The 54,837-nt window shown below is 66.8% G+C and carries 54 protein-coding genes (1 of these 54 only partly in view); 24 read left to right on the forward strand and 30 right to left on the reverse strand.

Annotated elements, in window-relative coordinates; all coding sequences use genetic code 11:
• Positions 1-108: 108 nt before the first annotated feature.
• From ACFMBG_RS13690 to ACFMBG_RS13705, 4 genes are read right to left on the reverse strand one after another with little or no spacing between them, the layout of a single operon-like run.
• Positions 109-2,151, reverse strand: coding sequence for a hypothetical protein (locus ACFMBG_RS13690; RefSeq protein WP_421055257.1), 2,043 nt, complete (start codon positions 2,149-2,151; stop codon positions 109-111).
• A gap of 12 nt (positions 2,152-2,163) precedes the next feature.
• The gene (locus ACFMBG_RS13695; protein ID WP_421055258.1) at positions 2,164-4,947 is read right to left on the reverse strand and encodes a DUF4159 domain-containing protein; all 2,784 of its coding nucleotides are present in this window, start codon (positions 4,945-4,947) and stop codon (positions 2,164-2,166) included.
• Positions 4,944-5,837, reverse strand: coding sequence for a DUF58 domain-containing protein (locus ACFMBG_RS13700; protein WP_421055259.1), 894 nt, complete (start codon positions 5,835-5,837; stop codon positions 4,944-4,946). The genes ACFMBG_RS13695 and ACFMBG_RS13700 overlap by 4 nt, the downstream gene beginning before the upstream one ends.
• The gene (locus ACFMBG_RS13705) at positions 5,834-6,841 is read right to left on the reverse strand and encodes an AAA family ATPase (protein ID WP_421055260.1); all 1,008 of its coding nucleotides are present in this window, start codon (positions 6,839-6,841) and stop codon (positions 5,834-5,836) included. Before ACFMBG_RS13705 ends, ACFMBG_RS13700 begins: the two co-directional genes overlap by 4 nt.
• A gap of 64 nt (positions 6,842-6,905) precedes the next feature.
• On the opposite strand from ACFMBG_RS13705, the gene ACFMBG_RS13710 reads away from it, so the two are divergent.
• Positions 6,906-7,502: a DUF1285 domain-containing protein gene (locus tag ACFMBG_RS13710; protein WP_421055261.1), complete on the forward strand. Its 597-nt coding sequence runs from the start codon at positions 6,906-6,908 to the stop codon at positions 7,500-7,502.
• Between the two features lie 125 nt (positions 7,503-7,627).
• Here the strand turns inward: ACFMBG_RS13710 and ACFMBG_RS13715 are convergent, their stop codons facing one another.
• Positions 7,628-8,587 carry a DMT family transporter gene (locus ACFMBG_RS13715; RefSeq protein WP_421055262.1) on the reverse strand — a complete coding sequence of 320 codons (960 nt, stop codon included), beginning with the start codon at positions 8,585-8,587 and terminating at the stop codon, positions 7,628-7,630.
• Positions 8,588-8,750: 163 nt separating this feature from the next.
• Between ACFMBG_RS13715 and ACFMBG_RS13720 the strand changes: the two genes are divergently transcribed.
• The 3 genes from ACFMBG_RS13720 (at position 8,751) to ACFMBG_RS13730 (ending at position 10,175) form a co-directional block, all read left to right on the forward strand.
• Positions 8,751-9,503, forward strand: coding sequence for a hydroxypyruvate isomerase family protein (locus tag ACFMBG_RS13720; protein WP_421055263.1), 753 nt, complete (start codon positions 8,751-8,753; stop codon positions 9,501-9,503).
• Positions 9,504-9,611: 108 nt separating this feature from the next.
• A complete protein-coding gene (locus ACFMBG_RS13725; RefSeq protein ID WP_421055264.1) occupies positions 9,612-9,848 on the forward strand; it encodes a DUF2798 domain-containing protein in 237 nt (78 codons plus the stop codon).
• 90 nt (positions 9,849-9,938) lie between these two features.
• Positions 9,939-10,175 (forward strand): DUF2798 domain-containing protein, encoded by a 237-nt coding sequence (locus tag ACFMBG_RS13730; protein WP_421055265.1) that lies wholly within the window; start codon positions 9,939-9,941, stop codon positions 10,173-10,175.
• A gap of 313 nt (positions 10,176-10,488) precedes the next feature.
• Here ACFMBG_RS13730 and polA read toward each other — a convergent pair whose 3' ends face one another.
• Positions 10,489-13,299, reverse strand: a complete 2,811-nt coding sequence (gene polA, locus ACFMBG_RS13735; protein WP_421055266.1) for a DNA polymerase I — start codon at positions 13,297-13,299, stop codon at positions 10,489-10,491.
• 209 nt (positions 13,300-13,508) lie between these two features.
• On the opposite strand from polA, the gene ACFMBG_RS13740 reads away from it, so the two are divergent.
• Positions 13,509-14,216: an SDR family NAD(P)-dependent oxidoreductase gene (locus tag ACFMBG_RS13740; RefSeq protein ID WP_421055267.1), complete on the forward strand. Its 708-nt coding sequence runs from the start codon at positions 13,509-13,511 to the stop codon at positions 14,214-14,216.
• Between the two features lie 48 nt (positions 14,217-14,264).
• On the opposite strand, the gene ACFMBG_RS13745 is transcribed toward ACFMBG_RS13740, so the two are convergent.
• Positions 14,265-14,750 carry a flavodoxin family protein gene (locus ACFMBG_RS13745; protein WP_421055268.1) on the reverse strand — a complete coding sequence of 162 codons (486 nt, stop codon included), beginning with the start codon at positions 14,748-14,750 and terminating at the stop codon, positions 14,265-14,267.
• A gap of 43 nt (positions 14,751-14,793) precedes the next feature.
• Positions 14,794-14,976 (reverse strand): zinc-finger domain-containing protein, encoded by a 183-nt coding sequence (locus ACFMBG_RS13750; RefSeq protein WP_421055269.1) that lies wholly within the window; start codon positions 14,974-14,976, stop codon positions 14,794-14,796.
• 71 nt (positions 14,977-15,047) lie between these two features.
• Here ACFMBG_RS13750 and ACFMBG_RS13755 point away from each other — a divergent pair, with 71 nt between their 5' ends.
• The gene (locus tag ACFMBG_RS13755) at positions 15,048-15,977 is read left to right on the forward strand and encodes an ATP-binding cassette domain-containing protein (RefSeq protein ID WP_421055270.1); all 930 of its coding nucleotides are present in this window, start codon (positions 15,048-15,050) and stop codon (positions 15,975-15,977) included.
• Positions 15,978-16,171: 194 nt separating this feature from the next.
• Here ACFMBG_RS13755 and ACFMBG_RS13760 read toward each other — a convergent pair whose 3' ends face one another.
• Positions 16,172-16,627, reverse strand: coding sequence for a tetratricopeptide repeat protein (locus ACFMBG_RS13760; RefSeq protein WP_421055271.1), 456 nt, complete (start codon positions 16,625-16,627; stop codon positions 16,172-16,174).
• Positions 16,628-17,083: 456 nt separating this feature from the next.
• A complete protein-coding gene (locus ACFMBG_RS13765) occupies positions 17,084-17,548 on the reverse strand; it encodes a DUF1203 domain-containing protein (RefSeq protein WP_421055272.1) in 465 nt (154 codons plus the stop codon).
• Between the two features lie 175 nt (positions 17,549-17,723).
• On the opposite strand from ACFMBG_RS13765, the gene ACFMBG_RS13770 reads away from it, so the two are divergent.
• The 7 genes from ACFMBG_RS13770 (at position 17,724) to ACFMBG_RS13800 (ending at position 27,902) form a co-directional block, all read left to right on the forward strand.
• The gene (locus ACFMBG_RS13770; protein ID WP_421055314.1) at positions 17,724-20,651 is read left to right on the forward strand and encodes an error-prone DNA polymerase; all 2,928 of its coding nucleotides are present in this window, start codon (positions 17,724-17,726) and stop codon (positions 20,649-20,651) included.
• A gap of 222 nt (positions 20,652-20,873) precedes the next feature.
• Complete coding sequence (gpmI, locus tag ACFMBG_RS13775) at positions 20,874-22,391, forward strand: 2,3-bisphosphoglycerate-independent phosphoglycerate mutase (protein ID WP_421055273.1); 1,518 nt, start codon at positions 20,874-20,876, stop codon at positions 22,389-22,391.
• Positions 22,388-23,521 (forward strand): murein hydrolase activator EnvC family protein, encoded by a 1,134-nt coding sequence (locus ACFMBG_RS13780; RefSeq protein ID WP_421055274.1) that lies wholly within the window; start codon positions 22,388-22,390, stop codon positions 23,519-23,521. The genes gpmI and ACFMBG_RS13780 overlap by 4 nt, the downstream gene beginning before the upstream one ends.
• A gap of 7 nt (positions 23,522-23,528) precedes the next feature.
• Positions 23,529-24,860, forward strand: coding sequence for a S41 family peptidase (locus ACFMBG_RS13785; protein ID WP_421055275.1), 1,332 nt, complete (start codon positions 23,529-23,531; stop codon positions 24,858-24,860).
• A 513-nt stretch (positions 24,861-25,373) separates the two neighbouring features.
• A complete protein-coding gene (locus ACFMBG_RS13790) occupies positions 25,374-26,015 on the forward strand; it encodes a LysE family translocator (protein WP_421055276.1) in 642 nt (213 codons plus the stop codon).
• An 82-nt stretch (positions 26,016-26,097) separates the two neighbouring features.
• Positions 26,098-27,162: a bifunctional transcriptional activator/DNA repair enzyme AdaA gene (locus tag ACFMBG_RS13795; protein WP_421055277.1), complete on the forward strand. Its 1,065-nt coding sequence runs from the start codon at positions 26,098-26,100 to the stop codon at positions 27,160-27,162.
• Positions 27,159-27,902: an isocitrate lyase/PEP mutase family protein gene (locus ACFMBG_RS13800; protein WP_421055278.1), complete on the forward strand. Its 744-nt coding sequence runs from the start codon at positions 27,159-27,161 to the stop codon at positions 27,900-27,902. The genes ACFMBG_RS13795 and ACFMBG_RS13800 overlap by 4 nt, the downstream gene beginning before the upstream one ends.
• A 7-nt stretch (positions 27,903-27,909) precedes the next feature.
• Here ACFMBG_RS13800 and ACFMBG_RS13805 read toward each other — a convergent pair whose 3' ends face one another.
• From ACFMBG_RS13805 to ACFMBG_RS13815, 3 genes are all read right to left on the reverse strand, one after another.
• Positions 27,910-28,287 (reverse strand): hypothetical protein, encoded by a 378-nt coding sequence (locus ACFMBG_RS13805; protein ID WP_421055279.1) that lies wholly within the window; start codon positions 28,285-28,287, stop codon positions 27,910-27,912.
• Positions 28,288-28,314: 27 nt separating this feature from the next.
• Complete coding sequence (locus tag ACFMBG_RS13810; RefSeq protein WP_421055280.1) at positions 28,315-29,076, reverse strand: DUF6478 family protein; 762 nt, start codon at positions 29,074-29,076, stop codon at positions 28,315-28,317.
• 93 nt (positions 29,077-29,169) lie between these two features.
• Positions 29,170-29,913, reverse strand: a complete 744-nt coding sequence (locus ACFMBG_RS13815; protein WP_421055281.1) for a hypothetical protein — start codon at positions 29,911-29,913, stop codon at positions 29,170-29,172.
• 228 nt (positions 29,914-30,141) lie between these two features.
• On the opposite strand from ACFMBG_RS13815, the gene ACFMBG_RS13820 reads away from it, so the two are divergent.
• The 3 genes from ACFMBG_RS13820 (at position 30,142) to ACFMBG_RS13830 (ending at position 33,425) form a co-directional block, all read left to right on the forward strand.
• On the forward strand, positions 30,142-31,032 hold the full coding sequence (locus ACFMBG_RS13820) for a CPBP family intramembrane glutamic endopeptidase (RefSeq protein ID WP_421055282.1): 891 nt from the start codon (positions 30,142-30,144) through the stop codon (positions 31,030-31,032).
• A gap of 63 nt (positions 31,033-31,095) precedes the next feature.
• Positions 31,096-32,046 (forward strand): acetyl-CoA carboxylase, carboxyltransferase subunit beta, encoded by a 951-nt coding sequence (gene accD / locus ACFMBG_RS13825; RefSeq protein ID WP_421055283.1) that lies wholly within the window; start codon positions 31,096-31,098, stop codon positions 32,044-32,046.
• A gap of 110 nt (positions 32,047-32,156) precedes the next feature.
• Positions 32,157-33,425, forward strand: a complete 1,269-nt coding sequence (locus ACFMBG_RS13830; protein ID WP_421055284.1) for a bifunctional folylpolyglutamate synthase/dihydrofolate synthase — start codon at positions 32,157-32,159, stop codon at positions 33,423-33,425.
• A gap of 1 nt (position 33,426) precedes the next feature.
• On the opposite strand, the gene ACFMBG_RS13835 is transcribed toward ACFMBG_RS13830, so the two are convergent.
• The 3 genes from ACFMBG_RS13835 to zapE form a co-directional block, all read right to left on the reverse strand.
• Positions 33,427-33,891: a hypothetical protein gene (locus tag ACFMBG_RS13835; protein ID WP_421055285.1), complete on the reverse strand. Its 465-nt coding sequence runs from the start codon at positions 33,889-33,891 to the stop codon at positions 33,427-33,429.
• 11 nt (positions 33,892-33,902) lie between these two features.
• Positions 33,903-34,295 (reverse strand): hypothetical protein, encoded by a 393-nt coding sequence (locus ACFMBG_RS13840; protein WP_421055286.1) that lies wholly within the window; start codon positions 34,293-34,295, stop codon positions 33,903-33,905.
• A gap of 78 nt (positions 34,296-34,373) precedes the next feature.
• Complete coding sequence (zapE, locus tag ACFMBG_RS13845) at positions 34,374-35,444, reverse strand: cell division protein ZapE (RefSeq protein ID WP_421055287.1); 1,071 nt, start codon at positions 35,442-35,444, stop codon at positions 34,374-34,376.
• 183 nt (positions 35,445-35,627) lie between these two features.
• On the opposite strand from zapE, the gene ACFMBG_RS13850 reads away from it, so the two are divergent.
• Entirely contained in the window at positions 35,628-36,878 is a 1,251-nt protein-coding gene (locus ACFMBG_RS13850; RefSeq protein ID WP_421055288.1) for an MFS transporter, read from the forward strand.
• A gap of 101 nt (positions 36,879-36,979) precedes the next feature.
• Here the strand turns inward: ACFMBG_RS13850 and ACFMBG_RS13855 are convergent, their stop codons facing one another.
• The 4 genes from ACFMBG_RS13855 to ACFMBG_RS13870 are packed head-to-tail and all read right to left on the reverse strand — an operon-like array spanning position 36,980 to position 40,456.
• Entirely contained in the window at positions 36,980-37,909 is a 930-nt protein-coding gene (locus ACFMBG_RS13855; protein ID WP_421055289.1) for an alpha/beta fold hydrolase, read from the reverse strand.
• Entirely contained in the window at positions 37,906-38,823 is a 918-nt protein-coding gene (locus tag ACFMBG_RS13860) for an ornithine cyclodeaminase family protein (RefSeq protein WP_421055290.1), read from the reverse strand. The genes ACFMBG_RS13855 and ACFMBG_RS13860 overlap by 4 nt, the downstream gene beginning before the upstream one ends.
• A 30-nt stretch (positions 38,824-38,853) precedes the next feature.
• A complete protein-coding gene (locus ACFMBG_RS13865) occupies positions 38,854-39,474 on the reverse strand; it encodes an HAD family hydrolase (protein ID WP_421055291.1) in 621 nt (206 codons plus the stop codon).
• Positions 39,475-39,493: 19 nt separating this feature from the next.
• On the reverse strand, positions 39,494-40,456 hold the full coding sequence (locus tag ACFMBG_RS13870; protein WP_421055292.1) for a DMT family transporter: 963 nt from the start codon (positions 40,454-40,456) through the stop codon (positions 39,494-39,496).
• Positions 40,457-40,857: 401 nt separating this feature from the next.
• Here ACFMBG_RS13870 and ACFMBG_RS13875 point away from each other — a divergent pair, with 401 nt between their 5' ends.
• Positions 40,858-41,196 (forward strand): NIPSNAP family protein, encoded by a 339-nt coding sequence (locus ACFMBG_RS13875; protein WP_421055293.1) that lies wholly within the window; start codon positions 40,858-40,860, stop codon positions 41,194-41,196.
• Between the two features lie 6 nt (positions 41,197-41,202).
• Here the strand turns inward: ACFMBG_RS13875 and ACFMBG_RS13880 are convergent, their stop codons facing one another.
• From ACFMBG_RS13880 to fghA, 3 genes are read right to left on the reverse strand one after another with little or no spacing between them, the layout of a single operon-like run.
• Positions 41,203-41,661, reverse strand: coding sequence for a YaiI/YqxD family protein (locus ACFMBG_RS13880; protein ID WP_421055294.1), 459 nt, complete (start codon positions 41,659-41,661; stop codon positions 41,203-41,205).
• Positions 41,658-43,172, reverse strand: coding sequence for a Si-specific NAD(P)(+) transhydrogenase (gene sthA / locus ACFMBG_RS13885; protein ID WP_421055295.1), 1,515 nt, complete (start codon positions 43,170-43,172; stop codon positions 41,658-41,660). The genes ACFMBG_RS13880 and sthA overlap by 4 nt, the downstream gene beginning before the upstream one ends.
• Before the next feature lie 17 nt (positions 43,173-43,189).
• Positions 43,190-44,023, reverse strand: a complete 834-nt coding sequence (gene fghA, locus ACFMBG_RS13890; RefSeq protein ID WP_421055296.1) for an S-formylglutathione hydrolase — start codon at positions 44,021-44,023, stop codon at positions 43,190-43,192.
• 240 nt (positions 44,024-44,263) lie between these two features.
• Here fghA and ACFMBG_RS13895 point away from each other — a divergent pair, with 240 nt between their 5' ends.
• A complete protein-coding gene (locus ACFMBG_RS13895) occupies positions 44,264-44,605 on the forward strand; it encodes a cupin domain-containing protein (RefSeq protein WP_421055297.1) in 342 nt (113 codons plus the stop codon).
• Here the strand turns inward: ACFMBG_RS13895 and ACFMBG_RS13900 are convergent.
• Together ACFMBG_RS13900 and mbfA are read right to left on the reverse strand one after the other, a co-directional pair.
• Positions 44,602-45,531, reverse strand: a complete 930-nt coding sequence (locus tag ACFMBG_RS13900; protein ID WP_421055298.1) for an AEC family transporter — start codon at positions 45,529-45,531, stop codon at positions 44,602-44,604. The two genes, ACFMBG_RS13895 and ACFMBG_RS13900, sit on opposite strands and share 4 nt — an antisense overlap.
• 381 nt (positions 45,532-45,912) lie before the next feature.
• Positions 45,913-46,887, reverse strand: a complete 975-nt coding sequence (gene mbfA / locus ACFMBG_RS13905; protein WP_421055299.1) for an iron exporter MbfA — start codon at positions 46,885-46,887, stop codon at positions 45,913-45,915.
• Positions 46,888-47,024: 137 nt separating this feature from the next.
• On the opposite strand from mbfA, the gene ACFMBG_RS13910 reads away from it, so the two are divergent.
• Entirely contained in the window at positions 47,025-47,642 is a 618-nt protein-coding gene (locus ACFMBG_RS13910) for a TetR/AcrR family transcriptional regulator (protein WP_421055300.1), read from the forward strand.
• Positions 47,643-47,670: 28 nt separating this feature from the next.
• Here ACFMBG_RS13910 and ACFMBG_RS13915 read toward each other — a convergent pair whose 3' ends face one another.
• Positions 47,671-48,150 carry a c-type cytochrome gene (locus tag ACFMBG_RS13915; RefSeq protein WP_421055301.1) on the reverse strand — a complete coding sequence of 160 codons (480 nt, stop codon included), beginning with the start codon at positions 48,148-48,150 and terminating at the stop codon, positions 47,671-47,673.
• A 145-nt stretch (positions 48,151-48,295) separates the two neighbouring features.
• Between ACFMBG_RS13915 and ACFMBG_RS13920 the strand changes: the two genes are divergently transcribed.
• From ACFMBG_RS13920 to ACFMBG_RS13930, 3 genes are all read left to right on the forward strand, one after another.
• A complete protein-coding gene (locus tag ACFMBG_RS13920) occupies positions 48,296-49,978 on the forward strand; it encodes a Y-family DNA polymerase (RefSeq protein WP_421055302.1) in 1,683 nt (560 codons plus the stop codon).
• Between the two features lie 74 nt (positions 49,979-50,052).
• Positions 50,053-50,742 carry an ArsR/SmtB family transcription factor gene (locus tag ACFMBG_RS13925; RefSeq protein ID WP_421055303.1) on the forward strand — a complete coding sequence of 230 codons (690 nt, stop codon included), beginning with the start codon at positions 50,053-50,055 and terminating at the stop codon, positions 50,740-50,742.
• Positions 50,743-50,869: 127 nt separating this feature from the next.
• Complete coding sequence (locus ACFMBG_RS13930; RefSeq protein ID WP_421055304.1) at positions 50,870-51,214, forward strand: DUF2794 domain-containing protein; 345 nt, start codon at positions 50,870-50,872, stop codon at positions 51,212-51,214.
• Between the two features lie 97 nt (positions 51,215-51,311).
• Here the strand turns inward: ACFMBG_RS13930 and ACFMBG_RS13935 are convergent, their stop codons facing one another.
• From ACFMBG_RS13935 to ACFMBG_RS13945, 3 genes are all read right to left on the reverse strand, one after another.
• Entirely contained in the window at positions 51,312-52,136 is an 825-nt protein-coding gene (locus ACFMBG_RS13935; protein WP_421055305.1) for a C40 family peptidase, read from the reverse strand.
• A 5-nt stretch (positions 52,137-52,141) separates the two neighbouring features.
• Positions 52,142-53,524, reverse strand: a complete 1,383-nt coding sequence (locus tag ACFMBG_RS13940) for a leucyl aminopeptidase family protein (protein WP_421055306.1) — start codon at positions 53,522-53,524, stop codon at positions 52,142-52,144.
• An 84-nt stretch (positions 53,525-53,608) separates the two neighbouring features.
• Positions 53,609-53,968, reverse strand: a complete 360-nt coding sequence (locus ACFMBG_RS13945) for a hypothetical protein (RefSeq protein WP_421055307.1) — start codon at positions 53,966-53,968, stop codon at positions 53,609-53,611.
• A 176-nt stretch (positions 53,969-54,144) separates the two neighbouring features.
• Between ACFMBG_RS13945 and ACFMBG_RS13950 the strand changes: the two genes are divergently transcribed.
• Positions 54,145-54,795 carry a carbonic anhydrase gene (locus tag ACFMBG_RS13950; protein WP_421055308.1) on the forward strand — a complete coding sequence of 217 codons (651 nt, stop codon included), beginning with the start codon at positions 54,145-54,147 and terminating at the stop codon, positions 54,793-54,795.
• Between the two features lie 2 nt (positions 54,796-54,797).
• Here the strand turns inward: ACFMBG_RS13950 and ACFMBG_RS13955 are convergent, their stop codons facing one another.
• Positions 54,798-54,837: the 3' portion of a DUF3095 domain-containing protein gene (locus ACFMBG_RS13955; protein ID WP_421055309.1), read on the reverse strand. The gene runs 1,124 nt beyond the window's last position; only the last 40 of its 1,164 coding nucleotides appear in the window; its start codon lies beyond the right edge, outside the window; it ends in the stop codon at positions 54,798-54,800.

The following is a 54,837-nucleotide window of genomic DNA, read 5'->3' on the forward strand; positions in this document are numbered from 1 at the left end:
GCCGCGCCTTTGGCGCGGCGCCGGGCCCAACCAGAGCGGTGTCCGCCAGGACGCCTGCGATGGGCGGGAGTACTCCCCGGTCCAGCGGGCGGTCCCGGCTGAGGCTGCTTAGCGCCGCCCCTCGCGCAGCCAGCCGGCCGTCAGGAAAAACGCCGCCATCACCAGCGCCAGCCAGGCGGGCAGCAGCGGCCCCTGGGACACCGACAGTGTTTCATAGGCCTCGCGCGGGGTCAGGCCGATCCAGCCGCGCCCGGCAGCCGGCCGCCCGGCCCGCACGCTGCGCAGGGCGGGCATCCCGTCCTCCAGCCGCAGCACCCCGCCGCGCAAAGGCGCCAGCACCGGGGCCAGCACAGCGCCAGAGGCCAGGGTCTCCTCGAACTCCTTCGGTGCGGCAGGCCCTAGGCCGGCCACCGCGGTCTTGCCGCCTTCTTCCAGCCGGTACAGCCCCGCTTCCGGCCCCTCATAGCGGGTTTCCCACTGGCCCGGCGCGGTCTGGCGCAACGCCAGCTCCACCGTGGATCCATCCGGATTGGTCACCGTGACAGGGCCGGCCGCGCCTGCCAGCGTCCGGCGCAGAATGCGCATCCGCTGGCCCGAGGTCTCGGCCCACAGCGCCTCCTCCTCCAGTTCCGGCTCCTTCATCATCCAATGCGCCAATCGCCTGAGCAGCTCCAGCTGCGGCCCGCCACCCTCATAGCCGCGGCTCCACAGCCAGGCGTGGTCGGAGGCCAGCAGCGCCACCCGGCCTTCACCCACCCGGTTCAGAACCAGCAAGGGGCGCTCGCCGGTGCCACTCATCAGCACATGCCCCTCCGGCGCGCGCAGCTCAATCTGGCGCAGCCAGCGGCCCCAGTCCGCCGCCCCTTCCAGGCCGGAGGTCACCGGATGCTGCTTGCCCAGATCGGTGACTTCCGGGCGGTAAGGCTCTTCCAGCACCCGCGCCGAGGGTTCCGCAGGCAGGATCAGCGACAGCGGCGAGCGGTAGATGCTGTCGGCGCTGGCGAAATCCGGCCCCGCGGCCACCAGCACCGCGCCGCCGCCCATCGCATAATTCGCCACATTGTCGAGGTAGACCGCCGGCAGGATGCCGCGCCGCTTGTAGCGGTCAAAGATGATCAGGTCGAAGTCATTGATCTTTTCCAGGAACAGCTCGCGCGTCGGGAAGGCGATCAGCGACAGCTCCTCCACCGGCACCCCGTCCTGTTTCTCGGGCGGGCGCAGGATGGTGAAATGCACCAGGTCCACCGCGCTGTCGGATTTCAATAGGTTGCGCCAGGTGCGCCCGCCCGCGTGCGGCTCGCCCGAGACCAGCAGAACCCGCAGCCGGTCGCGCACCCCGTTGATCTGCACCAGCGCGGCATTGTTTCGCGCGGTCAGCTCACCCGGCTCTTCCGGGACGGAGAACTGGATCACGTTGCGGCCGCCGTGCTGCAGCACCATCGGCAGCTCGAAATCGACCCCGACCGGCAGGGTAAAGCGCTGCGGCGCATCGCCTCCGACCGAGATGTCGAGATCGGCAAAACCGCCCTGAACTGGCACCGCGCCCTGATCCTCGATCCGCAGCGTCAGCGTCACCGGCTCGCCGATGATGGCAAAGCCGGGGGCGTTCTTGACGATCAGGCGGCGGTCCCAGTCGTCTTCGCGGCCGGTCAGCAGCAGATGCATCGGCGCCGGCAGGTTCAGAACCTGGTCCGCGTCATGCACCTGGCCGTCCGACAGGGCGATGATGCCCGCGACCCGCGCCCGCGGCTCATCCGCCAGCGCCCCGGCAATGGCGCTCATCAGCTGGGTGCCCTCATCGCCCGCGCCATCCGCAACGGTGACCCAGCGCACCTCGGTGCCGGGCCGGTTCGCCAGCGCTGCCTTCAGCTGGGTTCGGGCGCGGGCCATCTGCTCCGGGCGGCCGCGCAGCTGCTGGCTGGCGGTCTGGTCCTCGGCGACGATCACGATGTCATCCAGGGGGGCGCGGTCCTCGCTCTGATGCACCGGGCCGGACAAGGCAGCCAGCAGCACCAGCGCCGCCAGCGCCCGCAGGCCCCAGCCCGACAGCCCCTTCCACAGCCCCAGGATCAGCGCCGCCAGGGTCACCGCACCCGCGGCCCAGATCACGGGCCAGGGCACCAGCGGGTCGAACAGGATCGTCTGTGTCATCGCATCCGCTCCCTATTGCCCCAGCCGGTCCAGCAGGGCCGGCACATGCACCTGGTCGGATTTGTAGTTGCCGGTCAGCACATGCATCACCAGGTTGACGCCGAACCGGAACGCCAGCTCCCGCTGCCGCTCGCCGGCATAGCCGCGCCCGACCGGCAGCAAGGGCCGGCCGTTTTCATCCACCGCCCAGGCCGCGGCCCAGTCGTTGCCGCCGATCACCACCGGCGTCACCCCGTCATTTAGGTTGCGGAACGGGATGCCCTCGGCCTGCTCCGCATCGGGCGGCGCCGCCTCCACCCAGACCGGACCGCGGCTGTGGCGGCCCGGGAAATCCTGCAGCAGGTAGAAGGCGCGGGTCAGCACATGGTCCTCCGGCACCACCTCCAGCGGCGGAATGTCCAGCGGCAGGGCAATTTGCTGCAACCGCCGCGACGCCGGGCTGGTCGCGCCCGAAGACGACAGATCGGCGTCGCGGGTGTCGAACAGGATCATCCCGCCCGCCCGCAGATAGGCGTTCAGCTTTCCGTAAGCCTCGGACGAAGGCAGCGGCTGGTCGCGGGTAACGGGCCAGTACAGCAGCGAGTAAAACGCCAGCTCATCCCGCTCCAGATCCACCGCTGCCGGGTTGGCCGGCTCCACCGAGGTGCGGAAGAACAGCGTGTCCGACAGCCCCCGCAGGCCCGCCTCGGCAACCCGGTCGACCTGAGGATCGCCGGTCAGCACATGTGCCAGCACCAGTTCCGAGGCCAGCTCGGCGGCCCGGAAATCCTCCGGCGAAGGCACGTCCTGCGCCCGAAGCTGCTGCGGAGCGGCCAGTGCCGCCAGCCCCACAGCCGCCGCCAGCGCCGCCGTGCGCGCGCCGCCCAGCAGGCCGGAGACCGCCAGCGTGCCCAAAACGTCCAGCGCCAGCAGCGCCAGCGCCAGGGTCAGCAGCGCCCCGCCCAGCGGCATCTCCTGCGGGGCGTCATAGCCGCTGACCGCGACAAAGGCGGGCCAGCGCGCCGCCAGCAGCTCATCGCCCGGGCGCAGCACGTTGCGCGCCAGCATCCGCCGCCCGCCATCATAAACCCCGGGCCGCAGCTCCGGCCCCGCGGGGGCGGCCACCAGGTCCGGCCCCTTGACGCCCGGCAGCGTTTCCGCCGCCTCCAGCCGGCCGAACCCGTCCAGCACCTCGACCGGTGTCCAGGTGGTGCCTTCCAGATCCTCGGCCTTTGGCGTCGCCGCGGAAGAGGACACCGCCAGCCGCTCCAGCATCGACACGAACAGCCCCGACAGCGGCAGGCTGCTCCACTCCGCATTGGCCGTCACGTGAAACAATACCACCTGGCCCTGGCCCAGCGTCTTGCGGGTGACCAGCGGCGTGCCGTCCGCCAGTTCGGCGATGACGCGCTCCGCCAGCTGCGGATCGGGCTGCGCCACCACCTGCGAGCTGATCGCGACCTCCTCAGGCACCTCCAGCCCGTAGAAGGGCGAGCTCTCGGCAAAGGGCGCCAGCGTCTTCGGCTCGCCCCAGCTCATCGCGCCGCCGATGCTGCGGCCGCCAATGCGCAGGCGCACCGGCATCAGGGGTTCTTCGCCGCTGCGGGCGGTGTCGCTGGCGGCCAGCCGCGGCCCGGCAAAGCGCAACAGCAGGCCACCGTTCTCCACCCATTCGATGACCTGGTCTTCCTGGTCCGGGGCCAGCCGCGCCACATCGGCCAGCACGATCACATCCGGATTGGCGGGCAGCAGATCCGCCAGCGCGCCCTCCAGCAGCTCCGCCGAGGGCGCCAGTGCCTGGCGCAGGTAGTGCAGCGGCGACAGCAGGGCCAGGCCTTCATCGGCGCTTTCGGAGGACACCAGCGCAACCTCGCGGCGGCGCAGGCTTTCATCGGTCAGGGCCACGGCGCCCGCCGACCTCACCTCGCGGATTTCGAACCGTGACAGCCGCGCGCGCAGCTCCGCGGGCAGCGACAGCTCGGCCGAGGCGCTGCGGGCGCCATCGGCAAAGCGCAGCGGCAGCGCCGCCAGGCTGCGCTCGGTTCCGCCCGGGTCCTTGCCCTGGGCCACAACCGCGACCTCCTGCGCGGGCCCCGCACGGCTGCGCTGCACCGTCAGCTCGATCGCCCCGCCGGTATAGCTGGCGGGCATCAGCCCCAGCACCGGCGCGGGCTGTTCATAGACTTCGATCCCGCCGCGGCGGCTCAGCGCCTGGACCAGCCCCTCGCGGCCCGGATACTCCAGCCCGTCGCTGAACCAGACGGTGTCAAAGCGGCCCTCGGCGCCGTCAATCGCCTCCAGCGCCTGCGCCAGCTGCTCCGGTCCCGGCTGCCAGGGCAGGGGCACCAGCCCGGCCAGCTGCCGCTGCCAATCGCTGGCCGCACGGAACAGCAGCGGTTCCGGCGCGCTCAGGCGCAGGACGGCCACCGGGCGTCCGGCACGGCCTGCCTCCTCCAGCTGCACCGCGGCCTGGGCGGTGGTCTGTTTCCACTCCGCGGCACCGCCCCAGCTCGCATCCATCACGACGAGCAGCGGCCCGCTGCCGCCGGTCTCCTCGGCCGAAGGGTTCAGCACCGGACCGGCCAGCCCGATGATCGCCGCCGCAACCGCCAGCGTCCTCAGCAGCAAGAGCCACCAGGGCGTGCGGTCCGACAGGCTCTCGTCGTCCTTCAGCCCCAGCAGCAGCGTCACCGCCGGGAACGGCTGGCGCCTGGGCGCAGGCGGCACCGCGCGCAGCAGCAGCCATAGTACCGGCAGGGCCAGCAGGCCCAGCAGCAGCCAGGGCGCGGTAAAGCCGATGCCCGCAATCATTGTCATGGCGCGGTCCGCTCCATTGCGTGATAGAGCCACATCAGCGCGTTCTGCGCTGAGTCGCCAGTGTGATGCTGCCCGAACCGCCATCCCGCCTCGTGGCACAGCCGCTCCAGGGCCGCGCGCCGCTCCGCCAGCCGGCCCAGATAGCGCTCCTGCAGGGCAGAGGCCTTCAGTGTTTCATGTGTAACACCGCCTCCAATGCTCTCGAACAGGGTGCGCCCGGAAAACGGAAACGCCTCCTCCGCCGGGTCCAGAACCTGCAGCAGCACGCCCCGGACGCCGCGCGCGGCTGCCTTGGACAGCGCCTGCTCCATCGGCTCATAGGGGCCCAGGAAATCCGAGATGAACAGGGCGCGCGTGTGCGGGATCAGCGCGCGGCCGTTGGGCGGTGAGTAATCTTCCTCTTCGTCGTCCGACAGCGCTTCGGCCAGCCGCAGGATCTGCACATTGCCGCGCCGGGGCGGCAGGCTGCCGCCAGTGAGGCCCACCCGCTCGCCGCCGTGCACCATCAGCACCGACGCGGCGAGGCCTAGGAGCCGGGCCTGATCAATTTTCTGCGGCAGCTTGGCCGAGGAGGCGAACCGCATCGACGCACCGGTATCCACCCACAGATGCACCGTCTGCGAGATATGCCATTCCCGCTCGCGCACGTATTGGATGTCGCCCATGGCAGAGCGCCGGTGGTCGATCATCCGGCGGCTGTCGCCCGCCTGGGCCGGGCGGTACTGCCAGAAATCATCCCCAGTGCCGGCCCGGCGGCGGCCATGCTCGCCCATCAGCACCGACCCGGCCAGATGCCGCGCCTGCACCAGGAGCGGCGGAAAGGCGCTGGCCTCGGCCTCCGCCCGGTGCCGCAGTCCAACTGCGGCCTGAGAGGCGGCAGGCCTGGTCACGCGGCGGCCCCGGTCCGGGCCAGATCTGCTGCGGTTTCCTCGATCAGGGCCGCCAGGCTGTCACCGCGCGCACGGGCGGCAAAGTTCAGCTGCATCCGGTGGCTGAGGACCGGCTTGGCCATGTCCAGCACATCCTCGGCATTGGGCGCCAGCCGCCCCTCCAGCAGCGCCCGCGCCCGCACCGCCAGCATCAGGGCCTGCGCCGCCCGCGGACCCGGCCCCCAGGCCACGGTCTGCGCCACATGCTCCGACACGCCGGGTTCTTCAGGGCGGAACGCGCGCACCAGGTCCAGGATCATTTCCACCACCGACTCGCCCACCGGCATCCGCCGCAGCAGGGTCTGCGCTTCGATCAGCTCAGCAGCGGTAAACACCTGATAAGCCTCCGCCTCCTCTGCCCCAGTCGTGGCCAGCAGAATGTCCCGCTCGGTCGCGCGGTCGGGATAGTTCACGTCGATCTGCAACAGGAACCGGTCCAGCTGCGCCTCCGGCAGCGGATAGGTGCCCTCCTGCTCAATCGGGTTCTGGGTCGCCAGCACATGGAACGGCGCGCCAAGGGAGCGGTCCTCGCCCGCCACCGTCACCATCCGCTCCTGCATCGCCTGCAGCAGCGCCGACTGGGTGCGCGGGCTGGCGCGGTTGATTTCATCCGCCATCAACAGCTGACAGAACACCGGCCCCGGCACAAACCGGAACGACCGGTGCCCGTCGGCGGCAGTATCCAGCACCTCGGAGCCCAGAATGTCGGCGGGCATCAGGTCCGGGGTGAACTGGATCCGGTTGCCGTCCAGCCCCATCACCGTGCTCAGCGTCTCCACCAGCCGGGTCTTGCCCAGGCCGGGCAGGCCGATCAGCAGCCCGTGGCCGCCGCACAGCAGCACCGAGAGGGTGAGGTCCACCACCCGTTCCTGGCCGATGAACCGTTTGGTGATCGACGCGCGCGCTTCCTGCAGCTTGGCTTCCAGCGCCTCGATGCCGGCCAGCAGATCGTCCGTTTCAGGCATGACATTCCTCGTTTCCCGGATATATGCTGTTACTCTATCGTGCTGACAGGAAATGGCAAAAGCAATGAGCGGACAAAACCCCGTGACACCCGATGCCGAAGGCCTTGCCGCGGCAGCAAAAGCGGCTGGAAAAGAGGCGGGTAAGCGCGGAGGTTTGCCGCCCGTCCACCTGTGGAACCCGCCGTTCTGCGGTGATCTGGACATCCGCATCGCCCGCGACGGCAGCTGGCATTACCTCGGCACGCCCTTCAACCGGTTCGAACTGGTCAAGCTGTTTGCCTCGATCCTCAAGCTGGAGGACGGCAAGTATTTCCTGGTCACCCCGGTCGAGAAGGTCGGCATCACCGTTGAGGACGCGCCCTTTGTGGGAGTGGACTTCGAAGCTGCGGGGCAGGGGCGCGATCAGCTTATCACCTTCACCACCAATATCGGTGATACCGCAGCGGCCGGCCCGGAGCACCCGGTCCGGGTGGAGCGCGATGGCAGCAGCGGCGAGCCCGCGCCTTATGTCATGGTGCGGGCCGGGCTGGAGGCCTTGATCGACCGCAAGAGCTTCTACCGGCTGGTGGAGCTGGGCGAGCACCACGACGGCTGGTTCGGCGTCTGGTCCGGCGGGGCGTTCTTCCCGCTGATCCCGTCGCCAGAGCTGGAAGCAGATTAACTCCTCCGGCATCCTGATGGGTCATCGCCCGGCCGATAAGCCGGGCAGCGCCCGACCCTCCCCACGGGAGGGCGCTTGTGCGCCCACCCAGGGTCAGGCGCTGCCCTCTTGACTTCCTTCAAGCCTCACACCCGGCTGCCGCCCAGCGGCTCCGCCAGCTTGGGCCGCCTGTCCTGCGCAACAACCACACCCAGCCCGACCACAGCGGCTCCAACAGCCTGCGGCCACTCCCAGCTCTCCCCCAGGAAGAGCATCAGGATCATCACATAGAACGGCGCCAGGTTGGTGTGGAAGGAGGCCAGCGCCACTCCCAGCCGGTCCACCGAGGACAGCCACAGCAGCTGGCTCAGCATCACCGATACCAGGCCGAAGATCAGCAGCATCTGCAACTGGTGGCCGGTGACCGGCGCCCGCGGCAGCCATTCACCACCCAACAGCGCCGTGCCAAGGGTCATCACACATGCCAGCAGCAGCCCGCCGCAGATGGTGACGGAGCTGCGCCCTGCCGGGGACAGATCCGGCAGCGCCCGCACCGCGGCGGAGCTCGCCCAGGTGTAGAGCGTGATCGCAACCGCGGCGGCGGCTGCGCCCAGCCCCAGCTCCGCCCCGCTGAGGGAAGAAGTGGCAATCACCCCGCCCAGAACCGTCGCCGCCGCGCCCAGCAGGAACCGCACGCCCAGCCGCCGCTGGCCCTGCAGCATCTCGATCACCCCGCCGATCACCGGCGCCGCCGAACAGATCAGCGCCGCAGTCACCGCGTTGGTCAGCACCTGCGCCTGGATGATCAGATAGGCGCTGGTGCCAAAGCCGAAAAAGCCGATCATCAGCCCCTTGCGCCAGGGCGCGCGCAGCAGGGCCTGCACGCCTTCCCGCATCCCCCACAGCAGCAGGATGCCGGCCGCCGCCAGCGCCAGCCGCGCCGCCAGCAGCACCACCGGCGGCCAGGTCTGCAGCAGCACCTCCGCCGCCGGAAACCCCGCGGCCCAGGTGATCATCGCGGCGGCGGCCAGGGCGTTGCCGCCAAGCGCCCGGGCGGGCGGCGAGGCGTGTTCGCCTGCGGGCAGGCGCTCAGGACTCATCGTCATGGCTGCTATCCTTTGAAATTCCAGCGAAAAATTGCCGGTTTTCCCGGCACGCAACCAGAGCCTGCAAGGCCTGTCTTGCGGGAAAGCGACAATGCGTCGTTTTCTGTGTCTTGGCCTCATGGATTCGCGCGCGATAAACCACCGTGAAGCCAGGAGGACCCGCATGCCCAGATTCGCAGCCAACATCTCGATGCTGTTTGCCGAGCTGCCCTATCTCGACCGGTTCCAGGCCGCCGCCGCGGCCGGGTTCGAGGCGGTGGAAATCCTCTACCCCTATGAGCTCGCCGCCAAGGAAACCCAGCGCGCGCTGCTGGCCAATGGCCTGGAGCTGTTGCTGATCAACGCACCGCCGCCGAATTACACCGGCGGCATGCCCGGCTATGCGGCAGTGCCCGAGGGCACCGACCGCTTCCAGCGCGACATCCGCCGGGTGCTGCGCTACGCCGAGGCGCTGAAGGCCGGCAAGATCCATGTGATGGCCGGTTACGCCAAGGGGCCGGAAGCGCAGAAGACCTTTGTCGAAAACCTGCAATGGGCGGCCGACCGGGCACCGGAGCAGCAGTTCACCATCGAACCTCTGAACAGCGGCGACCAGCCCGGCTATTTCCTCGATGACTACACCCTGGCGGTGGAGGTGCTGGAGGCGGTGGACCGGCCCAACGTCGGCCTGCAGTATGACGCCTACCACGCTCAGCTGATCCATGGCGACGCGGCAAAGGTGTGGGAGACCTTTGGCAGCCGCGCGGTGCATGTGCAGATCGGCGCCGCACCCGGACGCTGCGAGCCGGGCACCGGGCCGGTGGATTTCCAGGAGCTGTTCGCCGCCATCGACGCCAGCGGCTATGACGGCTGGGTCAGCGCCGAATACACCCCCTCGACCCGGCGCACCGAAGACAGCCTGGGCTGGATGCGCTGACCGCCAAGCCGCTCTGCGCAGGCACCTGTGCAGCGGCGCAGATTGTTCCGCATTCAGGGCACCGCATATCTCCTGCAGCACCCGGCCGCCGCCGCCAAGGAGACAGCCATGATCCCCGCCCGTTTCGCGCCTCTTCTGTCCGGCTTCCTGATGTCGCTGATGATGTCCTCGATCGTGTCGGGCGTCTCCACCCTGCGGGGGAGCGGTACAGGGGAGGGCTTTGCCGCTGCCTGGCTGACCGCCTGGGCCTGCAGCTGGCCGGTGGCCTTCCCGGTTGTGCTGCTGGTGGCGCCGCTGGTGCGCCGCATCGTGGACATCGCCATCCGCAACCCGGATGCGGCATGACGCCCGCGGATGGCCGGAATACACATTCGATAATTGAAATGTATTGGCTGGCACGGCATAAAGCGCAGGACCAGTGAAAGGATGCCGCCAATGCTGCCCGCCCGTTTTGCCCCTGTGGTGTTCAGCCTGATCCTGTCGGGGCTGATGTCATTCATCGTGACCGGCGTGGCGACCTGGAAGGCGCTTGGGTTTGGTGCCGGGTTTACCGGTGACTGGATGCAGGCCTGGTCGCTCAGCTGGCCGATTGCCTTTGCCGTGGCCTTCACCGCGGCACCCATGGTGCGCAGGCTGGTGGCCAGGCTGGTCAAGCAGCCCGCAGGAGGCTGAAGAGGTCCGGAAAGGCCTCCCGCCCGCTGCAAGCTGCATCAAAGATGCAGCAGCAGCCGTTGGGCGTGGCGCCGCTGGCGCGGCGCAAAGGGTTTTGCTGAGAAGCCCCTAAGGGCAGGACTGCCCTTGAGGGGCGTTTCCGATTGTTTTCAGGGCAAGCCGCGCGGGACGCGCGGAGGCTGGCGCCTCCCTTGACCCGGAGCCGAACCGCTGCGCGTCCCATCGCGCCGCGTCAGCGGCGCCCGGCCCAACGGGATGAGACCGGCAGGCCGTAGCCGGGCGGGAGCGCCCCGCCGGCCTCGTGGGGCGGCTCTTAGTGTGCTTCAGCCCAGTTCTGGCCGCGGCCGGCATCCACCACCAGCTTCACGTCCAGATGCACCGCCGGGTCGGCGGCGTTCTCCATCACCTGGCGCGCGGCTGCGATGGTTTCCTCCACCGCCGCTTCCGGCACTTCGAAAAGCAGTTCGTCGTGCACCTGCAGCAGCATCCGCGCGGGCAGATGGGCGATGGCGTCGGGCATCCGGATCATCGCCCGGCGGATCACATCGGCGGCAGTGCCCTGGATCGGCGCGTTGATCGCCGCGCGCTTGGCAAAGCCCGCCTTCGGCCCCTTGGCATTGATCTCCGCGGTGTGGATCTTGCGCCCGAACAGGGTCTGCACATAGCCATGCTCCTTGGCGAATTCCACCGTCGAGTCCATGTACTTGCGGATGCCCGGGAAGCGCTCGAAATAGCGGTCAATGAAGCCCTGGGCGTCCTTGCGCGGAATGCGCAGGTTGCGGGCCAGGCCAAAGCCGGAAATGCCATAGATCACACCAAAGTTGATCGCCTTGGCTTGACGGCGGATTTCCGGCGTCATCTCCTCCAGCGGCACTTCGAACATCTCGGACGCGGTCATCGCGTGGATGTCCTGGCCCTCGGCAAAGGCCTGCTTCAGCGTGTCGATCCCGGCCATGTGGGCGAGAATGCGCAGCTCGATCTGGCTGTAGTCGAGCGACAAGAGCACGTTGCCCTCTTCCGCCACGAACGCCTCGCGGATGCGGCGGCCTTCCTCGGTGCGCACAGGGATATTCTGCAGGTTCGGATCGGTCGAGGCCATGCGGCCGGTGCTCGCCCCGGTCTGGGCGTAGGAGGTATGCACCCGCCCGGTGTCCGGGTTGATATGGTCCTGCAGCGCGTCGGTGTAGGTCGACTTCAGCTTCGAAAGCTGCCGCCAGTCCAGCACCCGCGCGGGCAGGTCGTGTTCGGTGGCCAGATCCTCGAGGATATCGGCGCCAGTGGCATAGGCGCCGGTCTTGCCCTTCTTGCCACCCGGCAGCGCCATCTTGTCGAACAGGATCTCGCCCAGCTGCTTGGGGGAACCGACGTTGAAGCTCTCGCCCGCCAGCTCGTGAATCTCCGCTTCCAGCGCGGCCATCTTCTGAGCGAAGGCATTGGACATGCGCGAGAGCGTATCGCGGTCGACCTTGATGCCGTTGCGCTCCATATCCGCCAAGACCGGCACCAGCGGCCGCTCCAGCGTTTCATAAACCGTGGTGACCCGCTCCTGATGCAGCTGCGGCTTGAACAGCTGCCACAGGCGCAACGTGATGTCGGCATCCTCGGCGGCATAAGGCACCGCGTCGTCAATCGGCACCCGGTCAAAAGTGATCGCCGATTTGCCGGAGCCCAGCAGCGGCTTGATCGGGATCGGCGTGTGGTCGAGGTAGCGTTCGGACAGCGTGTCCATCCCATGCCCATGCAGGCCTGCGTGCAGGGCATAAGACATCAGCATGGTGTCGTCGATCGGCGCCACGTCCACCCCGTAGCGGTGCAGGATCTTGGCGTCGTATTTCATGTTCTGGCCGATCTTGAGGATCGCCGGGTCTTCCAGAACCGGCTTCAACAGCGCCACCGCTTCCTCCAGCGGCATCTGCCCCTCCGATAGCCCCTCGCCGCCAAACAGATCATCGCCCCCGGCCTTGTGCGCCAGCGGGATATAGCAGGCCTCGCCCGCCTCGACGCACAGCGAGATGCCGACCAGATCTGCGACCATCTCGTCCAGGCCGGTGGTCTCGGTATCCACCGCCACCCAGCCGCGATTGCGGATCCGGTCCACCCAGACCTGCAACGCCGCCGCGTCGCGGACGCATTCGTACTTCTCCTTGTCAAACGGCACCGCTTCCGGCGCCTCCGCCGCCGCGGATACCGCTGCCGCTGCCGGCGCTTCCGGGATTGCAGGCGCATCCATGCCCAGCCGGTCGGCCATGCGCTTGGACAAGGTGCGGAATTCCATCTCGGCGAGGAAGGTCAGCAGGGTCTCCGCATCCGGCTCCAGCACCTCCAGATCGTCGAGGGTGAAGTCCAGCTCCATGTTGCAGTCCAGCTGGACGAGCCGCTTGCTGAGCTCGATCTGATCGCGCTTCTCGATCAGCGTCTGGCGCCGCTTGGGCTGCTTGATCTCTTCCGCCCGGTCCAGCAGCTCCTCCAAGGAGCCGAACTCGTTGATCAGCAGGGCGGCGGTCTTGATCCCGATCCCCGGCGCGCCCGGCACGTTGTCTACGCTATCACCGGCCAGCGCCTGCACATCCACCACCCGGTCCGGGCCGACACCGAATTTCTCCACCACACCGTCGCTGTCGATGCGCTTGTTCTTCATTGCATCCAGCATCTCGACGCCGCCGCCGACCAGCTGCATCAGGTCCTTGTCGGAGGAGATGATGGTCACCCGCCCCCCGGCCTCACGCGCCTGGCAGGCCAGCGTCGCGATGATGTCATCGGCCTCAAAGCCCTCGATCTCCTTGCAGGCGATGTTGAACGCCTTGGTCGCCTCGCGGGTCAGCGGGAACTGCGGCACCAGGTCCTCCGGCGCGGGCGGGCGGTTGGCCTTGTACAAATCGTACATCTCGTTGCGGAAGGACTTGCCGGAATAGTCGAAAATCACCGCCACATGGGTCGGCGCATCCGGGCCCTTGTTGTCCTCCACCTGCTTGAACAGCATATTGCAGAAGCCCGCCACGGCCCCGATCGGCAGCCCGTCGGATTTCCGCGTGAGCGGCGGCAGCGCGTGATAGGCGCGGAAGATGAAGGCCGAGCCGTCGATCAGATGCAGATGGCAGCCCTTGCCGAATGTTGTCCCGCTCATGGCCTGTCGCGCTCCCGTTTGAAAACCTGTTCGTGTTCTGTTTCCCGGTTATCGGTGATCCGGCAGGGAAGGGCAATTGCCGTTTGCCGCCTGTGGCAGGAACCGGCGGCGGCGGTCTGTCGCCGCGTCAGGAGGGCGGCGGGTTCCGGCAGCAGTATGCCTGTGATAGACCTCGAGCCTTCCTTCATCACACAGCAGGATCGAACCCCATGCAGCTCAACGGAAAAACGGTCATTGTCACGGGCGGCAGCGATGGCATCGGCAAGCATATCTGCCTGAAACTGGCCGCCGAGGGCTGCAAGCTGGCAATTCTGGGCCGCAATCAGGAGCGGCTGGAACAGGTGGCAGAGGAGGCCCGCAGCCTCGGCGCCCCCGAGGCGCGCAGCTATGGTGCGGACATGACCGATCCGGCGGCGATTGCGGCTGCGGCGGCGGCCATCCTCCAGGACTTCGGCAGCGTGGATATCCTGATCAACAATGCCGGTATCTGGCACAAGGCCGGGCCGCTCGACAGCATTTCCGAGGAGATGCTGATGGCCACCGTACAGACCAACCTGACCGGCCTGATGCAGCTGACCCGCCACCTGCTGCCCGCGCTGCGCGACCGGGACGAGGCCGCCATTCTCAACGTCGCCTCCAAGTCCGGCGTGGCCGCCCAGGCGGGCCAGTCGGTCTATACCGCCACCAAATACGGGGTGCGCGGCTTCACCGACGTGCTGAAGCTGGATGAGGCAGAGACCGGCGTGCGCGTCGCCGGCCTCTATCAAAGCGGCAGCAACACCGGCATGTTCGCCAAGGCGGGCGAGGAGGTCCCCAACCACATCTTCACCGAGCCGGAGGATCTGGCCGATGTGGTGGTCTTTATGCTGTCGCGCCCGCCGAAACTGTGGATGCACGAGGTGCGCGTCGAGCTCTGATCGCGGCGCCGCCTGCCGCAGCGCCTCTGTCCGCCTCAGGGGAGGGGCCTAGAACACCCCCATGCTGAGGCCCGCGCCCATCGCCAGGCCCAGCTCGCGGCAGGCCTCCAGCTCCTCTTCCGGGATCACCTTTTCCGCCAGGATCGCTTCGGGTGTCTGCGCATGGGTGCAGAGGATCAGCGGCGGCTGAACTTCCTTCAGCCGCCAGCCGGTGGCGATCCGGGCGGTCTGGCGGGCGGCGTTTTCGCCGTCCGATCCGGCACAGACCATCTGCGCATAGGGCCGCCCCTCGATCTTTCCCAGCACCGGGTAATAGCAGCGGTCGAAGAATTCCTTCATCATCCCCGACAGCGCCGCCAGGTTCTCCGGCGCGCAGAAGATATAGCCATCCGCCGCCAGCAGATCCTCCGGCCCGGCGTCCTCGGCCCGTTTCAGGATGGTCTCTGTCTCACCGCGCGCGGCCTCATACGCGGCCTCCGCCATCTGGCGGCTGCCGCCGGTGCGCGAGTGATAGACGATCAGAAGCTGTGCCATGGGCCGCAGCCTATGCACTCAGGTCGCGGGCCGGAAGCCCGGATCACTCCGCCGCCTTGGCCGCGTCCTTGTAGACGTATTTGCAGTCGCAATAGGGGCATTCCACGAACCCCTCCTCTTCGGGGATCAGCAGATAGACCCGCGGATGCCCCAGAGCGCCCTCGCTGCCGTCACAGGCCACCTTGCGACTCTCAACGATCTTGGTTTCCGGCGCTTCGATGCTCATGGCTGGCAGTCCTTTCGGTTTTCGGCTAGGCGCATTTATGAGCCAAGCAAAAACCGGGGGCAAGAGCGGCGATGAGTGCAGATGCAATCCGTATCGAGGCTTTGCGCAAAATCTACGGCGGCTACAAGGGCCAGCCGGAGAAACACGCGCTGAAGGGCGTTGATCTGACGGTGCCGCGCGGCTCGGTCTTCGGGCTTCTGGGCCCCAATGGCGCGGGCAAGTCGACGATGATCAACATCCTCGCGGGCCTGGTGCGCAAGACCTCCGGCAAGGTGACGATCTGGGGCTTCGACCAGGACGAGAACCCGCGCCAGAGCCGCGCCGCCATTGGCGTCATGCCGCAGGAGCTGAACCTCGACCCGTTCTTCACCCCGCGCGGCGCGCTGGAGGTGCAGGCGGGCCTCTATGGCGTGCCCAAGCACGAGCGCCACAGCGACGAAATCCTGCGCATGGTGGGGCTGGAGGACAAGGCGGAGGCCTATGCCCGGACGCTCTCGGGCGGCATGCGGCGGCGGCTTTTGCTGGGCAAGGCGCTGGTCCACCGCCCCTCGGTTCTGGTGCTGGATGAGCCGACGGCGGGTGTCGACATCGAACTGCGCCAGATGCTGTGGGAAAACATCCGCAAGCTGAATGCGCAGGGCATGACCATCATCCTCACCACCCATTATCTGGAGGAAGCCGAGGAGATGTGCGACGAGATCGCCATCATCAACCAGGGCGAGGTGGTGGCGCGCGATTCCAAGGCAAGCCTGCTGGGACGGCTCGATGCCAAGACGATGGTGGTGCAGCCGGCAGAGCCCGCCGAGGTGCTGCCGCAGGGCGACGGTATCGAGTCCAGCCTGCGCGAAGACGGCGCCGTGGTGCTGCGCTACCGCAGCCGCACGACCAGCGCCGAAGAAGTTCTGGCCGCAGTCCGCGCCGCCGGGATCAGCATCCGCGACGTGAAAACCGAGGAGGCGGATCTGGAAGATGTCTTCCTGTCGCTGACGAAGTCGGGTTGAGGGTTTAACTTCAGCCCTGGTTCAAAGCTACTTGCGGGCGCCAGATTGGTGCCAAGCAGACAGTCGCCGGGACCGGTTTGGGCTGCGGATGTGCAGACTAAGCGGTCATCCGGCATTAGCGCCTCTTGGACTGCCTCCACCTGATAGATACCGCCGGCATCAAACTGGTAGCCAACTTCCTCAATGGCTTTCTGCTACTTTCCCGAGGCAGCTACAATCAGTGCCCGTATTTGGAGCGCATCTTCGTTGCCTGGTCTAAGTGAAAGCGCGATATCTGCCGCAGACAATGCATCCGCATATTGGCCCAACGCGTATTTTGCCCAAGCGCGCCCTATGAAAGGGAAGAAATATTCTGGCTCAAGAGCGGTTGCCCTGTCGTAGTCCTCTACCGCGCGTCCCAACTGGTCCAGCTTGAAAAACACGTTTCCGCGGTTGTAATAGGCCTTTGCGAAATTGGGATCGATCTTCAATGCACGATTGTAGATCTTAATTGCCTGCGTATATTGACCGCGCTGCTTGCTCAAAATCCCTAGATCGATGTATGTGTCCTTAAAATCTGGATCGATCTGCACAGCCTGGTTTAGATCCTTGAGTGCAAGATCAAGATTGCCCATCCGCCGATGTGCGTTCCCGCGAAAGTAGTATGTCATGGCGAGCTTCCTGCCTGAAAACCTAGCGGCCTTGATAACTTTTGTGCATCCGGAAACGCTTAGCTTAAGGTTGCTCTCCTGAGAGCAGTCTTCCACACTCCCTGCCTGTGCCGAGTTGACTGTTAAAATTAAGAACAATAAACCAAAAAAGTTAGCTAAATGCATGCGGTCAACCCCAGATCGCCCTCTTGATTGAGGAACCCTACCAGCCGGTTTAAACAGCCTGAAGTGGTTTTTTAATCATGGCCTCGTCGGGCTTGTTGCAGTCTATCGCTGCATGCGTGAAGTATGTCCGTTTTCCGCGAAGTGCTGATGTACCCGCAATATGGATTGTGCTGTAAAGAGGGCCACGGCTGTGTGGTGAGCGAGCTTTATTGCCCGGCCAGGCTGGCCAGGCATTTGCGGAGCCGTCTTCTGCAAGGCGCTATTTTCAGGCTGAAGCCCGAAACTCTGGTCTCACCCCCGGTCAATCCGCGCCTGATAGCAGTTGTTGCGCGACGACCGGATGTGGACGTACTCCACCCGCTCATCCTCCAGGATCTTTCCGGCCCGCGCCATCATCTCCGCCTGCGGGATCACGATGCCGGTGCCATAGACGATCCGGTGATCGGCGCTGTAGCCCTTGATCAGGTAGTCCGGGGCACGCTCCAGAACCTCGGGCAGCGCCTCTCGCTCATGGCGTGCGCAATGATCGGCACAGAGGAATATGGGCCCGGTCTCGGCATAGGGTTGCGCCTCCGGAAAGGGGCGGTGGGCCAGGATCAGCATTTCCTTGCCTTTGGGAATGTACTGCAGGCAGTGGCGGCAGGGGTTGGCACCTCCGTCCGAGACAGTGCGCTCAGGCGCCTGGCCGTGGGCATCGGGGCCGCCATCCTGCAGGGCGCGGACAATATCGGTGGGCAGGGCGGTGATCTTGGTCATGGGGTTTCTCCTTTGCTGACAGCACCCTGCCCGACCCGCCCCGCTGCAATCGACCCGGATCTTGCGCATCCCGCATGGGCCGGGCGCCGCGCTGGCGCGCGGCGCGGGGGCACGTCGCGGCAGGCCCGCCCGGTGCGACTCCACATGAGAACAAAACGGGAATATCATGCGACTCATGTTTGCCGAGTTCGCCTGCCTCTCCAACTTCACCTTCCTCACCGGGGCCTCCCACCCCGAGGAGTATGCGGCCCGCGCGCTGGAGCTGGGGATCGCGGCGATCGCCATTGCCGACGAAAACTCCGTGGCGGGCATCGTGCGCGCCCATGCGGAATGCCGCGACATCGCCCGCCGGGTGCGCGAGCGGCAGGCCTGGGAGCGCCGCAACAGCCCCATCGGCCCGCCGCGCCCCGAAGGCATCGCGCCGCCACCCTCCTTCCCGCTCTATGATGTGCCGCGGCTGATTCCGGCGGCGCGGCTGGTCTTCACCGATGCGCCGGAGGTGATCGCGCTGCCGCTGAACCGTACCGGCTGGGGCAGCCTGACGCGGCTGATCTCCACCGGGCGGCTGAGGGCTCAGAAGGGCAGCTGCACCCTGCACCTTGCCGACCTGATGGAGTTTGCGGACGGGCTCCACCTGCTGCTGCTGCCGCAGGCGGGACATCTGCCCTGCGGCGCGGGCGGATGGGGGCCGCATATGGAGGGGCTGACGCGCCGCTTTGCCGGGCGGATGCACCTGTTGATGACGCCGGCCTATGACGGCGGCGACCGGGCCCGCTTTGCCGCGCTTGCAGAGCTGGCGAAACACCTGAGCCTGCCCGCCTTGGCCAGCGCCGCGCCGCGGATGCACCACGGCAGCCGCCGCCGCCTGGGCGATGTGCTGACCGCCATCCGCCTGCGCTGCAAGGTCGAGGCCCTGGGCCGCGCCGCCATGGCCAATGGCGAGCAGCGCTTGCGGTCCGAGGCGGAGATGCGCCGCCTGTTCCGCGGCCACGAGGAGGCGGTGGACAATGCCGCCCGGCTGGCGGACCAGCTGACCTTTTCGCTGGATGAGCTGCGCTATGACTACCCGGATGAAGGCAGCGCAGAGGAAACCCCGCCGCAGCGCCTCAGGCGGCTGGCCGAAGAGGGCCTGCGCTGGCGCTATCCCGGCGGTGCGCCGGACAAGGTCCGCCGCCTGCTGGAGCATGAGCTCGCCCTGATCGCCAAGCTGAAATACGATCCCTATTTCCTCACCGTCCGCGACATCGTCGCCTTTGCCCGCTCCCGCGGGATCCTCTGCCAGGGCCGCGGCTCGGCGGCAAACTCGGTGGTCTGCTACTGCCTGGGCGTCACCTCGGTCAGCCCGGAACTCGGCACCATGGTGTTCGAGCGCTTCGTCTCCGAGGCCCGCGATGAGCCGCCCGACATCGACGTCGATTTCGAGCACGAACGGCGCGAGGAGGTGATCCAGTGGATCTATGAGCGCTACGGCCGCCACCGCGCGGGCCTCTGCGCCACGGTGATCCACTACCGCGGCAAGCGCGCCATCCGCGAGGTCGGCCGCGCCATGGGGCTGACCGAGGACACCATCTCTGCCATGTCCTCCCAGCTCTGGGGATTTTTCAGCACCAAGGGCGTGGAGGCCGAGCGGATGCGCGAGATCGGCCTCGACCCCAGCAGCCGCCGCCTGCAGCTGACCATGCAGCTGGTGGAGCAGATCATCGGCTTCCCCCGCCACCTGAGCCAGCATGTGGGCGGCTTCATCATCACCCAGGGCCGCCTGGATGAGCTGGTGCCCATTGAAAATGCCACCATGGAGGGGCGCACGGTCATCTGCTGGGACAAGGACGACATCGACACGCTCGGTATTCTCAAGGTCGATGTGCTGTCCTTGGGGATGCTCACCTGCATCCGCAAGGCGTTCGACCTGATGCAGCAGCACCACCAGCTGGACTACAGCCTCGCCACCCTGCCGCCGGAGGACCCGGCGGTCTACAATATGCTGTGCCGCGCCGACAGCGTCGGCGTCTTCCAGGTCGAAAGCCGGGCGCAGATGAACTTTCTGCCGCGGATGCGGCCGCGCTGCTTCTATGACCTGGTGATCGAGGTCGCCATCGTCCGCCCCGGCCCGATCCAGGGCGACATGGTGCACCCCTATATCCGCCGCAGGAACGGCGAGGAGCCGGTGCATTTCCCGTCGGATGCGCTGGGCGAGGTGCTGGGCAAGACCCTCGGCGTGCCGCTGTTTCAGGAGCAGGCGATGCAGATCGCCATCGTCGGCGCGGGCTTCTCGCCGGAACAGGCCGACCGGCTGCGGCGATCCTTGGCGACCTTCAAGAAACACGGCAACGTCAGCGAATTCCGCAGCCTGTTCCTGCGCGGCATGGCGGCAAACGGTTATGACACCGAATTCTCCGAACGCTGCTTTTCCCAGATCGAGGGGTTCGGCTCCTACGGTTTTCCGGAAAGCCATGCCGCCAGTTTCGCGCTCTTGGTCTATGCCTCGGCCTGGATCAAGTGCCACCACCCGGGCATCTTCGCCTGCGCGCTCCTGAACGCCCAGCCGATGGGGTTCTACGCGCCCGCCCAGATCGTGCGCGACGCCCGCGCGCACGGGGTGGAGGTGCGCCCGGTCTGCATCAACAATTCCTACTGGGACAACGTGATGGAGCCCGACGGCCACGGCGGCCTGGCGCTGCGGCTGGGGTTCCGGCAGGTGAAAGGCTTGCGCGATGAGGACGCCGCCTGGCTGACCGCGGCGCGCGGCAATGGCTACCACGAGGTCGAGGATGTCTGGCGCAAGGCCGGCATCGCCCCGCCGGTGATCGAGCGGCTGGCGGAGGCGGATGCCTTTGCCTCCCTGGGGATGAACCGGCGCGAGGCGCTGTGGGCGGCCAAGGCAATCACCGCCCGCAAGCCGCTGCCGCTGTTTGCCCGCGAGCTGGACGGCGAGGCGATTTATGAGCCGGAGGCAAACCTGCCGCAGATGGGGCTGGGCGAGGAAGTGGTGGAGGACTACGTCGCCATGCGGCTGAGCTTGCGGGCGCATCCGGTGGCGCTGATCCGGCATCTCTTGACGCCGCAGAACGCCGGCAGCGGCGCAGAGGGCGGACCGGGGGATTGAGTATTTGGGCAAAGAAGAAGGGGGCAGGAGCCGCAGAACATAGCCGGCAGCTCAAGGCGGGCAGCGCGGAAATGAGTATTTGCGGAAAGATGAAGCGGCTTGCGGGTGCGTACTGTGGGATCCCGGCCCTGATAACGCCAACTGTGGCAGGAAAGCCGGTTCACCCCGGCGCGGCAAGGCGTTAGAAGGCTTGCGAAGCTTTCCTTGCCCCGGAGATGATCCATGACCGCACCCAAACCCGTTGTCCTGTGCATTCTCGATGGCTGGGGCAGTGGCGAGCCGGGCAAGGCAAACGCGCCCTATCTGGCACAGACCCCGGCTTTTGACGCGATCATGGCCAAGGGGCCGGCGGCCAAGCTGATCACCCACGGGCCGGATGTGGGCTTGCCGACCGGGCAGATGGGCAACTCGGAAGTCGGCCACACCAATATCGGCGCAGGCCGGGTGGTGGCGATGGACCTGGGCCAGATCGACCTGGCGATCGAGGACGGGTCATTCTTTGAAAACGAGGCGCTGCAGGCCTTTATCGCCAAGCTGAAGGAAACCGGCGGCGCGGCGCATCTGATGGGGCTGGTCTCCGACGGCGGCGTGCATGGCCATATCAACCACATCCTGGCGGCGGTGAAGGCCATTACCGATGCCGGCGTGCCGGTCTGGCTGCACGCAATCACCGACGGCCGCGACGTGGCGCCGAAATCGGCCTTCCGCCATTTCCGCAAGCTGGAAGAGAAACTGCCCGAAGGTGTGCGGATTGCCACCGTGACCGGGCGTTACTTTGCGATGGACCGTGACAACCGCTGGGGCCGGGTCAGCGAGGCCTATGACGCGATGATCCACGCCAAGGGGCGGCCGGGGCAGACGGCCCATGGCGCGGTGGACCATGCCTATAACCAGTCGGAAACCGATGAATTCATCGGCGCCACCGTGCTGGAAGGCTATGAGGGGGTGAAGGACGGCGACGGGTTCTTCTGCCTGAATTTCCGCGCCGACCGGGCGCGCGAGATCCTGCGGGCCATTGGCGAGCCGGGATTTGCTGAATTCGATACCGGCGAGCGCCCTGAGTTGGCGGGGCTGCTGGGCATGGTGGAATATTCCGACAGCCACAACAGCTATATGACCACCTGCTATCCCAAGCAGGCGATCGTCAACACGCTGGGCGAATGGGTGGCCAAAAAGGGCAAGCGCCAGTTCCGCCTGGCCGAGACCGAGAAATACCCGCATGTGACCTTCTTCCTCAACGGCGGCAAGGAAGAGCCGGAGGAAGGCGAGGACCGCTACATGCCGAAGTCGCCCAATGTGGCGACCTATGATCTGCAGCCGGAGATGTCGGCGCCGGAGGTCACGGCGAAGTTCGTCGAGGCGATCGAGGCGGGCTATGACCTGATCGTGACCAATTACGCCAACCCGGACATGGTCGGCCACACCGGCGATCTGAAGGCGGCGATCCGCGCCTGCGAGGCGGTGGATCAGGGTCTGGCCCAAGTGGTTGCAGCGCTGGAAAAGGCGGGGGGCGCGATGATCGTCACTGCCGACCACGGCAATTGCGAGGTGATGGTGGACCCGGTGACCGGCGGCGCCCATACCGCCCATACGCTGAACCTGGTGCCGGTGGCGCTGGTTGGCGGGCCGGAAGGCGCGCGCTTGCGCGACGGGCGGCTGGCCGATCTGGCGCCCACGATCCTGGAGCTGATGGGGCTGGAGAAGCCCGCGGAAATGACCGGGGAGAGCCTGCTGTCATGATCCGGCGCGCGGGCCTGATGCTGCTGGCGCTGCTGGCCGCACCGCTGCCGGCCGCTGCAGACCCGGCAGCCGCCGCGCGCGAGGCCGCGGCGCAGCTGGAGGATGCCTCGGTGCAGTTGCAGGAGGCCGACAGCTCCCGCGACCGGGTGAAGGCGCTGACCTCCACCGTGCAGGCCTATGAGGCGGGGCTGGCCGCGATGCGCGACGGCTTGCGCCGGGTGGCGCGGCGCGAGGCGCAGCTGAGCGCCCAGCTGGCGGCGCGGCAAGAGGAGGTCTCGGGCCTCTTGGGCATCATCCAGACCATCGAAACCTCGCCGCCGCCGGTTTTGATGGTGCATCCTTCGGGCCCCCTGGGTGCCGCGCGCTCGGCGATGATGCTGGCGGAGGTGACCCCGGCGCTGCACGCCAAGGCGCAGTCGCTGAAGACGGATCTGGACGAGGTGCAGGCGCTGCGGCTCTTGCAGCAGAATGCGGCCAGGACGCTGGAGGAGGGGCTGGCGGGCGTGCAGTCCGCGCGGGTGCAGCTGTCGACCGCGATTGCCGACCGGACGACTCTGCCCAAGCGGTTCAGCGCTGATCCGGTGCGCACCGCGATCCTGATTTCCTCCACCGAGACGCTGTCGGGCTTTGCCGACGGGCTGGCCGAGATCGCCGGCGGCGAGATCGCCGAATCCAGCGCCGACATCAGCGATCTGCGCGGCTCCCTGCCGCTGCCGGTCGAAGGCCTGGTGCTGCGCGGCTATGGCCAGCGCGATGCTGCGGGCATTGCCCGCCCGGGCCTGCTGGTCGCCACCCGCCCGCGGGCGCTGGTCACCGCGCCCACGGCGGCCACCATCCGCTACCGCGGGCCGCTTCTGGACCTGGGCAACGTGGTGATTCTGGAGCCGCAGCCGGAAACCCTGTTTGTCCTCTCCGGCCTGGCCGAAGTGTTCGGCGAGGCGGGGCAGGTGATCCCCGAAGGCACCCCCGTCGGGCTGATGAGCGGCGAAAATCCGGGACCGGACGCAATTCTGTCAACAAGCGGTGAAGGGGGTGGAACTGACCGGACAGAAACGCTCTATATAGAAGTGAGAATGGACAACAGCCCGGTGGACCCGGAAACATGGTTCCGCACTGGAAAAGGTGGATGAAGGCTTGATGAAAAAATTTGCGATGGCCGCCGTTGGCGGCACGCTGGCAGGGATTGTCGCTACGACCTATGTTGCAGGCCCCTTGCTGGCGCAGGAAGGCACGCGCGAGGCCAATGTCTATGAGCAGCTGGACCTGTTCGGCGACATCTTCGAGCGCATCCGCGCGCAATATGTCGAGGAAGTCGACGAGAAGGAGCTGATCGAGGCGGCGATCGGCGGCATGCTGACCTCACTGGACCCGCATTCCAGCTACCTGTCACCTGATGACGCCAGCCGGATGCGGGTGCAGACCCGCGGCGAGTTCGGCGGCTTGGGCATCGAAGTCACCCAGGAAGAGGGCTTTGTCAAAGTTGTCTCCCCTATCGACGGCACCCCGGCGGATGAGGCCGGGATGGAAGCCGGCGATTTCATCACCCATGTGGACGGCGAAAGCGTTCTGGGCCTGTCGCTGGATGAGGCGGTCAACCTGATGCGCGGGCCGGTCGGCTCGGAGATCGTGATCACCGTGGTGCGCGAAGGCGAGCCTGAACCGTTTGATGTTTCCATCATCCGCGACACCATCAAGCTGACCGCGGTGCGCAGCCGGACCGAGGGCGACACCGTGGTGATGCGGATCACCACCTTCAACGATCAGACCACGCCGAACCTGGAAGCGGGCCTGAAGAAGCAGATCGAGGAAGCCGGCGGCATGGACCAGGTGAACGGCATCGTTCTGGACCTGCGCAACAATCCGGGCGGCCTGCTGACCCAGGCGATCAAGGTGGCCGACAGCTTCCTGGAATCCGGTGAGATCGTCTCCACCCGCGGCCGCAACCCCGAGGACGGCGAGCGGTTCAACGCCACCCCGGGCGATCTGGCCGACGGCAAGCCGATTGTGGTGCTGATCAACGGCGGCTCGGCCTCGGCCTCGGAAATCGTGGCCGGCGCGCTGCAGGATCACCGCCGGGCGATTGTCGTGGGCACCAAGTCCTTCGGCAAGGGCTCGGTCCAGACGGTGATGCCGCTGAAGGGCGACGGCGCCATGCGCCTGACCACCGCGCGCTATTACACCCCGTCGGGCCGCTCGATCCAGGCGCTGGGCGTGTCGCCCGATATCGTGGTGGAACAGCCCCGCCGCACCGCCGCGGCCGAGGAGGAGGACGGTCCCGCCCGCCGCTCGCGTTCGGAAGCCGACCTGCGCGGCAGCCTGAACAATGACAGCTTGAGCGATGATGAGATCCGCCAGATCGAGGAAGAGCGCGAGAAGGCCGAGAAAGCCGCCGAGCTGCGCGAGGAGGATTACCAGCTGGCCTATGCCATCGACATCCTGAAAGGCCTGGTGGCGCTGGGCCCGCAGTAAGGTCACGCTCCCTGATCATCACAGAAGGCCGCCTGCTGAGGGCGGCCTTTTTCATGCAGCAGGTTCAGCCGCCGGGGCTGCCGGCCCAGGCGGGTCTATTGGTTATCTGGTCTTCTGGCTGAAGCGCTGATCCGTAATGGATGGCGGCGCCGCCGGGTGGAGGTGGACAGACCCCTCGGGGCCTGCTCGGACAGGATTTCCTGAACGACCCCCTTTTTATCGGGGCCGGTCTCCGGGTGTCGCGCAGGCAGCCGCACAGATGCCTGCGCCTCGTATCATGGCCCTTGCGCGGGGCCATGGCGGGTGATCTCGATCATCCCCGAGCATCGCAAAGGCGGGTGAGGATCAGGTGAAGGGCGCGTGCGCTGGGGGCGCAACACCCGTTCTGCCTGGAAAACCGGTCTGGTGAACTTGCTGCCAGCGGGAGCGTTTGCTGCCGGGATGGATAATCCGGCTTGCCAGGCGCAAAAGCCTTGGTAGTTTCACGCTGAAACTGCATTCAGGATTGCACCAATGGATTTGCTGGCTCCGCTCATTGCCTATTCCGCCGCTCTGTCGATTGCCGCGGTCATTCCCGGTCCGGGCGTGGCGGGTCTGGTCGGGCAATCCCTTGGCAATGGCCTGCAGGTGTCGCTGTTCTTTCTGGCGGGCATTGCGCTGGGCGATGTGGTCTATCTGACGATTGCCATCGCAGGCCTGGCCGCGATTGCGCAGCTGTTTTCCGGTGCGCTGCTGGCGATCAAGGTGCTGGGCGGCCTGTATCTGGTCTACCTTGCCAGCAAGTTCTGGCGCAACGAGGCCGGGCTCACCCATGTGCGCAAGGCCGGCAGCCGCCGCGGGCTCAAGATGTTCCTGTCGGGTTTTGCGCTGACGCTGGGCAACCCCAAGACAATCATCTTCTATCTTGCGCTGCTGCCCACCGTCATCGATCTGGAAGCCGTCGGTGTGTCGCAATGGGCCGCGCTGAGCGTGCTGACCGTTGCGGTGCTGTTCGTGACACTGATGCCTTATGCGCTGCTGGCCTCGGGCGCGCGGACAATGATGACGCGGGCGGACGCCCTGCAAAGGCTGAACCGGCTTGCCGGTGCCATCATCGGCGGTGCCGGGGTCTTCATCCTTGGCCAGGCGGCAACGGCGGTCGCGCGCCGGGCGTGACGTCCGGGCAGATCAACGGGATTTGAAAATCAACGCCCGATCTTCGGCGTACTGAACGGGCAGGCTGGTCTATGCTCCCGCCATGATGTTTGACCTGCCTGATTCCCGTACGCTCTACCAGGCGCTGCTAGACCGTGATGCCGCGTACGAGGGGCGCGCCTATGTCGGCGTGACCTCCACCGGTATCTTCTGCCGTCTGACCTGCCCGGCGCGCAAGCCCAAGTTCGAGAACTGCCGGTTCCATGCCACCCCCGGCGAGTGCATCGAGGCGGGGTTCCGCGCCTGCAAGCGCTGCAAGCCTTTGGCCGCGGCGGCCGGTGATGACCCGATGGTGCAGGACCTGCTGGCGCGGCTGGAGGCACGGCCTGCCTACCGCTGGGGCGAGGGGGATCTGCTGCGGCTGGGCTTGGACGCCTCCACCGTGCGGCGTGCCTTCAAGCGGCATTTCGGCATGACCTTCCTGGAGATGGCGCGGCAGCGGCGGCTGCGCGAGGGGTTCACCACGCTGAAGGCGGGGGAGCCGGTGATTGCGGCGCAGATTGATGCGGGGTTTGAAAGCGCCAGCGCCTTCCGCGCGGCATTCGCGAAACTGGTGGGGATCGCGCCGGGCGCCTTCCGCAAGGATGCGCTCTTGCTGGCCGACTGGATCGACACGCCGCTGGGGGCGATGATTGCGATCAGCTGTGCCCACCAGCTGCATCTCCTGGAGTTCGCCGACCGCAAGGCGCTGCCGCGGGAGGTGGCCAAGCTGCAGAAGGCGCAGCCCGGCGGCTTGGGCTTTGGCCGCCCGGCACCGACGGAACAGATTGCCGAGGAGCTGCGCCGGTTCTTTGCCGGTGAAGGCGCGGATTTCCGGACCCCATTGGCGCTGCATGGCACCGGGTTCGAGCGCGAAGTCTGGCGCTATCTGCTGACCATCCCGGCGGGCGAGACCCGCAGTTATTCGCAGGTCGCGCGGGAGCTGGGGCGGGCCTCGGCCACGCGGGCGGTGGCGCGGGCCAACGGCGCCAACCAGCTGGCGCTGGTGGTGCCCTGCCACCGGGTGCTGTCGTCGGATGGATCGCTGACGGGCTACGGCGGCGGCTTGTGGCGCAAGCAGCGGCTGATCGAGATTGAAACAGGCTACAGACAAAGGATTTCAGCATGACATATTCCGGCCGCGCGGCGGCTTTTGCGGCGCTGCACCAGCCGGGCAATCCGGTGGTGCTTTACAACATCTGGGACGCGGGCAGCGCCAAGGCGGTTGCCGGTGCAGGGGCATCGGCGCTGGCAACCGGCAGTTTTCCGGTGGCGGCGGCGCAGGGGTTCCCGGACGGGGAACAGATCCCGCTGGAGTTTGTCCTGGGCAACGCGGAGCGCATCATCGCGGCCACGGACCTGCCGGTGACCATAGATTTCGAGGGCGGCTATGCCAGCGAGCCGGAGCAGCTGACCGCCAATGTGATGCGGCTGGCTGAGACCGGCGCGGTGGGGCTGAATTTCGAGGATCAGGTGGTCGGTACCGCGGACCTGTACGGCATCGTTGAACAGGCCCGCCGGGTCACTGCGGTGCGCGCGGCCCATGCGGATATCTTCGTCAATGCGCGCACCGACCTGTTTCTGAAGGAAAAGGATGCCTCCAAACACGGCGCGCTGCTGTCCGAAGCGCTGGAGCGCGGGGCGGCCTATGCCGAAGCGGACGCCAATGGTTTCTTTGTTCCTGGCTTAAGCGATCCTGATCTGATCGCCCGGGTCTGCGAGGCGAGCGCCTTGCCGGTCAACACGATGATGCGCGGCATCACGCTGCAGACCGCACGGCAGGCCGGTGTGGCACGCGCCAGCTATGGCCCGATCCCGCATGCCAGGCTGATGCAGGTGCTGGCGGAGCATTTCCAGGCGCTGGAATAGGCGCCGCCTACAGCGTTTCCAGGCAATGGCGGCGGAAGGCGCGCTTGAGCATGTCGAGCTCGGCGCGCAGCAGCTCCACCTCGGCGCGCAGGTCGTCGGACACGGCCTCGCCCGCGATCAGGGTGAAATCGCCCAGGCGGGTGCTGCCGGCGGCGTCAAAAATCACGAAGGTCTGCACCCCGTCGGCCAGCGCCTCGGCCGGAACCGGGATCGAAACCAGCCATTCACCGCCCGTCTGGCCCTCGGTCAGCGTGACGTCCTGGACCGGCTGATCCTGGAACATCACGGTGATGTCCGGCTTGGCGCCGCTGGCGGGAGCGTTGCCGATCTGCCCCTCCCAGATGCCGTTGCGGAAGCGGATTTTGGTCAGTGTCAGGTCGCTCATGTCAGCTCACTCATGGGGCAGGGCTCCTCAGATCGCCGCGCGGCGATGGCGCGAGAAGGTCAGGTCGCGCAGGATCACCTGGTTCATGTCAGGCGCCTCGAAGATCAGGTCGAGCCAGATCTTCTCGATCCGCTTCTCGTTCAGCCGGGAATAGGCCAGGTCGAATTCCACCACGATGTTCTTTTCCTCCATCGGCAGCTCGCGCACGATCTGCTCAGTGTTGGGGCCGTGCTGGATGTTGAGCCGGGCGAAGATTTCGATCGGCTTTTCCGATTCGATGATGCTGTCCACCCGCAACAGATGCTGGCGGGTCATCCCCTGGGCGGCGGCGGGCGGCAGGTCCACCACCAGCGACAGGAAGGAGCCGTCGAATTTGAACACGTCCATGCGCAGGCCAAAGGGGGCGAGGTCCTCCTCGCGGGTGTTCCTGAGCTGGCGCAGGGTCAGTTCCGAGAAATTGCAGTCGTGAAACAGCTGCACCTCATCGCCCAGCCGGGCCTTGGGGGGCACCGAGGACAAGCCGCGCTCCGCCAGCGGCCCGCGCCACAGCTCCGGGCGCCAGGACCAGTCGGTGCCATGCGGGCGCGGAAAGAAGGAAGAGCCGATCTGCGGCAGCGCCAGGCGGCCGTCGGCGGTGTGGATCAGCCGGTCAAGATGGGTACGCAGCTGGCGGGCCTGGTTGCGCTGGCGGCGCAGCTCGGACAGCGGGGCGCGGGCCGACTCCTCCGCCGCGGCGCGCCAGCGGCGCAAGCTGCGCAGGTGAAGCAACCGGTCCATGATCCTGCCCATCGTGCTCTCTCTTGCCTTTTTTGAGGTCTTGCTGGCCTGTCCGGCCCCGGCGCGGCTCGCCGCGGGGGCTGGCGGCAGTGTAACCGCGCGCGGCTATTGAAATAAACCGGCAATCCGCTGGCCCAGCCCGCGTTTTTTGCGGGGGCCGGGCGCTTCGGCAGCGGTTTCCGGGCGTGCGGGCCGGGGCTGGGGCCGCAGCGCGGCGGCGGCCGGGGGCGGTGCGGCCTGCGCCTCCTCCAGGTCCGGCAGGGTGGAGGCCTCCAGCGTGCGGTGGGTCACCTCGTTCAGCAGGGCAGCGCCGTGGCTGCCCAGGGCGCGGCTGCCGTCGGGTGCATAAAGCGCCAGTGCGACCAGGTGGCGGTCGAGCACAAAGGCGCCGCGCCAGTGCACCGGGCTGGCCCCCTTGGCCACGGCCTCGGGAAACTCCAGCCGCACCAGCGGCAGCAGCTGGTCCTCGCGGCTTTCCAGCAGCCGGGCGCCGGGGAACATGGCGGCGATGTCCTTGGCTTGCGGCGCCAGGGCATCCTGTTTGGCCGGTCCGATGGAGGCGGTCAGCACCGCCGCCTTGCGGGCCCCGAACCAGCCGCGCCCTTCCAGGCGGCTGCAATGGGCGATCAGGGCAAAGCCGCCGCCGTCCTCGGCGGTGCTGCTGCGCCGGTCGAAGCAATAGCTCTCAGGCGCGGCCAGCAGTACCTCGCCATTGGCAAAGGACATCACCTGACCGCCCTGCTGCGGGGCCAATCCGGCGTCGCGGGCGGCAAAGGACAGGCCCTGGGGCGCGGAGCTGCACGCCGTCAGCAGCGCGCCGGTCAGCGCCGCCGCAACTGCCTTGCCCATCCGCCCAAGGTTTGGCGCCTTTCCGCCGGCGGGCGGAAAAGGCGCGGGTTTTCCGCTGGTTGTTCTGCTCACTGCTGCCCCTGCCGGTGTTGTTTTTTGCCAATTCCATAGCGGTCAGGCCCGCCGCCGGGCAAGAGTGAACAGCCCCGGGGTGCCGATGCCTTGCCTTGCCGTTGCAGCAATGCATAACGTTGGCGGCATTTGGCAGCGGGCCGGAAGGGAGCACTTATGCAGCACAGGCAGGGCTACAGGGCGCATGAGGCCATGGTGCGGTTTGCCCGGGCGCAGCCGCAGCTGTGGCGCCTGCTGCTGGGGCTGGTGCTGGTGGCGGCAGTCAGCTTTGCGATGACCGCGGCGCTGCAAGTGACGGTGGCGGGGCTGTTCCCCGGCGCCTGGCTGCAGGGGCTGGCCGATGGCAGCAACCCGGGTGCGATGCTGGTGCTTCTGGGCAGCTTTGCCTTCCTGTCGCTGGGCGTGGCGATGGCCGCCCGGCTGTTCCACCAGCGCAGCTTTGCCACCGTGACCGGGCACCTGCGGCCGCTGGTCTGGCAGTTCGGCCGTGTCAGCCTGTATCTGCTGGGGCTGAGCGCAGTGCTGATTGCCCTGCCGCCCTACAGCATGGGCCCGCCGATGACCCCGAACCTGCCGTTCTGGACCTGGCTGGGCATCCTGCCCCTGTCGGTGGCCGGGGTGCTGGTGCAGACCGGGTCGGAGGAGATCCTGTTCCGCGGCTATATCCAGCAGGCGCTGGCGGCGCGGTTCCGTCATCCTCTGGTCTGGCTGCTGGTGCCCTCGGCGCTGTTTGCGCTGGGCCACTACCTGCCCTCCGAGGCGGGGGAGAATGCGCTGCTGATCACCGCCTGGGCCGGGCTGTTCGGGCTGCTGATGGCCGACCTGACGGCGCGGGCCGGCACCCTGGGGCCGGCCATGGCGGTGCATTTCTTCAACAACGCTGCCGCACTGCTGCTGTTTGCCTCCCCCACCAGCCTCAATGGGCTGGCGCTGTACCTGATCCCCTTTGATATGGCCGACACCGGCAACCTGCGCCCGTGGATGGCCGTCGACTTTGCGCTGATGCTGGTCAGCTGGCTGACAGCGCGGCTTGCCATACGCCGCTGATTGCAATTGCGGCAAATGCGCCTTATCTGGGGGGCAAACCGCGCCCCCGGAGAGGCAAGCACTATGAACTGGATCACCAACTACGTCCGGCCCAAGATCAACTCGATCTTTTCGCGCCGCGAAGTGCCCGAGAACCTTTGGCAGAAATGCGATGAATGCGGCACCATGCTGTTTCACCGCGAGCTGAGCGACAATCAGAACGTCTGCACCAGCTGCGGCCATCACATGAACATCACTCCGCGCGACCGTTTCATCGCGCTGTTTGACGGCGGTGTCTTCACCGAGGTTGCGGTGCCGGAGCCGCTGGCCGACCCCTTGAAGTTCAAGGATCAGAAGAAATACCCTGAGCGGATCAAGGCGGCGCAGAAGAAGACCGGTGAGAAAGACGCGATGCTGGTGGCCGCGGGCGAGATTGGCCGCACGCCGATCATCGCGGCCGCGCAGGACTTCACCTATATGGGCGGGTCCATGGGCATGTATGTGGGCAACGCCATCATCGCCGCGGCCGAGGAAGCGGTGAAGCTGGGCCGCCCGCTGGTGCTGTTCTCGGCAGCCGGCGGCGCCCGGATGCAGGAGGGGATCCTCTCGCTGATGCAGATGCCGCGCACCACTGTTGCGGTGGAGATGCTGAAAGAGGCAGGGCTGCCCTATATCGTGGTGCTGACCCATCCGACCACCGGCGGTGTGACCGCCTCCTATGCGATGCTGGGCGATGTGCATATCGCCGAGCCCAACGCGCTCATTTGCTTTGCCGGGCCGCGGGTGATCGAACAGACCATCCGCGAGAAGCTGCCCGACGGCTTCCAGCGCGCCGAGTACCTGCTGGATCACGGCATGCTGGACCGGGTGACCCCGCGCACCGAGATGCGCGAAGAGCTGATCACCATTACCCGGATGCTGATGGGCCTGCCGCCGCAGGTGGCGGGCGATCTGCCCGCGCCGGAAGAGGAAGAGGCCGCCAAAGCCGCAAAAGCGCCGGCCGATGGCGCTCCCAGCGAAGAAGCTGCCGAGTAATCCGGCCTATAGTGACTCGCCCGGCCGCCCGGCCGGGCCGCGCCCGTCCCCGCCAGGGCGGGCGCTGTTCTTTGCCACGTATGACTTTCCGATCTGACAGGACCTGGCCGATGACTCAGACCTCCGACGCGATCCTCGCCCGCATGATGGCGCTGCACCCCAAGATCATCGACCTGACGCTGGACCGGGTCTGGCGGCTGCTGGCGGCGCTGGACAACCCGCAGGACAAGCTGCCGCCGGTGATCCACCTGGCGGGCACCAATGGCAAGGGTTCGACCCAGGCGATGATCCGCGCCGGGCTGGAGGGGATGGGTAAGAGCGTCCACGCTTACACCTCGCCGCATCTGGCGCGCTTTCATGAGCGGATCCGGCTGGCAGGCGAGCTGATCTCCGAGCCGCATCTGACCGAGGTGCTGGACGAGTGCTACGCCAAGAACGGCGGCGAAAACATCACCTATTTCGAGATCACCACGGTGGCTGGGCTGCTGGCGTTTTCCCGCACGCCTGCAGATTACACGCTGCTGGAGGTAGGCCTGGGCGGGCGTCTGGATGCGACCAACGTGATCACCCCGGAGCTCAGCGTCATCACCCCGATCTCGATCGACCACGAGCAGTTCCTGGGCAACACCCTGGCCAAGATCGCAGGCGAAAAGGCAGGCATCATCAAGCGCGGGGTGCCGGTTGTGGTCGGTCCGCAGCCGGAAGAGGCGATGGAGGTGATCGAGGCCACCGCTGCACGTCTCGGCGCACCGCTGATTGCCTATGGCCAGCACTGGCATGTGTACGAGGAGCGCGGCCGGCTGGTGTTCCAGGATGAATACGGCCTCTTGGACCTGCCGCTGCCGGCGCTCTTGGGCGCGCATCAGATCCAGAACGCCGGTGCGGCGCTGGCGGCGCTGCGCCACCTGGGCGCCGGTGAGGCCGCCTGCGAGGCGGCGATGCTGAACGCCGAATGGCCCGCCCGGATGCAGAAGCTGAAAACCGGCCCGCTGATCGAGGCGGCACCGGAGGCGGAGCTGTGGCTGGACGGCGGCCACAATGCCGCGGCCGGCGTGGCGCTGGCCGATGTGCTGGCGCAACTGCCCAAGCGCCCCACGCATCTGATCTGCGGTATGCTGAACACCAAGGATGTAACCGGGTATATGCGCCCGCTGGCGCCGCATGTAGCCAGCCTCACCGCGATTTCGATCCCTGATGAGGTGAACACGCTGAGCGCCGAGGACACCGAGGCCGCCGCCAAGTCGGTCGGCATCGAGGCGGGCACCGCGGAGAGCACGATGGCGGCGCTGAAAGCGATTGTTGCGAAAGACCCGCAGGCGCGGGTGCTGATCTGCGGCTCGCTCTATCTGGCCGGTCATATCCTGCGCGAAAACGGCTGACCTAAGGGTCAGGACCCTGCACCGGCGGGGCATTGTGCGACAGCAGCCGTGCCTCAAGCAAACGCTGTGCCTGATCAATAATGCACAGGCGGGTGTTTGAACGGTTGTTGTGCTGCACGAGTTTAATCGCGCCTGCGATGGTGGCCAGGGATCCGATGCCGCCTACCCAGAGGCCGATCAGGGCAGGCACGCCGGCAATCGGGGCCGTCAGTCCGGCGCCGATCACTATGGCTGTTACACCAACGCCTGTAATCAGATAATCCGAGAGCGGCGGCGCCTTTTCATTCTCCCGCGCGCGGGCCTCATTCAGGAATTGCCGCCAGCCTTCCACCACTTCATAGTCCCATTCGGCACGGGGGCGGTCGGTGCCGCTCCATTCCAGAATCTGCGAAGGGTCCGCGGCCAGCATACCGACGCCTTCGTCCAGATCGGTTGGGCTGAAGGCGTTGGGCTGCGGCAGACGCATGGCACTGCTGCCTAGCTGGCTTGGCGCAGGCTGCGGAGTTTGGATTTGACTTTTGCCGCACCTTTTGCCGCGCTCTCAGGAGAGCGGGCCTCTGGCGCCTGTTCTGCAATCAGCTTGGCAATGCGCCGGGAGGTTTCCTGAGCAACAAGGGCCTGGCGCCGTTTGCGGTATCTGGATGACATGGCGGCGATCAGGCTGACGGCTGCAGCCAGGATCAGGACAGCGGGCACCGCGACCAGAGGGTCGGCTGCAGGCTTGTAGGCGGCAATATAAACAACGCTGGCAACGATGCCGGAAGCGGCACCGCCAAGGGTTGCCAAGACGTCCTGCCAGGTGGAACTGTACATCTCGCGCCCGCAGGCTGCCTGTGCGTCGGTCCAGCGCGGGCTGGTTTGGGTGACCATGATCAACCTCCGTTCAGGCTGTCAAGGATAAGCGCGGCGCGCGAAAATTGCAATCTTTCCGGCCGTGGCCGCCGGCCGTTACCCGTCGCTTCCCCAGTCCTTGTCCTGCATTTCCCTGAGCCGCGAGGCGGTGCGCTCGAATTCAAAGGTGCCTTCACCCTCGACATAGAGCATCTCGGGCTGCGCCGCGGCGGAGCAGATCAGCCGCACCCGGGCTTCATACAGGGCGTCGATAAGGGTGACGAAGCGGCGCGCCTCGTTGAAGTTGTTGCGGCTGAGGCGGGGGATGTCCTCCATCACCAGAACTTTCACTTCCTCCGCGATGGCGAGGTAGTCGCCCGGCCCCAGCATCTTGCCGCACAAGTCATAGAAGCTGGCCCGCGCCACCCCGTTGCGGAAGGCGGGCAGGGTGACCTCGCGGCCCTTCACCTCCAGCGTCAGCGGCTGCGCCGGGCCGCCGGACAGATCCTCCCAGATCGCCCGGATCAAAGCGCGGGCCTCAGCGTCCACCGGCGCGAAATAGACCTGCGCCCCGGTCAGCCGGTCCTGGCGGTAGTCGGTGGGGCTGACCATCTCATGCACTTCCATCTGCGCCTTGATCAGGTCGATGAAGGGCAGGAACAGCTGCCGGTTCAGCCCGTTCTTATAAAGGTCGTCCGGCACCCGGTTGGAGGTGGTGATCACCGTCACACCAGCGGCAAACAGCGACTCGAACAGGCGGCCGACGATCATCGCGTCGGTGATGTCGGTGATCTGCATCTCGTCAAAGGCCAGCAAGCGCACCGAATCCGCCACGCCCTTGGCCACCGGCGCCAGCGCATCCTCCACGCCGTTCTGGCGGGCCTCATGCATCTGCGTGTGGATTTCCTGCATGAAGGCGTGGAAATGCACCCGGCGCGAGGGGATGCCGTCCAGGCTGTCCACAAACAGGTCCATCAGCATCGACTTGCCGCGGCCCACACCGCCCCAGAGGTAGAGCCCCTTGACCGTCTGGTATTCCGCCTTGCGGAAGAAGCCGCGCTTGACCGGCGGCGCCTTGAGGCCCTCGGCGATGCGGTCGAAATGGGGCAGGACGGCTTCCTGGGCCGGGTCGGGCTTCAATTCGCCCGCGTCGATCTTCTGCCGGTAGAGCGTGCTCAAATGGGTCATGCGCAAGGGATAGCGCGGCGGAAATGGGATGGGAAGCGGGGGAAGGTATATTGCGTTGAAGCCGGCGGCGGACAGGCTGATCCGGGCAACACATCAAAATTTCTTAATCATGCGCGCAAAATTCCTGATTTGACCGCTTGGCCAATTTCCTTGAGGGTTCCCCGGCCTGTCAGGAGAGACCCCATGGACCGTTCCGCGCCGCTGTTTACCCCCGTTCTGATCGTGGGCTGCATCATCATCATGGTGAGCTTTGCGGTGCGCGCGTCCTTTGGCGTGTTCCAGATCCCGATTGCCGAGGAGTTCGGCTGGCTGCGGTCGGAGTTTTCGCTGGCGATTGCGATCCAGAACCTGGCCTGGGGCATCGGACAGCCGATTTTCGGCGCCATTGCCGAGAAGATCGGCGATCGCAAGGCGATCATCATGGGGGCGATTGTCTATGCCGCGGGGCTGGTGCTGAGCGCCTGGTCGACGACGCCGTTCGAGATGCAGGCCTATGAGTGGCTGGTGGGCTTTGGCATCGCGGGCACCGGGTTTGGCGTGGTTCTGGCGGTGGTCGGGCGGGCGAGTTCCGACGAGAACCGGTCGATGTCGCTGGCGATTGTCACCGCGGCCGGGTCGGCGGGGCAGATTTTCGGGGCGCCTGCTGCGGAGTGGATGCTGGGGTTCCTGCCCTGGCAGACGGTGTTCCTGCTGTTCGCGGGCGTGGTGCTGGCGCTGATTGCGCTGTTGCCGCTGATGCGGGCGCCGGAGGCGGCCGGCACGGCGGAGCTGGAAGAGAGCATGGGGGCGATCCTGATGAAAGCCTTCAAGGATCCGTCTTATACGCTGATCTTCCTGGGGTTTTTCAGCTGCGGCTACCAGCTGGCCTTTGTCACCGCGCATTTCCCGGCGTTCGTGACAGAGATGTGCGGGCCGATCCTGCCGGGCGGCGCGCTCTATTCGATCGGGATCACCTCGACCTCGGCCTTGGGGGCGGTGGCGATCTCGCTGATCGGGGCGGCCAACGTGGGCGGCACGCTGCTGGCGGGCTATCTGGGCAAACGCTATTCCAAGAAATACCTGCTGGCGGCGATCTATGCCGGGCGGACGATTGCGGCGGCGGCCTTTATCATGTTTCCGATCACACCGCTCAGCGTCATCATCTTCTCGGTCGCCATGGGTTCCCTGTGGCTGGCGACGGTGCCGCTGACCTCGGGCCTGGTCGCGCATATCTACGGCCTGCGCTACATGGGCACGCTCTATGGCATCGTGTTCTTCAGCCACCAGCTGGGCAGTTTCCTGGGCGTGTGGCTGGGCGGGCGGATGTATGACGCTTATGGCGATTACACTCTGGTCTGGTGGATCGGTGTTGGCGTCGGGGCGTTCAGCGCGATTGTGCATCTGCCGGTGAAGGAACGGCCGCTGCGGGCGGCCCCGGCTGCGGTGGCGGCGTAACGCTGGCGGTTTATTCCGGGGCTGCCTGAGGGACCGGGGCGCTGCCCCGGACCCCGGAGTATTTTTACAAAGAAGAAGCAGAATGGCGTCCTGCAAGGATGTCAGATCAGGCCGCGGCGGTGATTTTGGGCGATGATCTCCAGCACCTCCTCGGTGTGGGTATAGGGCAGCCCGTGGCCTGCGCCCGCGATTTCTTCCTGCCGGACAGAGCGGGCGCGTTCGGCGAGGCGGCCGGCGGAGGTGGGCGGGATAACCGCGTCGTCCTGGCCCCAGATGGCCAGGGCCGGAACGCCCTTGCTGTGCAGGCTGCGGAGCTCTTCGGTGAAATCCTCGTTCAGGATGCCGCGCAGGGAGGCGAGCACGGCGGGGATGAACCCGCGGTATCCCAGTTCCTGCTGCTGCAGGTCGGCGATGCCCGGAACGGAGGACGGCAGATTGCGCTCCGCCTCGGTGCCGCGGATGTGCAGGGCGGGGTAGATGGCATGCATCAGCCAGTCCCCCAAGCCCGGCACATGGCGGATGAGATGCGTGACCCGGTCCGGGCTGCGGCCAAAGCCGGCGGGCGCCAGCAGGATCAGCTCGCGCAGGCGGGTGGGGTGGGCGGCGGCAAAGGCGGTGGCGATGGCGCCGCCCATGGAATAGCCGATCAGGGTGAAATCATCGCCCACCTCCTGATCCTCCAGCAGTTCCTCCAGCTGGGTGAGGAAGAAGGCGCGGTCCTGCGGCCCGGCGGGCCGGTCCGAGTAGCCGCGCCCGTAGAGATCGTAGGTCAGCACCCGGTAGCCCATCGCGGCCAGCCCCTGGGCGACGCCGTTCCAGACATAGGAGGGCGTGGTGAGCCCGTGCACGCAGACCGCGACGGGGCCGCGCAGGGGGCCGGTCCAGCGGTAGTGAGTGCAGCCGCCGGGCAGCTGCGCCAGCGCTCCGGGGGCGGTTTGCCGGGCCTTGGCATCCATCGGTTTGCGCAGCCGTTCACGCAGGAAGGGCGCAAGGGCGATAGCCAGAACGGCAAGGGCCAGCAGCCATGTCATGCCCGGGCCTTCCACTTCTGCAGAATGTGATGGCTGGTCATCAGGTCCATATGGGCGCCGCCGCCGTTCTTGAACAGGGTGATCTGTGCGGGGTCGAAGGCCGGAAAGCTGTCCAGGGCGTAGAAATCCGCCAGCACGTCGCTGCGCTGGATGGTGCCCGCGGCCAGCGGGATCTTGAATTCGCCGATGTGGTCCAGGGTGGTGTCGAAGCTGTCGCAGTAGATCTGCGCGCGCCTGAGCGCCTCGTCATCGGCCTCGCGCATGTCGGGGCGGTAGGCGCCGATCAGGTTGAGGTGCTGGCCGGGGCGGAGCCACTCGCCCTTGATCACCGGATCGGAGGACATGGTGCAGGTGACGATGATATCCGCCGCGCGCACCGCCGGTTCCAGGTCGGGTGCGTGTTTGGTGCCGGGGTACTGGGCGCAGAGGTCCTGCGCCTTGGAGCCGGTGCGGTTCCAGACCCGGATCTGCGCCTGCGGGAAACCGGCACCGAAAGCTTCGATCAGCGAGGCGCCGACGGTGCCCGCGCCGACGATCAGCACCTCGCGCGCCTCCGGGTTGGCCAGCCGCAGAGCGCCCAGCAGGCTGTCGCCCGCGGTTTTCCACTTGGTCACCAGGTGGAAATCCACCAGCGCCTCCGGCGTGCCGTCCTGATCCGAGTACAGGCAGACCGCCCCGTTGATCATCGGCTTGCCGGCGCCGGGGTTGCCCGGGAAGATGGTGGCAGATTTCACCGCCAGCCCCATGCCGTCGATCCAGGCGGCGCGGCTGAGCAGCGTGTCGGGATCGCGGTAGAGGAAGGTGTCGCCGATCTCTGCCTTGGGCAGATCATGGCCCTTGGCCAGCGCCTGCGCGAAGGTGATCCAGTCCAGAACCGCTTCGCCCTCTTCAAAGCTGATGAATGGGATGCTCATGTGCTTGTCTTACCTCCTGTGCGGGCCGTCTCAGGCGGCCTCTTGTTCCGTAAGCAGCCCCGCCTGCACCAGCCGGGCGGCAAAGGGGCCGGGGGCGGTGAACAGATGGGTCTGCCAGCCGCGCAAGCGGGCGGCTTCTATGTTTTCGGGGCGGTCGTCGGTGAACAGCAGCTGCTGCGGCGCCACCCCGGTTTCGCGTTCCAGAATGGCATAGATTTCCGGCTCTGGCTTGATGCATTTCAGATGCGCGGAAACAAATGTGCGGTCGAAGCCACGCAGGAACGGGTAGGTTCCGCAGGCCAGCTCAAAGGTCTCCGCGCCGAAATTGCTGAGGGCGAAGACCGGGACGTTCCTGGCCTGCAGCGCCTGCATCAGCCGGACGGTCCACGGGATCCTGCGCGGCACCATCTGCAGCCAGCAGTCATGCCACCAGCGGATTTCCCCGCTCCAGTCCGGGTGGGCGTCTGCCAGGGCATAGACGCTGTCGCGGAAGGGGCGGCCGCGGTCGACATTCAGGTTCATTTCGTGCAGCGGCACCTGTGCAAACAGCTGCTTGCGGCGGGCCTCGCCGATGCGGCTGTCGTAGAAGCGCTCCGGCTCCCACTCGATCAGCACGCGGCCGATATCAAAGACGACGGCTTGGACCGGCATCGGGCAGGGTCCTCCTTGTCTAGCCTTCCGCCCGCGGGCGGGGGCGGGCAGGGGCGCGGTTGCGGCGGGTCTCGCGCCAGACGGAGACCAGGCCGGAGGCGATGATCAGGCTGCTGCCGGCCCAGACCGCGGGTTCGGGCCATTCGTTGAAGATCAGCACGCCCCAGAGGACCGACATCGGCATGGCGATGTATTCGAACGGGGCGGCCAGGGCGGCCTCGTTCATGCGGTAGGCCTGGCTGACCAGGTAGCCGCCCGCCGAGCCGGCCAGGCCGACGCCGATCAGATAGGGCCAGTCTTCCGGCGCGGGCCAGATCCAGGCGCGCAGGATGAAGTCGAGCGCCGGGCTGTCGCCGGTGGCAAAGCGGTCGTCGCCGAGGGTGAGGCCTACGGCTGCGCTGATGATCAGGAATCCCAGCATCGGATAGAAGGCGAGCGTTGCGCCGGCCTCTGTCCCGCCGGCGCGGCGGGTCAGCACGTGCAGGGTGGCATAGCCGCAGGCGCCGAGGAAGGGCAGCAGCGCGGCGGCCTGAAAGGTGCCGGGGCCGGGCCGCATGATGATCAGAACGCCCAGGAAGCCCGCAAACACCGCGCCCCAGCGCCAGGGGCCGGGACGCTCGCCCAGGAACAGCGCCGACAGGGTGGTGACAATCAGCGGGGTGGCAAAGGCAATCGCCACCGCCTCGGCCAGCGGCAGGATCGCCAGGCCGGTGAAGAAGAAGATATTGGCGAAGATCACCACCAGGCAGCGCGCGAGGTGCAGTTTCGGCTGATGGGTGCGCAGCAGGTGATAGCCGCCCTCCAGCGGCACGATGACGGCGAGCATCACCGCAACCGCGATGACGGAGCGGAACAGGACGACCTCGTACAGCGGGTAATCGCCCGACAGGAACTTGAAGATCATGTCGATGACGGAGAAGGCGATGCCTGCGCCGGCGGCTGCGAACAGGCCGGGGACGCTGATCTTCACCTCTGCGCTCATGCCTGCTTCCTCCGGTTCCCTGCCCTTGATCAGTGGCGGACTTGGTCCGAGCGGGCAATGGGGCAGGGGCGGAAAAATGCAATTTTTCCGGGCAAAATTCCGGGGCGGAATTTTGTGCGCAGAACGGGAGGTTCGGGGCTTGGGGAGGGGTTTGATTTCTTGCTGAGAAGCGGTTCAGGGGCAGGTCTGCCCTGAACGCGCCTGTCCGAGTGTGGGGCGGCCTGATCCCGCGTCAAGGCCAGGCCGTGCTGCGCACGGTCCGCTGGCGCGGAGCCTTGACCCGAGAGCAGGCCTGTTTGACCCCTGTATTTGCGTTTGCGAACAGGGAGATCACGCAAAGTCATTGGGCAAGGAAGGCGGGTGCGCCTAGCCTCGGCGGTGAAATTGCAAGCGAGGCGGCCATGATCACCTGTTACATCACTTACGAAATTCATCCCGACAAGGTTGAGGTCTTTGAGATCTACGCCAAGGCCTGGATCCCGCTGGTGGAGCGGTTCGGCGGCACCCATCACGGCTATTTCCTGCCGCATGAAAGCGCCAATGACCTGGCGGTGGCGCTGTTTTCCTTCCCCTCGCTTGCCGCCTATGAAGACTATCGCGCGCGGAGCTTCGGGGATGAGGACTGCATGGCGGCATTCCGGTTCGCCAGGGAAAACGGCATTGTCCGGCGCTATGACCGGACCTTCCTGCGCCCCGTTCTGGAGGGGGATCTTGCGCCGTTGAAGGCAGCGATGGGCTGAGGCGCCTTAGCGGCCCGCCTTGGCGGCCCTGAGCTCGCGCTCCAGCGCGTCGAGGAAGCGGGAGCGGTCGGCCTTGGTGAAGCCCTTGCCGCCGCCCTGCACCCCCAGCGGGTTGGCGGCGCGCAGGTCGGCCATCAGGTCGCGCATCGCCAGCTGCTGGCCGATGTTGGCCTCAGTGAAGCGCTCGCCGTTGTGGCGCAGCACGCGTGCGCCTGCCTCGATGCATTTGGCCGCGAGCGGGATGTCGCCCGTCACCACCACATCGCCGGGGCCGCAGCGGTCTGCGATCCACATGTCGGCCACATCGGCGCCCTCGGCCACGATCACGGTTTCCACCAGCGGGTTCTGCGAAGGCCGCAGGCCGCCGTTGGAGACCACGAACATGCGCAGGCCGTGGCGGGTGGCGACCCGCTCGGCCTCCTGCTTCACCGGGCAGGCGTCGGCGTCGATATAAAGCGCAGTCACTCCGCCGCCTTCTTCTCAGCCTCGGGCTTGTTCTCCGCCTTGTCGTCAGGTTTGGCTTCAGGCTTGGGGGCGGGTTTGGCCTTGCGGGCGGGTTTCCTGACCTTGAACTCTTCCGGAATCGGCATCCGGTTGAAGGCGTCGAGGCCGGCGATTTTATACGCTTCGGCCAGGGTCGGGTAGTTGAAGGTGTTCTGCACGAAGTAGTCCACCGTGCCCTTGAGGTTCAGCACCGCCTGGGCAATGTGGATCAGCTCGGTAGCGCCTTCGCCGACGATCTGCACGCCCAGCACCCGGCGGGTTTTCAGCGAGAACAGCATCTTCAGCATGCCATGCTCCAGCCCCATGATGTGGCCGCGCGAGGTTTCGCGGAAACGGGCGACGCCGACCTCATAGGGAATGCCGCGCTCCTGCAGCTCTTCCTCGGACATGCCGCAGGTGGACATTTCCGGCACCGAGTAGATGCCATAGGGATACCAGGGGCTTTCCGGCAGGGTCGGGGTTTCCAGCGCGTGGCAGGCGGCGACGCGGCCCTGCTGCAGCGAGGTGGAGGCCAGCGACGGGTGGCCGATCACATCGCCGGTGGCATAGATATGCGGCACTGCGGTCTGGTACGTCTTGCGGTCCACGGACAGGCGGCCGCGGTGGTCGGTCTTGAGGCCAGTGGCCTCCAGGTTCAGCGCGGCGGTGGCGCCCATGCGGCCGGCCGCAAACAGCAGCATCTCGGCGCGCACGTGGCGGCCGTTGGCCAGGGACACCTCGATGTGCTCGCCGCAGTCCTCGATGCTGTCCACCGCGGAGCCGAGCCGCAGGTCGACGCCGTTTTCGCGGATCTGGTGGGTGAAGTCCTGGATCAGGGTCTTGTCGATGAAGTCGAGGAAGGTCTCGCGCGGCTCGATCAGGGTGACGCGCACGTCGAGGGCGGAGAACATGGTGGCATATTCCACCCCGATCACGCCGGCGCCAATAACCACCAGCGAGCGCGGGATCTCGGCCATTTCCAGAAACTCGTCACCATCGACCACGGTCTTGCCGTTGAACGGCACGTAATCCGGGCGGTAGGTGCGGGTGCCGGTGGCGATCAGGAATTTCTCCGCCGTCAGCCGGGTGGTTTCGCCGGCTTCGGTGGCCACCTCGACCTCGTTCGGGCCGGTGAATTTCGCCAGCCCGTTCAGCGTGTCCACGTGGTTTCGGTTGAACTGGTGCTCCAGCACGTCGACCTCGTAATCGAGGGTCATGTGCAGGCGCGCCTTCAGGTCCTCGGCGCCGATCTGGTCCTTGACGCGGTAGGAGCGGCCGTAGAACGAGCGTTCGCGCCAGCCGGAGAGGTTCAGCACGGTTTCGCGCAGGGTCTTCGACGGGATGGTGCCGGTGTGCACCGACACGCCGCCCAGCCGGTCCTTGCGGTCGATCACCAGCACCCGGCGGTGCAGCTTGCCCGCCTGGATGGCGGCGGCGCGGCCCGAGGGGCCGGAACCGATGATGATCAGGTCATAATCAAATTCGTCACTCATGGCCGCGTCCTTTGGTCTTAGTTCTGGTACAGCGCGTCGGCGTGGAAGGAGACATGCTCCTCCATGAAGGTCGACACGAAGAAATAGCTGTGGTCATAGTCCGGCTGCATCCGCAGGGTAGCCTGCTGGCGGCGTTCGGCGACGGCGTGGGCCAGCGCCTCGGGCTTCAGGAGATCGATGAACTGGTCGGAGGTGCCGGTGTCGATCAGGATCGGGCCGTCGAACCCTTTCTCGCGCATCAGCAGGGTGGCGTCATGCTTGGTCCAGGCGGCTTCATCGTCGCCCAGGTAGGCGCTCAGCTGCTTGCGTCCCCAGTCGGACTGGGTCGGGTTGGAGATCGGCGCGAAAGCAGAGACGGACTTGTAGCGGCCCGGCAGGTTCATCGCCAGCGTCAGCGCGCCGTGGCCGCCCATGGAATGGCCGGTGATCGCCTGGCGGTCCAGGTCGATGGAGAATTTCTCGCCCAGCAGTGCGGGCAGTTCCTCGGCCACGTAATCCCACATGCGGAAATGCGGCGCCCAGGGGTCCTGCGTCGCGTTCACGTAGAAGCCCGCGCCCTGGCCCAGGTCATAGGCGTCATCGTCGGCCACGCCTTCGCCGCGGGGCGAGGTGTCGGGGAAGACGATGGCGATGCCCTGCTCGGCGCACCAGGCCTGGGCGCCTGCCTTGGTCATCGCGTTTTCGTGGGTGCAGGTGAGGCCGGACAGATACCACAGCACCGGCACCGGTCCGTCCTTGGCTTCCTCCGGCAGGAACAGGCCAAAGGTCATGTCGCCGCCGGTGGCGCTGCTGGCGTGTTTGTAGACGCCCTGGGTGCCGCCAAAGGCGCGGTTCTCGGAAACGGTTTCCATGGGTGAGGCTCCTCAAAATCTGTTAGCCCTATCGCTATCCGCTGATTGCCGCAGCGTCCAGCGGGAGGGCGGCGGCAATTCCGGTTTTTGCGGCATGGGGCTTGCGAAACCGCAAACTTCGCGGGGGCAGGGCGCGGATTCCGGACCGGGCCGGCACAAAGGGCTGGCGCGAGGGAGGTGCTGGACAGCCGCGCCCAAAGCGGCGACAGTCTGCAGCCGGAGCAGCAGGGAGAGCAGGCCATGAGCAAGTTTCTGAGAGTGACCACCAGCGCCGCAGAGCCCGAAACAGAGCGCCCGGATCCGGCCAAGGTGATTTCCGGCGATCCGGTTTTCACGACCTGGAACGCGGAAGAGGCCGATGGGCTCTATTGCGGCATCTGGCAGGCGACGCCGGGGAAGTGGCGGATTGCCTATGATGAGTGGGAATACTGCCGGATCCTGGAAGGCCGTTCGGTGATCACCAGCGAGGACGGTACCGAATATCCGCTGGCGGCCGGCGACAGTTTCATCCTGCGGCCCGGCTTCCGCGGCACCTGGGAGGTGATCGAGACCACCCGCAAGGATTACGTGATCCGGCTTTAGGGGCCGGAGACCCAGGCGATCACCGCGGGCACGGTGATGATCGACACCACAGTGGAGATGAAGATTGCGGCGGAGGCCCGGTGCGGCGCCACGCCGTAGTGCTGCGCCAGCATGTAGACATTGCCTGCCACCGGCAGGGATGCGGCGGCGATGGCGACCGCGGCGGAAAACGGCGCGGCCGGGATCAGCCACAGCACCGCGACGGCAACGCAGAGCGGGTGCAGCACCAGCTTGGCAAAGCTGAGCCAGCCCGCGACCTGCACCCTCTCTGCCGACTTCGAGGCCAGCGAAGCGCCGATGGCAAAGAGGGCTCCGGGGGTGGCAGCACCGCCGAGGATGGTGAGGAAATCATTTGCGGGCTCCGGGATCGGCAGCGCCGAGGCCGACCAGGCAAGTCCCGCGACGATGGACAGGATCATCGGGTTCTTCAGCAGGCCCAGCCCAACCAGTTTCAGGGTTGCCAGACCTAGCCCCTGGCCGCGGCCCGCGTTGATCAGGATGACGATCAGCGAGGAGAACACCACCAGATCGACGCTGAGCACCACCATCATCGGCGCCGCGGAGGCGGGGCCGAACAGGATCGCCATCATCGGCAGGCCGAGGAAACCGACATTGCCGATTGCCGCGCACTGCGCCTCCACCGCCGCGGTGGGCACGTCCAGGCCGCGGATCATGGCAACGGCTGTCACCAGCAGGTAGACCGCCAGGGTGCCCGCCAGGTAGCCAAGGATCAGCGTGGGGTCGAAGACTTCGGCAAAGGACAGGTTGGCGGCAAAGCCGAAGATCATCGCCGACAGAGGGAAGTAGAACACGAAGCGGGTGAGATAGGCGGTGGCTTCCTCGGTGAAGAAGCGGCTGCGCCCGGCCCAGTAGCCGAGGCCGATGATTGCGAAGAAGGGCAGGGTGCGGAAGAAGATCTCGGCCATGGGGAATTGGTAACAAGAGCTGACCAATTGGCAAAGGCTGTTTTTTGGGCAGGCGTTGAACGGCCAGGGGCGTGCTCCCGCCTGTTCAGCGGCATTCTGACGAATGCCCTTCACTGTTGGGCGTGGCCCCGTGCGGTGCACGGGGCAAGGGTTTCTGCTGAGACGCGCTCTAAGGGCAAGTTTGCCCTGAGAGCGCCGTTTCAATTGTGAGACTGGCCGATCCCGCCTCAAGGGTAAACCGCGCTTGCGCGCGGCGGCTTTGCCGCCCTTGACCCAGGATCAGCCAAAAGCTCCAACTGCAGCGCGCCAGCGCTGCCGGGCCCAACCGTGGAGGGGCAGCCTTTGGCTGCTCCGGAGCGGGCGGGAGGGATTCCTTTGCTCCTAGCCGCTGCCGATCAGGGCGCCGGCGCCTAGGACCAACGCACCGCCCAGAACCACCTGCATCGTGGCGCGCCAGAACGGGGTCTGCATGAAGCGGTTCTGGATCCAGGCGATGGCCCAGAGCTCCACGAAGACGATCAGCAGCGCCAGCGTGGTGGCGGTCCAGAATTCCGGGATCAGATAGGGCAGGGCGTGGCCCAGCCCGCCGACGGTGGTCATGATGCCGGAGGCCAGCCCGCGCTTGATGGGGGAGCCGCGGCCAGAGAGTTCGCCATCGTCGGAGGCGGCTTCGGTGAAACCCATCGAGATGCCCGCGCCGACCGAGGCCGCCATGCCGACCAGGAAGGTGGTCCAGGTGTCCTGGGTGGCAAAGGCGGTGGCAAAGATCGGCGCCAGGGTGGAGACCGAGCCGTCCATCAGCCCGGCCAGCCCCGGCTGCACCCAGGTCAGCACGAACTGGCGGTGGGCGGCGCGGTCCTCATCGGCGCGGGTGTCCGCGTCCAGATGCGTCTCCTCCAGCGTACCGGCGCGGGCCTGGTGGCCGGCCTCGGCAGCGGCCAGATCGCCCAGCAGCTTGCGGGTGGCGGCGTCCCGGGTGCGGGCCGCGGCGGCGGTGTAGAAATGTTCGGCGTCGCGCTCCATCGCGCGGGCCTCGGCGCGGATGCGGTCCAGGCTGAGGTTCTCCATCAGCCAGATGGGGCGGCGGGCATAGAAGCCCGCCACATGTTCGCGCCGGATCAGCGGGATCGCAGGGCCGAACCGCGCCTCATGCAGGGCAATCAGCTGGGCGCGGTGCTCGTCCTCCTCGGCGGCCATGCCGTCGAACATCGCCGCCGTGGCCGGGTAGTCTGCGCGCAGCCGTTCGGCGTAGCCGCGGTAGATGCGCGCATCGTCTTCCTCGGAGGAGATTGCGAGGGCGAGGATTTCCTGGCCCGTCAAATCCGCAAAGTGTTTGCGCTGTGTGAAAAAACGCATCCGCCGCCCCTCAGTTTAGAATAATTCTAAACATAACGGTTCCGCGAGGGAGCGCAAGGCGGTACGGGTTATGCTGTTGCAATGCGGCGGCGCAGGCTACATTAGGCCCAGACCCCTACGCAGCCAACGGAGCCCGCATGAACCAGCAAGCCAGCGTCCTGCGCACCGGCCGGAAATTCGACCAGGTCCTGGAAGGCGCGCGCGAAGTGTTCCTGGCGGACGGGTTCGAGGGCGCCAGCGTCGACAAGATCGCCAAGGCGGCGGGGGTCTCCAAGGCGACGCTCTACAGCTATTTCCCCGACAAGCGGGTGCTGTTCATGGAGGTGGTGCGGTCTGCCTGCGTGCAGCAGGCGGATGAATCTCTGGAGCTGACGCCAGGCAGCTGCGGACCGCAGGATGTGCTGCGGGCGGCGGCGGAGCGGGTGCACGGGGTGCTGCTGGGCGGCTTCAGCCTGCAGCTGTTCCGGATCTTCGTGGCAGAGGCCGACCGGTTCCCGGAGCTGGGGCCGATGTTCTATGAAAGCGGGCCGATGGTGCTGCACGGGGAGATCCGCGACTATATGGAGGCCGCGGCGAAGCGGGGCGAGCTGGCGATCGAGGACGCCGATCTGGCCGCCGCGCAGTTCATCGAGCTGTGCAAGGCGGATATCTTCCTGCGGTTCCTGTTCAAGATCGATACCGAGTTCACCGAAGCCGAGCGCGAGCGGGTGATCAGCGGCGCCATCGACACCTTCATGGCGCGGTTCGGCACCTGAACCGGCGGCCTGGCCGGTCAGGACCCGGTCAATGCGTGGTGAAGCTGTTGGGCGTGTTGCGATAGGTCTCGTGGCAGCTGAGGCAGCTTTGCATCAGGCTGGGCAGGGTGCGGCGCAGACCGGTCAGGGACCGGGTGTTGAGGTTCCGGGCCGCGGTTTCGGCGCTTTCGGCGCGGGCCTTGAAGTCTTTCCAGCTGTGCCAGATCAGCGGCCGCGCATTGGAGCGCGGATCCAGCCGCGGTTTCTTGAAGTGCTTGCGGATGCTGCCGGTGGATCTGATCAGCTGCTTCCGGGCCGCGCGCGCCTTGCCGCGGTCGAAAGTGCTGCGCCCGGCCATCATGCCGGTCAGCACATCCATGGCGGCCTTTTGCGAGGTCATCAGCGCAATCCGCTTGGCCACATGCTTGCTGCTGCTGTCCCGGGCGGTCACCGGGGCGGTGCTGCCGATGGCCAGGGCAATGATCACCGCCAGCAGGGCGGCGGCTTTGGGCAGGCGGAAAGATGTCACGAGGCCTCCGGGCGGATTGACCGAATCAAAGAATGAGAACAAAATAGGAACATGCCGTATGTGCCTCCCGTCGTCTGGCGGCCTTCCGGCCCCTGCTGCCCCTTGCCTGCCCCGCTGCCCGCCCTGTTGTTCTGCACCTGTTGCCATGCCCCGCCGCCGCATTCTTTCGCTTTGGTTTCCGCGCCTTGGGGCGGAGCGCATCCTGCGGGCAGAGCGCGGCGGCATTGAGGGGCCGCTGGCCGTTGCCGAGGAAGTCTCCAACACACAGGTTATTTCTGCGTTAAACGCTGCCGCTTTGGCGGAGGGGCTGCAGCCTGGCCAGCCGCTGCGCGATGCCCATGCGATGTGCGCGGGCCTGACGGTGCGGCCGCGCAACCGGGCGGCGGAGGCGGCGTTCCTGGCGGCGCTGAGGCGCTGGGCGGGCAAGTTCAGCCCCTGGGTGGCGGAGGCGGAGCGCGACGGGCTGACCATCGACTTCACCGGCTGCGCGCGTCTGTTCGGCAGCGAGGCGGCGCTGATGGAGACGGCGGGGCGCGATTGCGCGGAAATGGGGCTGAGCGTGCAGATGGGGCTGGCCGACACCCTGGGCGCGGCTTGGGCGCTGGCGCGTTACACGGGCGAGGAGGCGGCGCCGGACCGCAGCGGCGATGCTATCGACCAAGAGGCGCGGGCGACCCGCGCCCGGGCGCAGAAGCGCGGCCCGGGGTATGGCGCCAAGCGCCGCCACTGGACCCGCGGGGGAGCTGCGCCGCAGCTGCAGGCACCGCCGCCGCAGATGGGGCGGATTGCCGAACCCGGGCAGGCCTATGGCGCGCTGGCGCCGCTGCCGGTGGCGGCCTTGCGGCTGGACAGCGCCACGGTGGCGCAGCTGAACCGGCTGGGCCTCCGGCGGATCGGTGATCTGCTGGGGCAGCCGCGGGCCAGCCTGGCGCGCCGGTTCGGGCGCGGGCTGGTGCTGCGGCTGGACCAGGCGATGGGCAGCGCGCCGGAGCCGGTCTCGCCCGCGCGCAGCCCGGATCATTTTGCGGTGCGGCTGACCCTGCCGGAGCCGATCGGGCTGATGGAGGATCTGCTGGCAGGCATTGACCGGATGCTGCCGCGGCTGTGCGCCCGGCTGGAGGCGCGCGGCAAGGGTGCGCGCAGCCTGCGGCTGGAGGCGCACCGCTGCGATCAGGAGATGGAGGCGGTGACCATCGGTCTGGCCCGCGCCAGCCGCGAGCCCGCCCGCATCCGCCCGCTGCTGGAGATGAAACTGGAGCAGATCGATGCGGGCTATGGCATCGACATGCTGCGGCTGGAGGTGCTGCAGGCAGAGGCAATCCACGCCCGCACCCCCGCCGGCCATGCCGAAGCGGGCGCCGCGGCGCGGGCGCGGCAGGAGGATGGCGCGGCGCTGGAGGATCTGATTGGCCGCCTGGGCGCGCGGCTGGGGCTGGAGGCGATCACCCGCTATCACCCGGCGGAAAGCCACATTCCGGAAAAGACCTTTACCGTGCAGGCCGCGGCCTGGTCGGAGCCTGCGGCTGGGGACTGGCCCTTGCCGCCGCGGCCGCGGCCGCTGCTGATCTGGCAGCCCGAGCTGGTCCATGCGCCGGAGCGGCCTGAGGTGCCGGAGCGTTTCCGCTGGCGCGGCCGGAACTGGGCGCTGGCAGAGGCCGAAGGCCCGGAGCGGATTGCCCCGGAATGGTGGCTGGAGGACCCCAGCTGGCGCAGCGGCGTGCGCGATTACTGGGTGGTGGTGACCGCCTGCGGCGCGCGGCTGTGGCTGTTCTTTGCCCATGGCGGCGTGCTGTCGCCGGGCTGGTTCTGCCATGGCTCGTTTGCCTGACAGGGCCGGACAGTACGGTGCGCGGCGAAGGGTTTTGCTTGGGTGTCCTTGCGCAAACCGCATAGGGTAAGGGGATGATCACACCGCGTTTCGATATTCTGGGCCAGGCCATCAGCGACGCCAGCCGCACGCAGATGCTGTGCGAGCTGATGGAGGGCCGCGCCTATACCAACAAGGAGCTGGCGGCGGCTGCGGGGGTGACGCCGCAGACCGCCTCGGCCCATCTGCGGCTGCTGCAGGATGCAGGCCTGGTGGTGGCGGAAAAGCGCGGCCGCTGTGTTTATCACCGGCTGGCGGGGGCGGACGTGGCCCATGCGCTGGAGCAGCTGGCGGCAATTGCGCCTGCGGACAGCCTGCACCGCGCCCAGCAACGCAAGGCGGGCGGGCTGGCGCAGCTGCGCAGCTGTTACGACCACCTGGCAGGCCCGCTGGCGGTGGCGATGACCCGGGCCCTTCTGGACCGCGGGATGCTGGTGGAGGAGCACGGTGCCTTTCGCGCGGTCCCGGCCGGCGAGTGGCTGAAACTGGGGGTGGTGCTGCCGGAGCGGCCGGGGCGCCAGCCCTTTGCCCGGCCCTGCCTGGACTGGACCGAGCGCAAGCTGCATGTGGCGGGGCCGATGGGGCGGCAGATCCTGGATCACGCGCTGGACAGCGGCTGGGTCAAACGGCACCGGCACAAGCGCGGGCTGATGCTGACGGCACCGGGGAGGGTGGCGCTGGAGCAGATTCTGGACCTGCAGTGCGGGGCGCTGGAGACGGCCTGAGAGGGCCTAATACAGGCTCTAATATTGGGCAAAACAAGTCCTTTGCACCTGTGCGCCTGCTGCATCACACGAAAAATCGAACGTTAAAAACCTTGATTTGCGGGGGGAAAGACGCAACCTTTTACGTATGAGCTTTGATCAGGTGCAGCCTTTTCCCGGATCTCCCATACCTCAGCAAGTCGCGTTTGACCGGCGGGAACTGTCGGTCATTCTTTCCTTGTACGGGCGGATGGTCGCCGCGGGTGAATGGCGCGATTACGGGATTTCTTCCTTGCGTGATCTGGCAGTTTTCTCCGTCTTCCGGCGCACGGCAGAGCATCCGCTCTACCGGATCGAAAAGCGCCCCAAGCTGCGCAACCGGCAGGGGCAGTATTCGGTAGTCGGCATGGACGGGCATATCCTGAAGCGCGGGGCGGATCTGAAGACCGTGCTGAGGGTGCTGGAGCGCAAGCTGATCCGCTCCGTGGAGTAGCCGCAAGGTTTGCGGCGGAGCGGGGACCGGAAAATTTGAATTTTCCGGCCAAAAATCTTTGAAAGATTTTTTTACTGCCTGCGGCGGCGGGCGGGTGTCACCCCAGCCTTTTGTGCGCGGTGACCGGGCCGTCGCCCTGGGCTTCGATCCGCTCGATTGCCGCGCCGATGGGCTCAAAGGCCACCGCCATGTCGTGGGCATTGGCGTGGATTAGCGTCTGAGCATCCCGCACCAGGGCCACGTGGCCCTTCCAGAACAGCAAGTCGCCGCGCTGGTAGTCGCCAGAGGGGGCAGGTTCTCCCAGCTCAGCCTCCTGCATGTCGCTGTCGCCAGGGCAGGGGATGCCGCAGGCCAGCAGTGCCGCCTGCACGAGGCCGGAACAATCGATCCCAAAGCGGCTGTTGCCGCCCCAGAGGTACGGCGTGCCGAGGAACAGTCCGGCAATTGCTGCCGGGTCGCTGGCATGGCTGCCGAGCAGCGACAGGTGGCGGGCCGGGAGGAAGCCCAGGTTGGTCTCCACGAACCGGCCGGTGCCGCCCAGCACCTGCACCCGGCTGCCGTGGCTGAGGGACAGTGTTTCGGGGGATTTGAAGTCATCCGCTGTATAGGCATGGGTGGCGGCGGCGCTGACCCAGTGGGTTGCCTCGAAAGGGGCCGTCAGGCTGGCGCTGGGCACATAGCCGACATAGGCATCCTTGGCCGCTTGCAGGAAGGACCAGCCGCCGCGGTCCTCATAGACCGTGACCGGCTCGCCATAGACAAGCTGGCGGTCGCGGTCGCCATCCGGTGCGCGCAGCAGGTCCGCAACCGGCACGCCGATGCGGGCGGCAATGCCTTCGACGCGCTGCAAACCCTCCGGCGCATCGTGCAAATGGGCCGCGGCAACGCGGGTGTTCGCCGGCGTGCGGCGGCGGTCTGACATCCCGGTCACAGCCCCAGCAGCTCCGGCAGCGCCGCAAACAGCGCCCGGCCGCCCTGGCCCGCGCCGCCCTTGGGACGGCCGGGGGCGGCGCTGGGGGTCCAGCCGTAGATGTCGAAATGCATGTAGCGGGTCTCTCCGGCAAAGCGGCGCAGGAACAGCGCGGCGGTGATGGAGCCCGCAAAGCCGCCCGCGGGCGCGTTGTCGAGATCGGCGATGCCGGGTTCGATCATGCTCTCATAGGGATCGTGGAAGGGCATCCGCCAGACCGGGTCGGCCGATGCCGCGGCCCCGGCCGCCAGCGCGGCCGCATCGGTGTCATGATCTGTGTAGAAGGGCGACAGGTCCGGCCCGACCGCGACCCGGGCCGCACCGGTGAGGGTCGCCATGGAGATCAGCAGGTCCGGTTCCTCCTCCGCTGCCAGCGCCAGGGCGTCGGCCAGCACCAGGCGGCCTTCGGCATCGGTATTGTTGACCTCAACCGTCAGCCCCTTGCGGGAGGTGAGCACATCGCCGGGGCGGAAGGCGGGGCCGGAGACGGAATTCTCCACCGCCGGAATAAGCACACGGAGCTGCAGCTCCAGCCCGGCGGCCATGATCATCCGCGCCAGCCCCAGGACATTGGCCGCGCCGCCCATGTCCTTTTTCATCAGCGCCATGCTGTTGCCGGGCTTCAGGTTCAGCCCGCCGGTGTCGAAACAGACACCCTTGCCCACCAGGGTGAGCTTGGGGCCGGTGTTGCCCCAGCGCAGGCCGATCAGCCGCGGCGCGCGGTCCGAGGCGCGCCCCACCGTGTGAATCAGCGGGAAGTTCTGCGTCAGCAGATCCTCCCCCAGGATAGTGGAGATTTCCGCGCCGAATTCCTCTGCCAGGACGGCGGCGGCGGCCTGCAGCTGCTCCGGTCCCATGTCGGAGGCGGGGGTGTTGATCAGGTCGCGGGTCAGGCATTCGGCCGCGGCCAGCGATTCGATGGCAGCGGCATCCACCCCTTCGGGGGCTTCCAGGGAGGCAGCCTCGCCCTTGGCTTCCTTGTAGCGGTCGAACCGGTAAGCGGTCAGAAGCCAGCCCAGGGACTCGGTCGCGGCGGCCTCAGCCGGCAGGCCGGAGGCAATCCGGTAGCTGCCCGCGGGCAGTTTCTGCGCCGCTTCGGCCAGCACAAAGCGGCGGCGCGCCCGCTGAGCGGCGCTGCCGTAGCCGCACAGGGCCATTTCAATGGTGCCATCGGCGCCCGGCACCGCCAGGGCCTGGCCGCAGGCGCCGGTAAATCCATGCGCCTTTGCCCAGGCCTGAACGCGCTGCGGCTGGCCTGAAAGCCAGCTTTCGAAACTGTCGCTAGCGACGGCATGCACGGGACAGGCGTCCGGGCTGGGTGCGGCAAAGACGGGCGGCATGTGGATACTCCGGTTGCGATCATTGCTGATGCGCCAGAGTAGCCGCCGCGGCGCGGCCTGCAAGCCCCGCGGGACGCGGAGCTGTCAGATCGTCATGTCCTGCTGGTCCCAGACCGCGGTGAGCGAGCGTTCCCCCACCCGCATCAGCCGGAACAGGATGGCGGCCACTGCCGGGGAATCCTCGGCATCGATGGCTGCGGTCACGTCATTGGCTATCGACGCCAGCGCCGTCATACCGATCTGATCGGCAATCGCGATCAGCGACCGGGCGCTTTTGCGCAGGTTCACCAGGTCATTCTGCCGCCACAGACGCTCGCAATGCGTCAGGCGGACGGCCATTTCTTCCACCGCCCGGCACACGACGTCTTCGGCGCCGGTCTCGCCAAGCTGCTCATAGAGCGCGGTGAGTTTGTCAGGATCGAGGCGCACTGTTTCCGAGTGCATTACTGTTAGTATATTGGCCACCACTTTCACCCAAATTCTTTATGCCCCCACGGCACGTCTGCCAATGTGCGCCCCACAGGTTTTCAAAAGGTTTCCGCCCGTCTGTTCAAATCTCTCGAATTTACGGACAATGCAGGCTATCAAACCCGGCAACACGAAGTTGACAGGACATCACAATGGAATTTGCCAAACCTCTGCCAAGCTATCTGGTGACCCGGTACCACGGCTGGAAGGCCACATCCTATGAGGAGAATCAGGGCTGGTACCGCCGCTTGGCGACCGAAGGGCAGCGGCCGCGGGCGATGGTGATCTCCTGCTGCGACAGCCGGGTGCATGTGACCTCAATCTTCGGGGCCGACCAGGGTGAGTTCTTCATTCACCGCAATATCGCCAACCTGGTGCCGCCCTATGCGCCCGATGGCGACCATCACGGCACCTCGGCGGCGGTGGAATATGCGGTGACCGCACTGAAGGTTTCGCATCTGATCGTGCTGGGCCATTCCCAGTGCGGCGGCGTGCAGGGCTGCATCGACATGTGCAAGGGCCAGGCACCGCAGCTGGAAGAAAAGACCAGTTTCGTCGGCCGCTGGATGGAGATCCTGAAGCCGAAGTTCGACGGCGTGGCGGATATCGAGGATCCGGTGCAGCAGGCGCGCCAGTTCGAGCGCCAAGCCGTTGTTGCGTCTATGGAAAACCTGATGACCTTCCCGTTCATCGAATCGGCGGTCAAGGCCGGCGAGCTGAGCTTGCACGGGCTGTGGACCGATATCGGCGAGGGCGGGCTGGAGTGTTATGACCCCAAGACCGGTACTTTCCTGCCGGTCTGAGGTCAGACCTTTTCTGTGCCGTTCCCGAATGCAGCCGCCAGA

This window comes from Leisingera coralii, assembly GCF_049056525.1.
GTDB lineage: Bacteria > Pseudomonadota > Alphaproteobacteria > Rhodobacterales > Rhodobacteraceae > Leisingera > Leisingera coralii.

Coding starts and splice junctions, on each gene's coding strand:
- sthA (WP_421055295.1), bottom strand. CDS start 43,172: ATGAGTGACGAATTTGATTATGACCTGATCATCATCGGTTCCGGCCCC.
- accD (WP_421055283.1), top strand. CDS start 31,096: ATGAACTGGATCACCAACTACGTCCGGCCCAAGATCAACTCGATCTTT.
- ACFMBG_RS13865 (WP_421055291.1), bottom strand. CDS start 39,474: ATGCCGGTCCAAGCCGTCGTCTTTGATATCGGCCGCGTGCTGATCGAG.
- ACFMBG_RS13875 (WP_421055293.1), top strand. CDS start 40,858: ATGATCACCTGTTACATCACTTACGAAATTCATCCCGACAAGGTTGAG.
- ACFMBG_RS13740 (WP_421055267.1), top strand. CDS start 13,509: ATGCAGCTCAACGGAAAAACGGTCATTGTCACGGGCGGCAGCGATGGC.
- ACFMBG_RS13695 (WP_421055258.1), bottom strand. CDS start 4,947: ATGACAATGATTGCGGGCATCGGCTTTACCGCGCCCTGGCTGCTGCTG.
- ACFMBG_RS13795 (WP_421055277.1), top strand. CDS start 26,098: ATGATGTTTGACCTGCCTGATTCCCGTACGCTCTACCAGGCGCTGCTA.
- ACFMBG_RS13850 (WP_421055288.1), top strand. CDS start 35,628: ATGGACCGTTCCGCGCCGCTGTTTACCCCCGTTCTGATCGTGGGCTGC.
- ACFMBG_RS13945 (WP_421055307.1), bottom strand. CDS start 53,968: ATGCACTCGGAAACAGTGCGCCTCGATCCTGACAAACTCACCGCGCTC.
- ACFMBG_RS13950 (WP_421055308.1), top strand. CDS start 54,145: ATGGAATTTGCCAAACCTCTGCCAAGCTATCTGGTGACCCGGTACCAC.
- ACFMBG_RS13930 (WP_421055304.1), top strand. CDS start 50,870: ATGAGCTTTGATCAGGTGCAGCCTTTTCCCGGATCTCCCATACCTCAG.
- ACFMBG_RS13925 (WP_421055303.1), top strand. CDS start 50,053: ATGATCACACCGCGTTTCGATATTCTGGGCCAGGCCATCAGCGACGCC.
- ACFMBG_RS13830 (WP_421055284.1), top strand. CDS start 32,157: ATGACTCAGACCTCCGACGCGATCCTCGCCCGCATGATGGCGCTGCAC.
- ACFMBG_RS13820 (WP_421055282.1), top strand. CDS start 30,142: ATGCAGCACAGGCAGGGCTACAGGGCGCATGAGGCCATGGTGCGGTTT.
- ACFMBG_RS13840 (WP_421055286.1), bottom strand. CDS start 34,295: ATGGTCACCCAAACCAGCCCGCGCTGGACCGACGCACAGGCAGCCTGC.
- ACFMBG_RS13935 (WP_421055305.1), bottom strand. CDS start 52,136: ATGTCAGACCGCCGCCGCACGCCGGCGAACACCCGCGTTGCCGCGGCC.
- ACFMBG_RS13705 (WP_421055260.1), bottom strand. CDS start 6,841: ATGCCTGAAACGGACGATCTGCTGGCCGGCATCGAGGCGCTGGAAGCC.
- ACFMBG_RS13785 (WP_421055275.1), top strand. CDS start 23,529: ATGAAAAAATTTGCGATGGCCGCCGTTGGCGGCACGCTGGCAGGGATT.
- ACFMBG_RS13745 (WP_421055268.1), bottom strand. CDS start 14,750: ATGGCACAGCTTCTGATCGTCTATCACTCGCGCACCGGCGGCAGCCGC.
- ACFMBG_RS13810 (WP_421055280.1), bottom strand. CDS start 29,076: ATGGGCAGGATCATGGACCGGTTGCTTCACCTGCGCAGCTTGCGCCGC.
- ACFMBG_RS13710 (WP_421055261.1), top strand. CDS start 6,906: ATGAGCGGACAAAACCCCGTGACACCCGATGCCGAAGGCCTTGCCGCG.
- ACFMBG_RS13800 (WP_421055278.1), top strand. CDS start 27,159: ATGACATATTCCGGCCGCGCGGCGGCTTTTGCGGCGCTGCACCAGCCG.
- zapE (WP_421055287.1), bottom strand. CDS start 35,444: ATGACCCATTTGAGCACGCTCTACCGGCAGAAGATCGACGCGGGCGAA.
- ACFMBG_RS13715 (WP_421055262.1), bottom strand. CDS start 8,587: ATGACGATGAGTCCTGAGCGCCTGCCCGCAGGCGAACACGCCTCGCCG.
- mbfA (WP_421055299.1), bottom strand. CDS start 46,887: ATGCGTTTTTTCACACAGCGCAAACACTTTGCGGATTTGACGGGCCAG.
- ACFMBG_RS13900 (WP_421055298.1), bottom strand. CDS start 45,531: ATGGCCGAGATCTTCTTCCGCACCCTGCCCTTCTTCGCAATCATCGGC.
- ACFMBG_RS13790 (WP_421055276.1), top strand. CDS start 25,374: ATGGATTTGCTGGCTCCGCTCATTGCCTATTCCGCCGCTCTGTCGATT.
- ACFMBG_RS13750 (WP_421055269.1), bottom strand. CDS start 14,976: ATGAGCATCGAAGCGCCGGAAACCAAGATCGTTGAGAGTCGCAAGGTG.
- ACFMBG_RS13920 (WP_421055302.1), top strand. CDS start 48,296: ATGCCCCGCCGCCGCATTCTTTCGCTTTGGTTTCCGCGCCTTGGGGCG.
- ACFMBG_RS13725 (WP_421055264.1), top strand. CDS start 9,612: ATGATCCCCGCCCGTTTCGCGCCTCTTCTGTCCGGCTTCCTGATGTCG.
- ACFMBG_RS13760 (WP_421055271.1), bottom strand. CDS start 16,627: ATGACATACTACTTTCGCGGGAACGCACATCGGCGGATGGGCAATCTT.
- polA (WP_421055266.1), bottom strand. CDS start 13,299: ATGAGCGGGACAACATTCGGCAAGGGCTGCCATCTGCATCTGATCGAC.
- fghA (WP_421055296.1), bottom strand. CDS start 44,023: ATGGAAACCGTTTCCGAGAACCGCGCCTTTGGCGGCACCCAGGGCGTC.
- gpmI (WP_421055273.1), top strand. CDS start 20,874: ATGACCGCACCCAAACCCGTTGTCCTGTGCATTCTCGATGGCTGGGGC.
- ACFMBG_RS13780 (WP_421055274.1), top strand. CDS start 22,388: ATGATCCGGCGCGCGGGCCTGATGCTGCTGGCGCTGCTGGCCGCACCG.
- ACFMBG_RS13805 (WP_421055279.1), bottom strand. CDS start 28,287: ATGAGCGACCTGACACTGACCAAAATCCGCTTCCGCAACGGCATCTGG.
- ACFMBG_RS13720 (WP_421055263.1), top strand. CDS start 8,751: ATGCCCAGATTCGCAGCCAACATCTCGATGCTGTTTGCCGAGCTGCCC.
- ACFMBG_RS13860 (WP_421055290.1), bottom strand. CDS start 38,823: ATGAGCATCCCATTCATCAGCTTTGAAGAGGGCGAAGCGGTTCTGGAC.
- ACFMBG_RS13770 (WP_421055314.1), top strand. CDS start 17,724: ATGTTTGCCGAGTTCGCCTGCCTCTCCAACTTCACCTTCCTCACCGGG.
- ACFMBG_RS13910 (WP_421055300.1), top strand. CDS start 47,025: ATGAACCAGCAAGCCAGCGTCCTGCGCACCGGCCGGAAATTCGACCAG.
- ACFMBG_RS13765 (WP_421055272.1), bottom strand. CDS start 17,548: ATGACCAAGATCACCGCCCTGCCCACCGATATTGTCCGCGCCCTGCAG.
- ACFMBG_RS13815 (WP_421055281.1), bottom strand. CDS start 29,913: ATGGGCAAGGCAGTTGCGGCGGCGCTGACCGGCGCGCTGCTGACGGCG.
- ACFMBG_RS13835 (WP_421055285.1), bottom strand. CDS start 33,891: ATGCGTCTGCCGCAGCCCAACGCCTTCAGCCCAACCGATCTGGACGAA.
- ACFMBG_RS13730 (WP_421055265.1), top strand. CDS start 9,939: ATGCTGCCCGCCCGTTTTGCCCCTGTGGTGTTCAGCCTGATCCTGTCG.
- ACFMBG_RS13895 (WP_421055297.1), top strand. CDS start 44,264: ATGAGCAAGTTTCTGAGAGTGACCACCAGCGCCGCAGAGCCCGAAACA.
- ACFMBG_RS13940 (WP_421055306.1), bottom strand. CDS start 53,524: ATGCCGCCCGTCTTTGCCGCACCCAGCCCGGACGCCTGTCCCGTGCAT.
- ACFMBG_RS13870 (WP_421055292.1), bottom strand. CDS start 40,456: ATGAGCGCAGAGGTGAAGATCAGCGTCCCCGGCCTGTTCGCAGCCGCC.
- ACFMBG_RS13755 (WP_421055270.1), top strand. CDS start 15,048: ATGAGTGCAGATGCAATCCGTATCGAGGCTTTGCGCAAAATCTACGGC.
- ACFMBG_RS13855 (WP_421055289.1), bottom strand. CDS start 37,909: ATGACATGGCTGCTGGCCCTTGCCGTTCTGGCTATCGCCCTTGCGCCC.
- ACFMBG_RS13690 (WP_421055257.1), bottom strand. CDS start 2,151: ATGACACAGACGATCCTGTTCGACCCGCTGGTGCCCTGGCCCGTGATC.